The organism is Winogradskyella sp., from assembly GCF_013213835.1.
GTDB lineage: Bacteria > Bacteroidota > Bacteroidia > Flavobacteriales > Flavobacteriaceae > Winogradskyella.
Map to the genome: position 1 here is coordinate 173015 of NZ_JABSSU010000006.1, position 57671 is coordinate 230685.

Sequence of the window (57671 nt, forward strand, 5' to 3'; positions counted from 1 at the left end):
ATTTTATCCTTATCCCATTCAAAAACATAAGTATGAAAGGTGTTAGAAGCATCTTTAATTTTTTGACCACCAACATTTTTTACAATGTCACCATGGCTAGAACCGTTATGTAAGGCACTTGAAACATAATCTTGATTGTCTCCCCAATGTTCAAGAATATCTATTTCACCACACATTGGCCAATTGGTGGTGCCAAAACCTTGATTCTCCCAATACGCACCGTCTTCTTTAATGTTTTTATTGAGCATCCAAATGGCTGGCCATGTACCAACTCCAAAAGGTAATTTAGCACGAATTTCAACACGGCCATAAGTAAATGCAAACTTAGAATTAAGCCTTGCAGAGGTATAGTCTTTTTGCCAACCTTGGTCTTCGAACACTTCTTTTTTGGCTACAATATGTAACTTGCCATTGTCTAAATAACTATTTTCAATTCTATTGGTATAGTGTTGAATAATTCCGCCCCACCATTCACCGTGTTTTGGTATTTGTGTTTGGTGAAACCATTTGGTTGTATCTATGATACCTTTACCATTAAACTCGTCAGACCATACCAAAGTGTTAAACTTTGGTCCTTCATCTACGGTCATTTCTTTTACTGATTGAGTGTTTTTCTCTTTTAGACGTGAGGCACAGTTTAGACAAGTGCTAAGTAGTATTGTGAATAGAAGGTATGTTGAAGTTTTGTAATGCACTTTAAAAAACAAATTTGTTATAACTAAAAGATTATGAATTCTTAATTAAATCTCAGTTGTTTAAAGTTAAACTAATTTCGGCTTAAGTCAAGATAAATTATGATTTCAAAAGAACAGCAAACTAAATAGGTAGTTGCCAATTCAATATTAACTTCAAGGTGTTTGTCTGTACCTTATTAAATGCTGTAATTTGAGAGATATTGGCTAGTCCGAATTCATTTCTTAATTCAAGGCTGAAGTGATTCTTGTCATTGACTGAGAATTGATATGATAGCCCAAAGAGCATTCCGAAGTCATCATTACCAATTATATTTTCTGCAGGTTGGGTTGTAAATTCATCTCCAACCTCGTTGATTGGTGATTCACTTTCTATAATCTTAGCTTCATTTTCAACATTTAAAGTATGGTTATAATAACCGCCAAAATTTAATCCTATGTTTTTAGATTTCCCGATATGATATCTTAAATATACAGGAACATTGATATAACTGAATTTAATTTTATCTTCTACAGTAAAACTTCCAAAACCACCATTAGATGTAGATGATACCGTAAATTCCCAAACTGTGGATTTGTTGTCAAAATTGATACCTGAAAGCAATGATAGGTTGCTGTCAATATTATATTCAAATGTAAACCCCAATGAATAATTAAGCCTGCCATTATATTGCTCAAAGATATCATTTTGGTTCAATTCAAAAAGGTTTGCACCAAGATTGATACCGAACTTGTATGTTCTTTGGTCACTGTCTTGAGAAGATACATTGATTGAGAATACTAATAGAATTGATAGTAGTGTAAGTTTGAGTGATTTGTTTTTCATTAGTTAATGACGCTTACGTTCTTTTTCTAGATGATCTAAATACAATATGCCATCAAGGTGATCAATTTCATGCTGAAAAATAACGGCTGTAAAGCCAGATACTTCTTCTTCTATACGCTTTTTATTGAATTGATCATAGGCGATCTTAATGGTTTCTGCTCTAGTGTAAGTCGTATCTCTTCTTTTAGGAATAGACAAGCAACCTTCTAAGCAAGGTTGTTTTTTACTTGAGTATTCTATAATTTCAGGGTTGAGATACACTTCAAATGGGGCATCTTCTTTGTCAAATCGCTGAACCCATATAATTCTTTTTAATATGCCCACTTGTGGTGCAGCAATGCCAACACCAAGAGACATACTGTCTCTTACGGTAATGTATAATCTATCAATAAATGTATTGAGCGTTTCATCATTAGGGTCAACCTTTACCTTAGCACTTTTTGTTCGCAGTAAAATAGAATCTGAAGGATTGGTAATTTTATAAACTCTCATTGGGCTTGTACGGTCGCCCATTTCTATTAGAGACTTCTGTTGTTTTGTAAACCTATATGTACTCTGACAACTCACTACAAATATGACGAGTAGGAGCAAATAACAAATACGCTTCAAATTTTTGGACATGTTTACACTAAATTGGACGGTTGTATTTTACCGTTGGTTATGGTATTAAAGATAGTGTTTTTAGCTTAGCTGCTAGGCAAAGCGATATTAGAGATAGGTAATTCCTTATCAATGGACGTTATCTAAAACTAAGATTCGTTTTTTCGTTCTTTTGTAGTAACTACAATTCCAAATATAAGTTCAATAACTCCACCAATAATTCCACCAAAATGGAATGGTTGGTTAGATATTAAACAAAGCACTCCTGAAACTATTAAAAGCAGTCCTAAAACCCAATAAAGCTTTATGCCGTAAATAGATTGAAACACCAAATATCTTACACCAATTATCATAAGCATTACAGGATAAAACCAAAGTTGTTGTGTTTGGAAAACCGCATAGGCTATAAAAAGTCCGATAAATAATATTGCGGTACTTTCTAAGGCCAACTTTGCAAGAGGATTATTGTCTTTATGTTTACCGCTTCTTTTTAAAAGCTTTGCAGATAAGATACCTAAAGGATAAATAAGCATGCCACCAATAAAGAATATTAAAATACTTGTTTGCTTGGTTAAATACATTCCGGATAATCCTGAGATTAACCAGATAAGACCCGAAGCGAATATGCCAGTGCCACCACCTAAATAGGCAACACGCATGTCTTTTTGAAATTCTTTAAAGGTCATAAGCACTGATTTTAAATACGATTTTTTATAATATCCTTCAGGTCTAAAGATATTATAAAAACGCTAGTTATTCTCTAATTGTAAAGCCAACTGGTGCTTTAAGTTTAGTAGAGTCGTACATGTTAATGTAAATTGAAACAGTATCTTTTGAGTTTTCCCAAGTTACACGATAGTTATCTAACATAACACTACCAAAACCAAAGGGATCATTATCACTTTTTACAGCACAACAACTGCCAGCTCTGTAATATGAAATCTTTTCTCCATTTGGCCCGGCTAAAGCATTGAGATATCGTCTTTCATTCAATGGACCTTCAGAGTCTTTAGCGCCACCAACTTCAACCGGATTCTTTGGCGATAAACCATAGGTTTTATCTGTTGAGATTTCGGTGATTAAAAAGGTATATTGGTTTCGCAGAATCTGTGTTACATTTTTAGAAGTTCCAGTTTTTGAAGCTTGTTTTGTAGAACCACAGGCAAATAGAAAGGTTGTTAAAACAAGCAGTAAAAGTTGCTTTTTCATGAATTGATTTAAAATTATTGATGTTTGATTTAGTGGTTGTTAACTTTTATAGTTAAATATTGTTGTTTTAGGTTATTTTGATTTATAATTAGAGAATGATGCATATTGTCTACTTCAAAGGCTCACTTTATTCATGCTGAAGTTTCTCTCTTCCTTTAAAAACATTACTTATTTCAAAGTAATATACTTTTTCTTCTTCGTTTTCATTTTTAACGACCATTTTGTCGCAGAGACCTCCATTGTAATCAATACTTTGTTCACTAAGATCTACACCAATCATATCTAAGATAAAATACTCTTCAGAAACTTGAATTACAGACCAAGCCGTTTCACAGGATTTTCCATCTCCACTATTTATAATAGACATTAATAGTCCAAATTGGATTGTTTTATATTTTTTAGCGTTTACAGTATCTCCTAAAACTTCATAGGTTTGTCTTAATATTTTATGAGCAATCATGCTTGTGTAATCAATAGTCAGCATTTTTTTTGTTGTCATAACAATGCTGTCATATTTCAATTCAGACATGAGGCGATACATGTCTTTTTTTAAGCTTCTAAATTCTGAACTTTTTTTAGCTGCTACTTTAAATTGTTCACTTTCTAGAAAACTTTCTCTAAAAGTCTTATAGTCAATATCAGTATCACCATCTTCAAGCTTTTGAATTGTTTTACTGTAGTCATCGTCAAATTCGGGTATTTTTATTTCAGTCTCCGTTTGTGCAAATGCAATGCTGAAATTGAATATTATTAGTAGAATATAACACTGTTTATTCATATTTTGAGATTTTTATGGTTTAATTGTATGGTTTAGTAATTTACGTTTACTCGACAGGTCTTGTTCCAAAGGTCTCTAAATCAAATTAAAAAAAATTTCTCACAATAATTATTATAAGGATAATTAGTTATAAACAAATAGGCATTGCGTATATCTGACTTACTAACTTATTCTTTTTTAGATATACACAATGCCTATAAAATGGTTGGTTAATCTACACCAACCGTGCTATTAATACAATGGCATCAACCTGTACTTTTTAAACCACCAGATAAGGCATTTACCAATAACAATAATTGTAATAGGTATTTGGCCTTAAGTTCGGCATCAGCTTCATCTAAATCGCGCCATTTAATCAAGTACTCTAATTGTATTTTATGTAAGATTTTTAAGGCGTCGTTACGTAGTTTTATATTTTCTAGTTTAGAGACACGTCTTGTATGTACTGAGCCTTCTGTAATGGTTTCAATCTTATCTAAGCCGGTTTGGTAATCGTTAAGAATTAAATTCATAAGTTCTGCACGTGTTTTAGTATCATCTAACTGTGCTGCAAAGGCATTCATTACGTCAGTATCAGAGTTTAAAAGATTGGTTTCTATCTGTATTAAACTGTACTTCATAAACGCCCAATCGTTATATAAACTGGTCAGCTTTTTAAAATCTTCTGGGTATTGCTTTTCAAACTCACCTAAAGCAGTACCAATTCCAAACCAACCACTAATGTTAAAGCGCGACTGGCTCCAGCTAAATACCCAAGGAATAGATCTAAGATCATCAATGCTACGTTGCCCTGTACGACGTGCTGGTCGAGACCCAATTTTACTTTGTTCTAAAACATCTATTGGTGTGGCTTTAGAGTAGAAGTTGATAAACTTGGGATGATCTAATAACTTTCTGTATGTGCCTCTAGCCAAGTCTACCAAACGATCCATCATTTCGTATAAAGCTTCGTTTTTGGTATCTGGTAATGACTTTAAGGTTTGTCTTGCTGTGCCGGCTACAAACATTTCGAGATTGTAAGTGGCTGTTAATCGGTTAGCAAACTGGTTAGCAATAGTTTCACCTTGTACTGTCATTTTAATATGACCACTCATAGAGCCTGGTGGCATACTGTCTAAGAAACGGTGAATTTTTCCACCACCACGACTAATGGTACCACCACGACCATGGAAGAAATATAGTTTTACACCAAGTGCATCACCAACTTTGGTGAGGTTTTCTTCGGCTTTATAGATATTCCAACGACTCGTTAAAATACCACCATCTTTATTACTATCGCTGTAACCCAACATGACTTCTTGTGAAAAGTTTGGATTAGTTTCGCGTTGTTTTTTTAACATCGGATGGTTTAAGAAATCGGTAAGAATTTCTGGACCTGCTATAAGATCGTCAATAGTTTCTAATAATGGTACTACTGGTAAGTTAGTGTCTTGTAACCCAACTTCTCTTAAGAACAGATAGACAACTAATAAATCACTAAGGCTACGCGTCATACTTACAATAATAGAACCAATACCATCGGTACCATATTTAGTGACATAGTTTTTAACTTCACGCATGTAACCAAGTACGTTATCGGCTTCTGGGCCACAAGATATACCAGTTACCAAAAATGGACGTTTGCTTTGTAATTCTGCATTAATAAAAGCCAAACGTTTGTCTTCATCCCAGCTCGCATAGTCAAAATCTTCATAACCAGAAGCAGTTAAAATTTGGCTAATGGCTTTTTCATGGTATGCACTATTATTCCTAATGTCTAGCTTTGCTAAATGAAATCCAAAACACTGCACCAAACGTTCTATCGGGAATAACCATTGCTTAGCTAAGCGTGTGGCATCCATATCTATTAAAATGGTACGCAGTTGCTTAAGTTCTTGCAGTAAGTCATCTGCAGAATTAAAGCGTCCTGCTTTGTTATCGTCTTTAATGGTATATTTTAAACGTAATAACAACAGATTCACATACTGACGTAGCGGTTCTGATGGGTTACGATTAATGGCTTTTTGTCCATCTTTACCATACAATTCTGCTTGTGCTTCTATATGGTCTAAAACCTTTTGCGGCACTGCATTTTGGTAAATTGAAAAACTCAGTTTAGATGCTAAGTTTATCATTTGCTCTTGTATCATTTTTAATGCCGATTGGCGATGATATTGTAGGGTAGAGGCAGTGAATTCTGGTTTTACAAACGGGTGACCATCGCGGTCTCCACCAACCCAGCTTCCGAATTGAATCATCGGAAATTGTTCTGGCCATTCTAATAATTCTGGTGTGTAGCCTTGGTCTTTCCATGCATTAATTATTCTCTGATCTGATAATTGTACAGCTTCTGGGAAGACATTTACAAAGTAATGCATCAGGTTGTTGCGTTCGTCTTCAAGGCGTGGTTTTTGTAAATAGATTTCACCTGTTCTCCACCAACGTTCCATTAAACTGATGATTTCTTCTTTAAGTTCTTGCTGCTCAGACGTTGACCAGTTTGGGTTTTCTTTTTTCACCATTAATAAATACAATTCACGGTGAATGTCTAAAACCGTTAAACGTTTCGCTTCTGTTGGGTGCGCAGTAAGTACAGGTACCACTTTAACGTCACGTAGTTTTTTAGCAATCTCTTTTTCGTCTATGCCATCGGCTTTCCATTGGTGTAAAGTTTCTCCCCAAGAACCACGAGTAGATTCTAAACCAAATTGAGTTTCGGTTTTTCTACGGTATTGGGTAGCTGAAAGTTCTTCGGCAATGTTTAACAACTCAAAACACATGCCTATGGCTTGCGTGAGGTTTTCGTTTGTGAATGCGGTTTTGTCTGAAGTGGTACCGTTTTCAAATGGTAAAGCACCAGCAATATCGCCTTTATCTATAGAAACGAGCATTTCCTTAAACAAGGAAACCAAATAATGAAATTCGGTTTGAATTTTCTCGAGTCCTTCGTTTTGAATGATTTCTTTTGACATATTCTTATCTTAATTGATGGATTCTTTTTTAGTTTGCTCTAAAGCATTTCAATATTATGTTGCGTTTTATTGGTTCAAAGTTCTCGTTTAAAAGTTGTCATTTTTATGACTATTGTCATAATTCTCTGAGACGGCATTTACGAAAACGTTGTAAACTGAAAATTTTAACTTTTTATCACATTTTTTCTTTTGAATACTTTACTGTGACCTCTTTTTTTTGAATAAAACTAGGAACCAAACTTCAGTATTTCTACAAATTAGATATTACGATATCTTTAAATTTTTGAATAGGTCTTTACTACTGATGCCTGTAATATTTTCAAGAGGTTTGAAAAGCTCAAGAAGTTGAGGCGTACACTACTTACCACTCATCGAACAATAATGGTGTTTCATCGATACCAAAAATGGATTAAGCGAAATTAATCTATACTCATTCCGGTAATTTGTTTTTTTGTAGGAATACCGCGTAAGTAGATAACCTCAAATCTAGCTACATGAAAACAAATGTTTTTAAGGTATTAAGCTTCACAGTCTTTACTTTTCTTTCAGCAGTGTCTTGTGAAATGCCAGAAGACACAACCAGTGATGTTGACACAAACATTCCCCAAAAATTTACTGATATAGAAGCCAACAGTGATTTTAATTGGTCCACTGCCAAGAATTATACCATTCATATTGCTGGTGTGCCATTAGGCTCAGGTGAGAAAAGGCAATTTTTAGTTAAAACAGAAGATGATAAGGTCATTCGAAAAATGAATGTAGCAATATCTGAAGACTTTTCTATTAATATCCGTGTTCAGTCCAAAATAGAAACATTGATTTTATCTTGGGCAAATTTTGAAAAAGAGATCACTCTTGGAGCTAACAATACCATTAATTTCACCTTTCTTGAATTGGGCAATTTATAATACACTTAATTTAATTCATATATCTACAGATGAAAAAAATAATACTTTCACTCTCAATTTGCGTCTTATTTTCCTCAAGTCTTTTTCCTCAAGTAGTTAATGATTTTGAGGGTGGTGATGAGGATTCCTACACATCTGATTGTTGGGAGTTTAACGGTGTCTTTTTTGATGATAGTAATAGCATTGGAACTTATGCAATGTCAACTGGGCCATTAACTGATGATGCTGGTGTGTACAGTATTATAACACCATGGGTAGATATTCCAACTAATGGTGTAGTATCCTTTAAAACAGGTTTAATAAATAGCAACTTCGGAAGCGACGAAAACAACGCTAAAGAACTATCTGTATTTCTTTTAAGTGAAGATAGCTTTACTCCACTTTTATTAGATGAAAAATATACAACATCCGAGTTACAAGATAAGTCTATTCAGATTCCTACAACAGGATTACATCGTTTACAGTTTGTTTGGTATGGTAAGGGTAGCAGTAATAGAGCAGTTTTAGATGACCTTTCTATTAGTGGAGAATTATCTTCAGATCCATGTGAGGAAGATATCACCGATTCAGACGGTGATACGGTTCCGGACGATGAAGATGATTATCCGGATGATCCTAACAAGGCATATGATAATTTTTATCCTGGTGAAAACAGTTTCAATACACTAGCATATGAAGATTTATGGCCGTCTCAAGGTGATTATGATTTTAACGATTTGGTTGTAGATTATCGTTTTAATGAAATTACCAATGCCAATAATGCTGTGGTCGAAATAGTTGCGGTATTTTACGTAAGAGCCGTTGGAGGTTCTTTTGATAATGGCTTTGCCATTCAATTTGATGATTTATTGCCATCAGATATTGCATTTGTAAATGGACAAGCAATTACAGGTAATCTCTATAATATCGACGCCAATGGTACAGAAGCAAATCAGACTAAAGCTGTAATACCCGTTTTTGATAGTGCTGAGAATGTCATCAATAGAGTAGGTGGTTCTATGTATAATACCATACCAACTAATGGTACTGGAATTTCAGATACCATAACAATGGTCATAGGATTAAGCTCGCCAAAAGCATTTGTAGGATACGCGCCATATAATCCATTTTTAATTAAGAATCAACAACGCAATATCGAAGTACATTTAGCGGATAAGGTGCCAACGGATTTAATAGATGTAGAATTATTAGGAACAAATAACGATGATTCAAATCCTGGATTAGGAAAGTATTATAAAAATGTAAACAATCTACCATGGGCTTTAGATGTAGCGTCGACTTTTGAATATCCAATAGAGAATGCCGATATCATAGATGCTTATTTAAATTTTGAATTATGGGCGCAATCTAATGGTACAAACTTTACAGATTGGTATACAAACACCACATCCGAATACCGAAATAGTGCTCTAATTTTTCAATAAAGTTATCGAATCACAAGTGCTTTGAAGAATTCTTTTTTATATTATAGTTTTAATTTCATTCAGAATACATTCTTGGTATATTCCATTGGTCTTTATAACCAAATTTCCATTCTAGTGTAGATAATTCTTCATCGGTAGAAAGGCATTTTTGTAATTCTGATAAGATGTGTTCTTTATTCATATTTTGACCAATAAAAACAATTTCATTTTTACGATCTCCAAAAGTCTTATCCCAATTTTCTTCAATAATATCCTGATTTTCAAAATATGATGGATATTGAATACGTTTTTTAATAGGAATGCTGCTCCACCAGACACCAGCGCTATGAGCTTTTAGAGATCCACCAGCTTGTCCCCATATGAGTGCTTGCTCTGATCTTGAAGCTAACCAAAATAAACCCTTGCTTCTTATAATGGTTTCAGGGAAATCATGTACAAAGTAATAGAAACGTATAGGGTCAAACGGTCTACGAGATTTAAAAACAAATGATGAAATACCATATTCTTCAGTTTCTGGTGTGTGCTCATCCTTTTGAAGTTCTTCAATCCAACCCGCATTTTGTTCTGCTTCGTCATAATTGAATAAACCTGTATTTAGTATGTGTTTAGGAGACACTTTACTGTATGATGATTCTATAATTTGTGCTGTTGCGTTCATAGTTTTTATCGCACCCTTTAGCTTTTTTAGATGTTCTGGTGATACCAAATCAGTTTTGTTTAAAACAATAACATTGGCAAATTCAACCTGATCGGCTAACAAATCTGCAATAGTTCTAAAATCTTCATCCATATCGGTGAGATTTCTATCCATTAACTTTTCTGGACTTCCAAAATCATTAAAGAAATTGAAGGCATCTACCACAGTGACCATAGTGTCTATGTAGCTAAATCGTGACAAATCAATACCATTAGCTTCATCTACAAAAGTAAAAGTTTGTGCTACAGGCACAGGTTCACTAATACCAGTACTTTCAATAAGTAAATAGTCAAAACGATTTTCTTTAGCCAAGCGTTCTACTTCAACCATTAAGTCTTCTCGCAACGTACAACAAATACAACCATTGCTCATTTCTACCAACTTTTCTTCAGTTCTAGAAAGAGTGTTTTCGTTTTTGACCAGCTCTGCATCTACATTAACTTCGCTCATGTCATTTACAATAACGGCAACTTTTAAGCCTTCTTTATTATGAAGTATGTGATTAAGTAATGTAGTTTTACCAGCTCCAAGAAATCCGCTTAAAACTGTAACTGGTAGTTTTTTTTCTTCAATCATATTTTTTTCTTCAATAAATTAGTTCGTCTTACGAATGGTGTTATTCGGTAAGAACATCAATTCTTAATAGTAATCTACATATACCTTTCTTTTTAATTTCAGGGCTTTTATGTATAATAGGTTTAGTGTTATTGGGATATTTCGACCCCTTTAGAATGATTACAGATCCAGGCTGTGCTTCGCGAATATTAGTGTTGTCAATAACAATTTGATCATTACTTCCCTTAGAATTAAGTGCAATCCTATCAACATTATCATTCGGAAGCCACAGCGTACCTGGACCATTATATGTACATAGCAATCTCAAATAATTGTTATCAGCATGAAACCGTGTACACATATTATGATTTACTGATGTTAATAACAACCGAAAGTTGTCCTCGTAAGTGATTTCTCGAAATAAATGTAGGAGTTCAATGACATCTTCTTTGAAATCTACGTAATCTTCAAACTTTTTTCTGAATGTTTCTTCAATAGTAATAAAATCACCTGAGATTTCAATACTAGAAAATTGATGCTCTAGTGTTTTAATTTCTTTGTCATACAACGATGAAATATCTCTCTTGTAAACTGCAATGTTTGTTTTAGGGCTATGAATTTGAAAGAGTTGACTAGGATGTTCACCGATGATCCAACTTTGTTCTTTAGGGCTTTCAATCATTTCTTAAGTTTTCTTATTGTAATGATCTCCTAAAGGTAACAAAATTTTATTAATGCAACATAGTTGCGATTAAGTGAATATAGAATCTTATCAAGAATTTATTTTTTATAATTCTCTTAATATTTTTTTGGTTTTAAATTGGCTATATTTAAAAGCTGTCGAACTTATTTCGCGAGTAAATACCTTATAATCAAAAGGTTGTTACTTGTAAATGCAACAGCACCGACTAATAAAACTAAAAAACATATTAAACCAACCATCAATTTTCACTCATGAAACACTTTTCATTAGTTGTTCTGGGTCTATTACTCAGTTTCAATATAGTAACCCATGCCCAAAAAAAATCAAAGAAACAAAAAGACGAAAAAACATCATTAGAAACCGTTAATGTATCAGGTTTAAAATGGAGAAATGTAGGTCCGGCATTAACCTCAGGAAGAATTTCTGATTTTGAATTCAATCCAAACAATCCTTTCGAATATTACGTAGCCACATCTTCTGGTGGCGTTTGGAAAACTGTAAATTCTGGTGTGACTTATGAGCCAATTTTCGATAGCCAAGGCTCGTATTCCATTGGCTGTGTCACTATGGATCCAAACAATTCAAATGTGATTTGGGTCGGTACAGGTGAAAATAACAACCAACGTTCGGTAGCTTACGGAGACGGTTTGTACAAATCTTTAGATGGTGGCAAATCTTGGGAACATGTAGGATTGAAGAATTCTGAACACATCGGTAAAATTATTGTGCATCCAGAGAATTCAGATGTTGTGTATGTCGCTGCTATTGGACCATTATGGAGTAAAGGTGGCGATAGAGGTTTGTATAAAACCGAAGATGGCGGTAAAACATGGAATTCAATCATTGAGGTCGACGAACATACTGGTGTTAATGATGTTGTAATGGATCCTAGAAATCCTGATGTGCTTTATGCATCTACCTTTCAAAGACGTCGCCATGTGTACACCTATGTTGGTGGTGGACCAGGTTCTGCCATGCACAAAAGTGTTGATGGAGGAAAAACATGGATAAGAATCAATAAAGGCTTACCATCTGAAGAATTGGGTAGAATTGGTTTAGCTATTTCTCCTGCAAATCCTGAAATTATTTATGCCATAGTGGAAGCGGCAAATGGTAAAAGTGGCTTTTTTGCGTCTACGAATAGAGGAGCCAGCTGGGAAAAACGTAGTGGCCATGTCACAAGTGGAAATTATTACCAAGAAATTATTGCAGATCCTGTAGACGAGCACACTGTATACTCTATGGGTACATGGATGTCAGTAACGCACGATGGCGGAAGAAATTTTAAGAAAGTTGGAGAAGATACTAAGCATGTAGATAATCATTGTATGTGGATTAATCCTCATAACAACAACCATTGGGTTGTAGGTTGTGATGGTGGAATTTATGAAACTTATGATGCTGCTAAAACATGGGACTTCAAAAAGAATTTACCAGTAACACAGTTTTATAAAGTAGCTGTTGATAATGATTATCCGTTCTATAATATTTATGGTGGTACACAAGACAACTTTAGTTTAGGTGGACCATCACGTGTATTAACCAATCATGGTATTCGTAATTCAGAATGGTTTATTACAAATGGTGGAGATGGTTTTGAATCTCAAATAGATCCTTACAATCCAAATATCGTTTATGCACAATCTCAGTATGGTGGATTGGTACGTTTCGATAAGAAAAGTGGTGAATCTGTTGGTATTAAGCCAGTAGCAAGAAAAGGTGAAAATGCCTATCGTTTTAATTGGGATGCACCATTGGTTGTAAGCAGACATGTAGCGGGACGTTTATACTTTTCAGCTGAAAAAGTATTTCGATCAGATGATTATGGGAACAGTTGGGAAGTTATTAGCGAAGATTTGTCGCAGCAAATAGACAGAAATACACTGAAAGTATATGATCGTGTTGTTAGTATTGATGCAGTAATGAAAAATGGCTCAACGTCTTTATATGGAAGTATTGTTGCCTTTTCAGAATCCCCAATCAATAAAAACCTATTAGCTGCTGGTACGGATGATGGATTACTTCATGTATCTGAAAATGGTGGCGAGACTTGGAGAAAAATTTCCAGTATTGATGGTGTACCAAATCAATCGTATGTCAATAGTGTATTCTTATCCAAGCATGATGAGAATGTAATGTATGTAGCTTATAATCATCACAAATATGGTGATTTTAAACCGTATATCTTTAAATCTTCAGATAAAGGCATTAGCTGGACATCTATCGCGTCTAACTTACCAGAACGCGGATCTGTTTATGCTATAGAAGAAGATCATGTAGATGCTGATCTTATTTTTGTAGGTACTGAATTTGGTGTGTTCTTTTCACCAAATAAAGGGGATAACTGGAAACAACTTAAAATCGGTTTGCCAACAATTGCAGTTAGAGATATTGCCATTCAAGAGCGCGAGAATGACCTAGTCTTAGGAACTTTTGGTCGTGGATTTTATGTGATGGATGATTATTCTGTATTGCGCCAAGTAGAAAATGAAGCGCCTAAAGAAGAAGCTAAAATCTTCCCAGTTCGCACTGCATTGATGTGGGAGCAGAGTAGTCCATTAGGTTTACCTGGGAAATCCTTCCAAGGTGATAACTTCTACACTGCAGAGAATCTTGGTCCTGAAGCTGTTATAACTTACTATTATGACAAAGAATTCAAGTCGTTAAAAGACCAAAGACAAAAGGATGATAAGGCGTTAATAAAGGATAAAAAAGATGCACCATATCCAAGTTATGATGATTTGAAAGCAGAAGCTGAAGAATCTAAAGATGAGCTGGTGTTTACCATAAAAGATGCTTCAGGTAAAGTGGTGAAAAAGGAATTTAAGGCAGCTAAAAAAGGTGTGCAACGTTTCCATTGGAATTTAAGATATACAACCCAAAATCCTATCAATTTTAATAAGCCATCATTTTATAATCCATTTGGTGGTGTTGATGAAGGGACTTTAGTAAATCCAGGAACTTATACGGTTGAAATGGGATTACTAAAAAATGGTAATGTTACGGTATTGACATCACCTGTATCATTTCAAGTCAAAGCACTGAATAATACAGAAATGCCAGCTGAAAACCGAGCAGAAAAAGTAGAATTCCAGAAAGCAGTAGCTAAACTACAAGCAGATTTAGGAATCGCACAGCGCTTAATGTCAGAATCTCGAAACAAGTTAAAGTACATGAAGGCAGCTATTAAGCGTGCAGAACAACCTTTGGGTAACCTTTCAGCAACAGTAATGGCGATTGAAAAAGAATTAGATCAGGTTCAGTTAGCGATGTATGGTGATCCTATCAAGCGTCGTCTAGATATAGATCAACCGCCATCACCTTCAAGTCGTTTAGGATCTATCGGTTGGCAACAGAAATACTCTACAGCTTCACCTACACAAACACATCGAGATAGCTACACTATTGCTAAAGATGAGATTTTAGTGATTAAGTCAACTTTAGAGCGTGTGTTCAATGAAGATATTAAGGCTTTAGAGAAGCAACTGATTAACGCAGGTGCGCCTTATACACCAGGACGAGGTTATGAAAATAATGATTAATTCAATTCTAGATATGAGAATACTAACAGTTTTATGTTTATTAGTAATGACTTCAAGTTTTGCACAAAAGAAAATTTTGCAAAACGAAGATAAAGGCAAATGGAATCGCATCAGAAATGTGAATATTTCTAATTCTGGCGATCACGTGCTTTACAGTTTGGAAAAGGGGGAAAAAGATCAAACCATTCAGCTTTTAGAAATTGATGGAGATAATATTATGTCCTACCAACGTAGTAAAGGTGGTCAGTTTTCATATGATTCTAAATATGCAATTTTTAGAGTAAACGCTTGGAAAGACAGTATTCGAGAAATGAAACGTCGAAAAGTCAAAAAGAAAAATCTTCCAAAAGATACTTTAATGATTTATGATATCAGCTCTAAGGCATTGCAAAAGATTCCTAATGTCAAATCCTTTCGTCTACCAGAAAAATGGTCAGGTATTGTAGCTTATACTTTAGAGGCAGCAAAACCAAAGAAAAAAGATACCGCTAAGGCGAAAGATGCTGATACATTAAAAACAAAAAAGAAAACCAAGCTTAAGAAAGTTTCTAAGGACAATGGTTTCCATGTGGTTATACGCGACTTAAAAAGTGGAGTTGAAGATACGTTGAAGTATGTGCATAAATACAGTTTAGCTGAAGAAGGTCGTCATCTTGTGTATGCATCCTCAGGCGTTGTAGATAGTCTTGGTGGCGGAGTATATCATTATGATGTTGATAAGAAAGAAAAGACCTTATTACTATCTAGTCATCATAAGACGAAGTATCCACAGTTAGGAATCTCTGAATCTGGAAAACGGGTTGGCTTTGTGGTTGATGCAGATTCAACAAAAAGTCTTATTAAAAAACCACTATTGTATGCTTGGAATCTTGGTGATTCTAATGGTAAGGTTATAGTAGCTTCTGAAAATAATGGCACTGATTTATTAGTGTCGGCGGATGAAAGATTACGTTTTTCTAAAAATGAAAAGCGTCTGTTTTTTGGATTAAGAACAACGCCTATTGTTCAAGATACAACGTTACTAGACGAAGAAATTGTAAATGTTGAGGTATGGACTTATGATGAACCACGTTTATATACAGTTCAAGAGTTAGATGTTAAAAACGATAAAAAGAAAGCTTATTTGTCATTATATGATTTTGATAAGAATAAAATGGTGCAAGTCGCAACTACAGATTACGATTTTGTTAGATATGGCGATGAAGGTAATAGCGATTATGCGGTTATTGGAAATGGCACACCATATCAATTACAAAGCCAATGGACTGCACAATTACCTAGAGATTTACAACGTGTAGATTTAAACACAGGTGAACGAACAGAAATTGCAAATAAGGTTTATGGTGGTTCTTCAATAAGTCCAAAAGGAAAATATTTATACGGATACAGTCGCAAAGACAGTACGTGGTTTACTTATAATCTAAAAACCTTGAAGTATCAGGCACTTACAAAAGGCAGACAATTTTATAATGAGTTACATGATTATCCTGATGATCCTTATAGCTATGGGACAGCAGGATGGACAGAAAACGACGAGAAATTCCTGATTTATGATCGTTTTGATATTTGGGCTTTTAATCCTGAAACTGGTACATCAGAAAATCTCACAAATGGAAGAGCATCTAAATTACGCTATCGTTATTTGAGGTTAGATAATGAAGAACGTTCTATTTCAATGTCTAAGGATTGGATACTTAGTACATTTAATGAAGATAATATGTATGGTGGTGCAGCAAGCTTTAATCCAAAAAGACAAGCTATTAAACAGTTAATTGAAGGTCCTTATGTATATGAAAGACCATGGTTTGCGCAACAAGACAAAAAGGGACGACTATTATTTACGAGACAATCATTTACCGAATTTCCAAACTTGTGGTCAACGAATCTATCTTTTAAATCACCAAAACAAATTACTGATGCTAATCCGCAACAAGAAGACTTTAATTGGGGAACAGCAGAACTCGTAGAGTGGACGTCTTTAGATGGGAAACCGTTAAGAGGAATGCTTATTAAACCAGAAAATTTTGATCCAAATAAGAAGTACCCTATGATTGTGAACTTCTATGAAAAAAGTTCAAATGGATTATATCGTCATCGTCCACCATCATACGGTCGCAGTACTATAAATTACCCATTTTATGCAAGTCGCGGTTACCTCATTTTTAATCCAGATGTGCATTACAGAGATGGTTATCCTGGTGAAAGTGCTTTTAATTGTGTAATTCCAGGTGTAACAATGCTCATAGAGAAAGGATTTGTAGATAAAGATAATATTGGTGTGCAGGGTCACAGTTGGGGAGGTTATCAAATTGCCTATTTGGTGACCAAGACAGATATCTTTAAAGCAGCAGAATCTGGTGCTCCTGTTCCTAATATGATCAGTGCTTATGGTGGTATTCGTTGGTGGACAGGCTTAAGTCGACAATTTCAATATGAACATACGCAGAGTAGAATTGGAGGTACACCTTGGGAATATCCACAACGTTATGTTGAAAATTCACCAATTTTTAATATCGACAAGATTAATACGCCATTATTGATTATGCATAATGATGCAGATGGACATGTACCATGGTACCAAGGCATAGAGTTCTTTGTGAGTTTAAGACGTTTAGGAAAACCGTCATGGTTTTTAAATTACAACGATGAGCCACACTGGCCATTGAAATGGCAAAACAGAATAGATTTTAATATCAGAATGACACAATTCTTTGATTATTATCTAAAAGGTGCTCCTAAACCTGTATGGATGCAGCGTGGAGTTCCTGCCGTTGAGAAAGGAATCAATCAAGGTTATGAATATTTAGATAGTGATCAAGACTAATTATTACAAAAAAAGAAAAGCAATGAAAATTTCAAAAAGTAAACTTACCGAAAACCTTCTGTTAGTAGTAGGTTTGGTATTATGCCTTGGTTTAAATGCACAAGACCGCATTACAGGTGAGTCTTTTGCTACAAGATCTGAGGTATTAGGACAAAATGGTATGGTAGCAACAAGTCATCCTATTGCTACTCAAATAGGGTTAGATGTTCTTAAAAATGGTGGAAATGCAATAGATGCAGCAATCGCAGCCAATGCGGCCTTAGGTTTAATGGAGCCGACAGGATGCGGAATTGGAGGTGATTTATTCGCCATTGTTTGGGATGCGAAATCACAACAACTATATGGTTTAAATGCAAGTGGTAGATCACCGCAAGATTTAACTTTAGACTATTTTGAAGAACAAGGTATGGACAAAATTCCTTCATTGGGGCCATTGCCTGTAAGTGTACCTGGCGCAGTTGATGGTTGGTTTGAGCTGCATAAAAAGTTTGGCACTAAGCCAATGACAGAAATTTTAGCACCTGCAATTGATTATGCTGAAAAAGGATTTCCATTAACTGAATTGATTGCATGGTATATGCAACGCAGTGTACCTTACTATCAGTCTCAAGGCTTTCCAAATATAGAGGATACTTATATTACTCAAAATGGTGGAAAATTGCCTAATGAAGGTGAGATTTATAAAAACCCATATTTAGCAGAGACCTATAAAAAGATTGCAAATGGTGGAAGAGATGCTTTTTATAAAGGAGAAATCGCTGAGGTTATAGCCAAATTTATAAAAGAACAAGGTGGTTTTTTATCAACTAAAGATTTGGCAGCACATCGTTCAGAATGGGTAGAACCAGTTTCCATTAATTATCGTGGTTATGATGTATGGGAATTGCCACCAAACGGGCAAGGTATAGCTGCACTACAAATGCTTCAAATATTAAAAGGTTATGACTTTTCAAACATTGAATTTGGCAGTGCTGAACATCTGCATTTATTTACAGAGGCTAAAAAATTAGCTTTCGAAGATAGAGCTAAGTATTATGCTGATATGGACTTTTTTGATGTGCCTTTAGAAGAGTTGCTATCAGATGCATATGCTGAGAAAAGACGTGCGCAAATTGGTGAACGTGCAGGTCGTTATAACGCAGGTGAAATTTCAGCTGGTGAGACTATATATATGACTGCAGCAGATAAAGATGGTAATATGATTTCATTAATACAAAGTAACTATCGTGGTATGGGGTCAGGTATGGCACCACCTAAATTAGGTTTTATGCTTCAAGATCGTGGTGAATTATTCAGCCTTAAAAAAGAACAAGCAAATACTTATGAACCAGGAAAACGACCTTTTCATACAATTATTCCAGCATTTATTACCAAAGATGGCAAACCATTTGTGAGCTTTGGTGTTATGGGTGGAGATTTTCAACCGATGGGACATACACAAATTGTGATGAATCTTGTAGATTTTAATATGAACCTTCAGGAAGCTGGTGATGCACCTAGATGGGATCATACTGGTGGAGCAACACCTATGGGAAGAACAACGACCAATACGGGTACCATTCGCACCGAATCAGGAATCTCATATGAAACTATAAGAGGCTTATTAGATAGAGGTCACCGAATAGGAACTGTAAGAGGTGTTTATGGTGGTTATCAGGCTATTTTGTGGGATGATGAAAATAAAGTCTATCATGGAGCTTCAGAAAGTCGTAAAGATGGTCAAGCTGCCGGATATTAAAAAACAAAATAACTAACCTAAAATAAAATAAGCAGATGAAAAATCCTTTTAAACCAGTATTGTTATTGGTCTTTATGGTATTAATAAGTTTACCGATAAGTGCCCAGGTGGTAGATCAGAAAACCTTTAGTGGTCTTAAATTTAGAAATATTGGTCCAGCTTTCACTTCTGGAAGAATTGCTGACATTGCCTTGCATCCAGATAATGAAAATGTGTGGTACATTGCTGTTGGCTCTGGTGGTGTATGGAAAACAACCAATTCAGGGACAACTTGGAAACCAATCTTTGATGGTCAAACTTCATATTCTATTGGTGCTATAACGATAGACCCAAATAATCCTCATACCATTTGGGTTGGTACTGGTGAAAATGTAGGTGGAAGACATGTTGGCTTTGGTGATGGTGTTTATGTGAGTTATGATGATGGTAGTTCTTGGAAGAACATGGGGCTTAAAGCCTCTGAGCATATTTCAAAAATTGTAGTGCATCCTGAAAATTCTGATATCATATGGGTGGTTTCTCAAGGGCCATTATGGACATCTGGTGGTGAAAGAGGTGTTTATAAGTCTATTGATGGCGGTACTACTTGGGAAAGAACATTAGGCGATGATGGATGGATAGGTGCTACAGATTTAGTTATTGATCCTAGAAATCCGGATATACTTTATGCAGCAACATGGCAAAGACACAGAACTGTTGCAGGTTATTTAGGTGGTGGGCCAGGTTCTGGTATTCATAAAAGTACCGATGGTGGAAATACATGGCAGAAGTTAACTAGTGGAATTCCAAGTTCCAATCTAGGAAAAATTGGTTTAGCCATTTCACCGTTTAATCCTGATGTTATTTATGCGGCTATTGAATTAGATCGTAGAAAAGGTGGCTTATTTATGTCATCCAATAGAGGTGCGTCTTGGACCAAGCAATCCAATGCAGTTTCTGGTGGAACAGGGCCACATTATTACCAAGAATTATATGCATCACCACATCATGAAGGAAAATTATTCCTAATGAATAATTATGTACAGGTTTCTGATGATCATGGTAGGACGTTTTATACCATGAATGAAAGAAATAAACATGTAGATAGTCATGCGATGGCATTTAAGGCTTCAGATCCAAATTATGTCTTATTTGGAACCGATGGTGGACTATATGAAAGTTTTGATCTAACTAAAAGTTGGAAATACATTAGAAACCTTCCAATTACACAGTATTTTAAATTAGCTGTTGATGATTCAGAACCATTCTATAAAATTTATGGCGGAACACAAGATAATGGTTCTCATGGTGGACCTTCGCAGTCTATGTATTCTGATGGTATTACCAATTCAGACTGGTGGTAAACACTCGGTGCCGATGGTCACCAATCTGCTATAGAACCTGGAAATCCTAGTATTACATACGGTGAATTTCAACAAGGCGCACTTTGGAGAATTGATCAAACCACTAAGGAAACAGTATTTATTCAACCTCAGGCCCGAGAAGGTGATCCTTTTGAGCGCTTTAATTGGGATGCACCAATTTTAGTGAGTCCTCATAATCCAAAGCGCTTATATTTTGCTTCACAACGTGTATGGAGATCAGATAATAGAGGAGATGACTGGACTCCAATTTCTGAGGACTTGACATTAAACCAAGAGCGTATGACTATTCCGTATTATGGAAAGCAGCAAAGTTGGGATAATGCTTGGGACGTTTATGCAATGTCTAACTACAATACAATTACGTCTTTAGCGGAATCACCAATACAAGAAGGTTTAATTTATGCTGGTACAGATGATGGTATCATTCAGGTCACCGAAGATGGAGGTGCTACTTGGAATAAATTTAATTTAAGCTCAGTAAAAGGCCTAGATCATGTCCCTTTTGTGAATGACGTTAGAGCAGATCTTTTTGATGCCAATATTGTGTACGCAGCGGTAGACAATCATAAGTATGGTGACTACAGACCTTATGTTTTAAAGAGTACAGATAAAGGCAAAAGTTGGACAATTATTAATGGAGACTTACCAGAACGATTATTGATTTGGCGTTTGGTACAAGATCATGTCGATAAAAATCTCATGTTTGCAGCAACAGAGTTTGGTATCTATTTTACGTATAATGCTGGTGAGAATTGGGTAAAATTGACAGGTGGAGTGCCAACAATATCATTCAGAGATTTAACGATACAACGCAGAGAAAATGATTTGGTAGCCGCATCATTTGGAAGAGGTTTCTTTATACTTGATGATATTACACCATTGCGAAATTTTGATGCATCAATGCTTTCAAAACCGGCAACTTTATTTCCAACAAAGGATGCCTATTGGTATAGACAAGCTAGTAGAGTAGGAAGCCAAGGTGATGCCGAATATAAAGCACCTAACGTACCTTTTGGGGCCAGGTTTACTTACTATATGTCCGAGAGTGTGAAATCACTAAAAGCAGAACGACAAGAACGTGAAAAAACAAATACAGATTTTCCAGGTTGGGAAGCATTAGAACAAGAGACAAATCAAGAAAGCCCTAAGATTTTAATTGTTATTAAAGATGTTCAAGGTAAAATTGTGAATACCATTAAAGGTTCTAATAAAAAAGGATTTAATCGTGCGAATTGGAGACTAAATTATCCAAATACAAATGGTGAACCTTTAGATGAAGGTGGTGATGGTATAGGTACAGGTTATATTATGGCTACACCAGGAACTTATACGGCAACACTAGTAAAGCGTGTTGATGGTGAGACCACTGTTTTAGAAGGTCCACAACAATTTAATGTGGTGCCAATGTATGATGGTGCTCTACCTAGAAAGTCTTTTGATGATATGAACCAGTTTAGGGAAGAAGTTTCAGAATTTCAACAAGATTATACTGCTACAAGTTTGATGTTAGACAAGCAAATGGATAAAATATTTGCAATGAGACGTGCAGCTAACAAAACAACGAGTTCAAATGATGCCATTTTAACCGATATTAATACTGCAAGGCTACAATTGTTAGCTATTGAAAAGGCGTTGAGAGGAAATCCTGTAAAAGATGAGGTTGGTGAAAAATCTAATCCGACGGCAAGTGATGGTAGAGGTCTATCATGGCGAGCATTTGGTAATACATATGGTCCAACTGGTACACATAAGGCCTTATTACAGCGTGTAAAGAACCAGTTAAAGACTGTTAAAGCAGAGCTAAGAGTTATGACAGATAGCACGCTTCCTGCAATTGAAAGTCAACTTAAAGCTGCAGGTGCGCCTTGGGTAGAAGGTCAAGGGTTAATAGATAATTAATAAAATTTATCGAAGCAACATATATTAAAAAGTGACTACCATGAGGAAGTCACTTTTTTTTCTGATAGCTAATATTAGTATCTTTAGTAAAACTTAATGACCACTAGTTATGAAAAAAATCTTTATACGTGTTTTAACGCTATTGTGCATAATCACAGTATCTTGTAAGGAGAATACCAAAGAAACAGAAAAGCCTCAAGAAGAAGTTCAACCACTAGAGATAAAAGTGAAAGGCGAAGAGGTTATCTATGCAACTGACTCAACAAGTTTAAAAGGCTATATCGCATACGATGAAAATAGTACGCTAAAAAAACCAGCAATACTTATTGTACATGAATGGTGGGGACATAATAATTATGTAAGAGAGCGTGCAGATATGTTGGCTAATTTAGGTTATACAGCTATGGCTGTGGATATGTATGGTGACGGTAAATTGGCGAATCATCCGTCTGATGCTGGTAAATTTGCGAGAAGCGTTTTTGCCAACTTACCAGAAGCTAAAGCAAGATTTAATGCCGCTAAAACGTTGTTAATCAATCACGAATCTGTGGATGCTAATAAAATAGCCGCCATAGGCTATTGTTTTGGCGGTAGTGTTGTTCTCACAATGGCAAATAGTGGTGAAGATTTAGATGCGGTAGCAGCATTTCACAGTGGTATAACTTTACCAGTAATGCCTAATGACCAATTAAAAGCACGCGTATTGGTATGTAATGGCGCTGATGATGGCTTTATTAGTCCTGAATCTATAACGGCATATACAAAAGCAATGGATTCTATTGGTGCCAAATATGAGTACATCTCCTATCCTGGGGCAAAACATGGCTTTACCTCAAAGGAAGCGGATGAAAATGGGAAGAAATTTAATTTACCATTGGCTTACAATGCAGAAGCTGATGGTAAGTCATGGCAAGCATTACAAGACATGCTAAAGGAAGTGTTTCAATAGAGATTGCATAGGCTAATATAAGCCACGATAGATAATTTATAATTAATTCTAAAAAGAAATAGACAATCCTTTGAGATACATGATTTTTAAATAATTCATCTAAAATGAAAGTATTATCCTTATCCGTAAAGGTAAAATGGACGCAGTAACAAGCTTATAACATCTGTTACAATAGTAAGATTCTTTATGTTTAACTATTATTGCATATATATTAAACACCTGAAAACCAATGATTTTAGAGCGCGTTTATGTTGTTTAAGTACCCAAATTTTCGTATCTTAAATGTTTTAAATCATTGGTGTTACTTTTCGGTAACACTTGTGGGGTATTTTGACTAAGATGAGCGATATATCTTACCTTGTTAAATCTGCTAATATTCTTTTAATATCTGATGGTAGAGCAGATTCTCTTGACTATTCTGAACTTCTAATTAAAGAAAGATTCAAAGTAACAAGTGCGTTTGACAGCAACATTGTATTAAATGAACTACATAACAAAAAGGTTGATTTACTTCTTATTGATTGCGATGATTCAATAAAAACACAGGTTAAGCTTTTGAAACGTATTCGTTCTCATAATGAGTATCGAGATATTCCGATCATTATTATTTGTGAGTCTATTGAAGATCAAATGCTAAAGGGTGTTTTTAATTTAGGTAGTCATATTGACTATATCATAAAACCTGTTGTAAATGAAGAATTACTTTTTAGAATAAATACACAAATCGAGGGATATCGTAGCCAAGTTGCTGTGCAAGTGCAAAAGGAGCAAGTAGAACGGCTTTTAGAAAAAGCTGTACTTAACCTAAGGCGAAGCGAGGCTTATAGTGATAGTTTACTAAAATTTAGAATGGTACTTGAAGAGATGCCTGTTCTGGTTGACGCTTTAGATGAAAAAGGACGTATCGTTTTTTGGAATCAGGCGTGTGTTTCTGTGACTGGTTATAGTCAACAAGAAATGATTAATAATCCAAATTCATTTGAAATTCTATATCCAGATGAAGCTTATCGTAATGACTTATTTAAAACCTTTGAGAAGAATCCAAATTTAAGAGAATACGAGCTGGTACTTACAACAAAGAAAGGTAAAGAAAGAATAATTTCTTGGACAAATATTTCAAGCTTTGCGCCAATTCCTGGTTGGTCTACATGGGCAGTAGGTATTGATGTGACAGAACGTAGAAAAGCTGAGGCCATTTTGTTCGAATCTAAAAAAGCTTTAGAATTATCTAATAAAAAAATCGAACGCGCTTATGAAGATGTAGAAAAGCATAAGGATTTATTGCAAAAAAGATTTGATAAAAAGACGGTAGAGCTTCAAAAGAGTCAAGTAATTATAGACACTTCTACAGAGACAATAATTAATACGGATTTAGAAGGGAAGATTATTTATTGGAATAGTGCAGCTCAAAATCTCTATGGTTATACTTCAAAAGAAGCCATAGGGAAGCATGTAAGTATGCTCTACAAAGAACAAGACTTGCCAAAATTAGAGTCTATGATATCTAATCTGATGGCAGGAGAAGACATACGTAATGTAGAATTAACTTGCCTAGATAAAAATAAAGATGAAAAAACCATCCTAATGTCGTTAACATCCATTAAAGACGGTAAAGGTGAAGTTTCAGAATTAGTTGGATTTTCAAAGGATATAAGTAAAAGAAAAAAAATACAGAACGACCTTAATAGATTGAATCTATTATTTGAAGATACTAGTCAAACTGCAAAAGTTGGGGGTTGGGAAATAGACTTAGAAAATGATAATATAACCTTAACACAGCAAACCTATGATATTTACGAGTTACCATATGGTCAATTGCCGAGTATAGAAGAAGGTATCTCTTATTATCATCCCGATCATCGTCAAAAAGTTAGTGATGCCGTTAATAATGCAATAGCACATAACATACCTTATGATTTAGAGGTAAAACTGATCACTGCTAAGAACAATGAAATATGGGTACATACTAAAGGAAACCCAATAGTTAAAGATGGAAAAGTTGTACGATTATATGGTTCTATTCAAGATATCACAGAAAACAAAAACATTCAATTAGAGCTAAAAAAATCTCAAGAAATAGCGAGTTTAGGTAGTTGGTATTTAGATTATAAAACAGGGAACATCACATGGTCAGAAGAACTGTATAAGATGTATGGCTTTGATCCTGATAAACCTATTCCGCCATTAGAGGAACATGCGAAATTTTTAGAATCTGAAAGTTGGAAATTACTAAACTCATGCATAGATAAAACTGCAAAAACTGGTGAACCGTATTCCATCGAATTAAAAACGATAAAAAATAAAGGTAGTTGGCAATGGATGTATGCTCAAGGGGAAGCTATTTTAAATGGCAATGACGATATTGTTGGTTTAAGAGGTATTGCTCAAGATATTACCAATCAAAAACTAACTGAGTTGGCATTACGACAAAGTGAAAAGCGTTTTACAAATATGGCTTCAAATCTTGTTGGTGCAATATTTCAGTATGTGTTGCACTCTGATGGTACCGATGCTGTAATGTACATGAGTCCGAGTTGTTATGATTTATGGGAGGTTGATGCTGAGACTGTCGTTAAAGACGCGAAGATTTTATGGGATATGGTGCACCCAGATGATCTCAAACCTATGTATGAATCTGTTTTGAAATCTGCTAGGAATTTAGATCCTTGGGATTTTCAATGGCGAATAACAACACCTTCAGGTAAACAAAAATGGTTAGAAGCGGCTGGGCGTCCAGAGAAAATGGAAAACGGTGATACAATGTGGGATAGCCTTATTTTAGATGTTACCAGACGTAAAGTAGCAGAAACTGATCTTAAAATTGAAAAAGAAAAAGTAGAGCGCAGTGAAAAAATGCTAAAAGAAGCACTAGAGCAGGTTACTGAACTTAAAAATAAATATCAAAAAGAAAATATTTATTTAAAAGAGGAGATTGATCTCGCTTATAATTATCAAGACCTTATTTATGTAAGTAATGAGATTTCTGACGTTTTAAATCAGGTTGATATGGTAGCAGGTACAAATGCTACAGTATTACTACATGGTGAGACAGGCACAGGTAAGGAGATTATTGCAAGAGCTATTCATAGTAATAGTTTAAAAAGTAAAAACCCACTAATTAAGGTGAATTGTGCTGCAATTCCACAAGAATTGATTGAAAGTGAGTTGTTTGGTCATAAAAAAGGCTCTTTTACTGGTGCGATTAATAATAGAATAGGGAAGTTTGAGTTGGCTAATGGCGGTACAATATTTTTAGATGAAATAGGTGAGTTGCCAATAGAGATGCAACCCAAGTTGTTGAGAGTATTACAAGAAGGTGAGATTGAACCTGTAGGAGGTTCTCAGACAGTAAAGGTAGATGTGCGTGTTATAGCAGCTACAAACAGAAACTTACTTGATGAAATTGAGAAAGGTAACTTTAGAGAAGATTTATTTTTTAGATTAAATGTATTCCCAATTAATATTCCACCATTAAGAGAACGTCAAAATGATATTCCTGTGCTTATTAATCATTTTGTCTCAAAATTTTCTAGTAAGTATAGGAAAGAAATAAAGCATATCCTTAAGGAGGATCTTGAGTCAATGATAAATTACGATTGGCCCGGAAACGTCAGAGAGTTAGAGAATTTAATTGAAAGGTCAATTATCGTTTCTAAAGGGGACAATATATCATTTAATTTGGGGACAAATCCACCAAATGGGTTTCAAAGACGAGAATTAAAATCTATCGGAAGAACATTAGATGATGTGCAGCGCGAACATATTTTTAGAACTTTAAAAAGTGCTAATTGGAAGATTACTGGTACTGATGGTGCTGCAAAAATTTTAGATCTAAAACCAAGCACGCTTCGTGATCGAATGAAAAAGCTAAATATAAGTAAACCAAACTAACGGAATACCGTCATTTAGGTTTATTGCTTTCCAAAAGGTAACGGTATACCGTTAGTTAATTTCACTAAGTCTTAAACATAGGTATTTTTTAAAACACTGACAAACAGTGTTTTAAATTCGTATTGATGACATTTTTTTAATTTTGGCACACCATTGGCTATATAATTAACGTTTAAAACTTTTAAATTATATAGGTATGGAAGCAATAACAGAAATATGGCAATCTAATCAACAAGATCAAGTTGTAGCAGCATTAAATACCTGCGCGATGGTTTCTATAACCGATACAGCAGGTAACATCATCTTTGTAAATGATAAATTTTGTGAGATCTCTGGTTATGAAGAAGAAGAATTGATTGGCAAGAACCACAGAATGTTTAAATCAGGGTTGCATCCAGATAGTATTTACGAAAATCTATGGAAAACCATAAGCTCTGGTAAAGTATGGACAGGAGAAATTTGTAATAAAACAAAAAGTGGTGGTCTTGTTTGGTTTACAGCTACTATTGTTCCTTTTAAAGATGAGTTTGGTATAATAGAAAAATATGTTGCAATTAGAAGTAATATATCAGAACTAAAAGCAAAAGAAGAGGAGTTAGAATATTCAAAATTAAGCTTTAAGCAGCTTTTTAATTTAGCCCCAGACGCCTATCTCGTTTGTAATAACGAAGGACTTATTCTAAACTGTAACCAAGCAACTGAAGAACTTACTGGTTATTCACAAAAGGAATTGTTGTTCAAAAATATTTTTGATATAAATCTTATCACTAAAAGAAGTAAGGTTTTATTTAAAAAGTCACTCGAAAGTTCATCGGCTGGTCAAGATAAAACTGAACTACAGATTGTTTCTAAATCCGGGAAGAAGGTAACACTAGAAGTGGCCTCTCATAAAATAGACCTTAATAATAGAAAGGTTGTTTTAAGTATTGGTAGAGATATTACGCAACGTAATAAAATATTGCAAGAATTAAATGTAAAAACACTTGATTTAGAGGTGTTTATATATAGAGCGAGTCATGAAATGAAAGCGCCGTTTACTACAATTGAAGGATTGCTTAATTTATTGAAAGAAGAAAAGAGTAGTGTTGGTACTGATGCAATAATTAAGATGATGGAATTCACATTGAAGAATGGTAAGTCAATGTTAGATAATCTAAATTCAGTTAGAACAATCCTTAAAGGAGATTTAGAAAGAGAAGTTGTAGACTTAAAAAACTTGGTAACACAAATCATTTATGATCTCAGCTATATGGATAATTATGAAGAAGTAAATTTTGAAGTGGATATTCCAACAAATTTTAAACTGTTTGGCAATTCATTTCTGTTAAAATCAGTATTTCTAAATCTTATTCAGAATTCAATAAAATATAACATACCTAAAACTGATGGTAAAAGTCCAAACGTAAAAATCACAGCATTTAAAGTTGGTAATACGGCTGTAGCTCATGTCATAGATAATGGATTGGGTATAAAACCAGATGAACAAGATAAAGTATTTGATCTTTATTATAGAAGTAATTACCGTAAGGAAGGATGCGGACTAGGGTTATATATAACTAAAAATGCTGTTGAAAGATTAGGTGGTCAAATAGATTTAACCTCTTTTCAGAATCAGTTCACAAAATTTGAAATAAAGATTCCATTAGTATCACAATCATGAAAACTAATATCGTAACATATCTCGTTGATGATAGTCGAATAGATCTTTTTATTAACCAAAAAGTGCTTTCAAATTATAGCAAAGATCTCAAGACTAAAGCATTTCAATCACCAGTTGATGCTCTTGAATATTTTAGGTCTAACCTTGACCAAATTAATAATAGGAGTCAAGATTATAAACAAATAATATTGATAGACGTAAATATGCCAGTCATTAAAGGTTTTGAGTTTTTAAATGCTCTTATTCATTTGGATAATTTTAAAGAAAACGTATTCAATATTTATTTTTTATCATCTTCGATTAATAGTGAAGATATTAATAAAGCAATGAGTATGAATAACTGTAATGGCTATTTAAATAAACCTTTAACAAAAGATTTATTTAAGGAGATATTAAGTCGTAATGAAACACCACATCAATGCAAAGCATAGAAATTAATAAAAGTGTTAAGCCTCTCAATTACCATGATTTGATTTTATATTTAATTTAATGATGTGTGATAATTAAGAACTAAAATATGTCACGATATTAGTTTTCTTGATTTAGGTTAACTTAAGGAAACTTATAGTTATTTAAATTTACATTGTCTAGAAAATACTTCTTATAAGCGGTATAAAAATTAGTATGGGATTATTAGACAATTTTAAAAGAGCATATTTGGGATATGCTCTTTTTTTATTTTTAAATTTCATCAATAAAATATGTGAAATTGACATAGGTCAATTTTTTAATGAATAATGTTAAATATCTTTACATTGTCTATAAAATACTTTTTAAGCGGTATAAAAATTAGTATGGGATTATTAGACAAATTAAAAAAGAGCATATTAGGGATATGCTCTTTTTCTTTTTAAAATAGGCTGTTTTCGTTTTCCTGTATAGCGATATTTGTTTTTCTAGCCAAATACTGAAGAAACTTATTAGTTTTAAAATTTAGATGTTTAATTAAACACTTTATCAAAAAGCTTAAACTATAAATTGTCTTCTAGATCGTAAATTACTTGTAAAATGTATTCCTTCATTAGTTGTGAGAGGTAGAAAGTTGATTTATCTTAAACTTTATTCAGAAAATACCTGAATTTTATTTTTTATTGATATATGTTAAGATTTTCTTGGATAAAGAAATATATCTTTAGAGTGTCTATAAAATACTTTTATAAGCGGTATAAAAATAGTATGGGATTATTAGACAATTTATAAAAGAGCATATTTGGGATATGCTCTTTTTTTATTTTTCATTTTGACCTGTAAATTTTAATTGTAAAGTGAAGCGCACAAATGATATAAGATGAGTCCTGACACCTAAAGCTTAGGCGAAAAAGTTTTTTAACCTAATTAGCACCAATAAAAAAAACCAGCAGAAACTGCTGGTTTATAATATAAACAAGACTTTTTTGATTAAGAATTTAACATCACTGGCATAACTAACATTGTGATTTCTTCACCTTCATCTAATCCATCTATTGGTGTTAAAATACCAGCTCTATTAGGTAAACTCATTTCTAACTGCACATCATCAGAACCTAAATTGTTAATCATTTCAGTTAAGAAACGTGAGTTAAAACCAATTTGCATATCATCACCTTGGTAATCACAAGTAAGCCTTTCTTCGGCCTTGTTACTGTAATCAATATCTTCTGCAGAAATATTTAATTCCGCGCCAGCAATTTTTAAACGAATTTGGTGTGTAGTTTTATTAGAGAAAATACTAACACGACGCACAGAATTTAAAAACTGAGTTCTAGCAATTATTAATTTGTTAGGATTCTCTTTAGGTATTACAGCTTCATAGTTAGGATACTTTCCATCTATTAAACGACAAATCAATACCGAATTATCAAATGTGAATTTGGCGTTAGATTCGTTGTATTCGATCACAACATTATCTTCATTACCAGCTAAAATTCCTTTTAATAGATTTAGTGGTTTTTTTGGCATAATGAATTCTGCAGTTTCACTTGCAGAAACATCGCTTCTAGAATACTTTACAAGTTTGTGAGCATCTGTAGCTACAAAGGTTAAGTTATCTTGTGAAAACTGAAAAAATACACCACTCATTACTGGTCTTAAGTCATCATTACCAGCAGCAAAAATGGTCTTGCTAATAGCTGACGCTAGTATATCGCCAGAAACTGTTGTTGAACTTGCGTTTTCAACTGCTACTGCATTCGGGAATTCAGCGCCATCCGCATATGCAAGCGCATATTTTCCATGATTTGAGCTAATCTCAACTGTGTTATTTTCTTCAACAACAAAAGTTAATGGTTGTTCAGGAAATGTTTTTAATGTATCTAACAACAGACGTGCAGGCAATGCAACACTGCCTTCAGAGTCACTTTCTACATCTATAATTGATGACATAGTAGTTTCTAAATCACTTGCAGAAACCGTTAATTTAGATTGACTAAGTTCGAATAAAAAATTATCTAAAATTGGAAGTGTGTTGCTATTATTAATTACTCCGCCTAAGACTTGTAATTGCTTTAACAAATATGTACTTGAAACAATAAATTTCATGCGATATGTGTGTATATATTAAATTGGATATTAGTCTTACAAATATATCCTAATAGAAGGGTTTTCTAAAACAAACTTATTAACAAAACCTATGCGTATTTTTTCTTTCTAACATAGTTAAAACCTAAACCGAAAATTCCTAATAAAGCTAGTGGTAGTGCAATATTTATTAATTGCCATTGTAATTTATTCTCTGTGATTTTATCAGAATCTAAGTAAGCGATATTTATTTCTTTACTTCTAATGTTTATAAGTCCTGTATCGTCCAATAAATAATTTACAGTATTCATAAGAAATTCTTTGTTTCCAAAGGATTTTCCTGTGACTTGGTCAAATCCAAGTTCTTGAGGTCTATTCTTTATGACTTTGTTCTTAATAACATCACCATCAGATACAACAACCATTTTAGTTGGTTTACTTTTTGACTTATATGCTTTAAGTTTAAAAGGTAATACTGCCTTGTCATAAACAGAGGTAAATTCACCTTCTAATAGTACCGCTAAATTTTGCGGACCAGCATTAAATGTATCTTCATCTAGTGGTTTGGTGACATCTGCCAGTGATATCATTGTGCCGCTTCCTGATAATTTAGATTTGGGTGAACTTTGTAACAGAACCGTCTTTTTAACACTATTTTTAAGTGTATCCATCGGACTTGCAAAATCAAACTTCACAAGGTTAAGATTCTTAGTTATAGAATGTTCTGGATTTGAAGCAGCCAATGGGGAATACTGCCATTGTACAGGTTGTAGTGGTGCAGGATTTCCTTCACCAATAGAGAGCATAATAGGCGCAGAATACATATCCTTCACCAAAGTATGATTTACTCTTACACCATATTTGAAAAAGAAATTGGTTAGATTTAAATCTCTAGCTATTGGAACCGCTGAACCAGAATTATTATACAAGCTATCTTTATCCATAATTACAGATTCAGTCAACCATAGACTTTTTCCACCATTCATGGTATATTGGTCTAAGACCAATTTTTCTTCTTCAGTAAATACTTCGGTAGGTTTAGCCGAAATGATTAAATCAAACTGTTTGATTTGATCTAAGGCTTTTTTTGGTGTAGTAGCAACACTGTCTAATGTAAAGAATCCAATATTGTAGTATGACTGTAAAGTCTTTAAAAAGTCATTAAGATACTTAGTCTTAATTCTGCCTTTGTCGTCCAAATCATCTAATTGGCCATTTCCTTTTAATATTGCTATTTTCTTAGATTTTTCTTTAATAAGCTTGCTAAAACCATCAGCAAATCCATATTCTAAGCCTTGCACTGAATTATTAATTTGTTCTGGTAAGCCTTCAGTAATACTTCGTTTTAATAACGGGATTTTTACTGTATTTCCTTTGTAACTCGCAAAACACCATGGAAAAATAATTTCTTGGGTTACTTTACCTGTTGTACTGTTGGTGTTTATAAAAGGTGTAAGTCCAGATCGTGTGAGTTCTTGTATATTTCGTTCTCTAGTAGCTTCATCTTCAATTGGGTTGATGTAATTGACTTTAATGTTATTGGTATAAATGGAGAACTCTTCTAAAATTTGTCTAGTTTCATTACGAAGTAATCTAAACTCCGAAGGAAAATCACCTTCAAGAAACATATCTATAATTAACGGTGCATCAATATCTTCAATTAACGATTTTGAGGCTTCAGATAATGTATAACGCTTATCTTCTGTGAGGTCAAATCTGCTATATGCTTTACTAGAAATGAAGTTAACCGCAATTAACCCAATTAAAACGATTAGTGTATGTATTAAAGACTTATTGCTCTTCATTCTTCTTTTCAAAAGTTATGTCTTGTTGAAATTTTTTAAAGCTAAAAACTTGTTTATTTACAAATGTGATTTCAACACATTCTACTTTGTCATTAAAAGCACCAGGTTCAATGCCTAAACCGTAATTCCATTTATCATCGTTATGCGCTTTTTTAGCATCATCCCAAGTTAGCCACTCGGCAGTTCCTAAATATTTTGAAACCTCCTCTTTAGTCATACCTTTTAAGGTGTCCGATGCTATGGTGTTATCGATCATCTCATACCTTAGTGCTGGTTTTTCTATCCAAGCTTCACTATCAAAACGCTTTTGATGATGATAATTGCTAATAATGTTTATAAAGGGATAAAATAAATGAAAGTAGGCGAGTGGTGTTAACACCAAACTTATGAGTCCTGTCAACCACTTGCGCTTATCTACTGTATTCAAAAATAAAAACAGTAGAACAAACACTATCAACATTCCAATGACTAAAAAAGGTGTAATTATCATTTCTTTTGAATTCTAAGTTTTGTAAAAATTAAAAATGCAACAGATATGCTTATAAAGTAGATTAAATCTCTAGTATCAATAATACCTTTACTCATGCTATTGTAATGCGCGGACATACCCAAATTTTCCATATAAATAAGGTCTCCAAAGACACTGTAGTTTGAAAGACCTTCGAATCCAAAATACATAAAGAAACATATAAAGACAGCTATAATAAAAGTGACGATTTGATTATCTGAAAGTGTAGATGAAAAAACACCGATGGCCGTGTATGCCGAAGCTAAAAATAGAAGACCAAAATAAGATCCTATTGTACTACCAAGATCTAAATTATTTTCTGTACTTCCTAATTGTGAAATGGCATAGGTATAGAGCAATGTAGGCATAAGTGCTAATAAAATCAAGACAAAAGCCCCTAAATACTTACCCAAGACAATTTGAAAATAAGATAGTGGTTTTGTAATTAAAAGTTCTAATGTACCTTGTTTTTTTTCATCACTAAAACTTCTCATTGTAACTGCTGGAACAAGAAAAATTAGAATCCAAGGTGCTAACAAAAAGAATGAAGATAAACTTGCTGTACCATTTTCAAAGATGTTGAACTGACCTTTAAAAACCCACAAGAATAGCCCATTGAGTAACAAAAATACCCCAATAACCAAGTACCCAATTGGTGAGGCGAAAAAGGTGTTTATTTCTTTTTTTAGTATTGCGAACATTTATATTCAGTATTCAGTTTCGATTTTTTAGTATGCATTATTTTTTATGACTTCCAACTTCCAACTTCCAACTTCCAACTTCTAGCTTCTTGCTTCAGTCTTTAACGATAACAATTATAAATGCACTTATCACTTATTACTCAAGCGAAGCAATCTTTTCAACACTCCAAGCTTCTGGTTTATCATTAAACAATGGTTTGGTCTTAGCCCAAACACTTTTAAATAAGTCTGAATGCCTATAATCATTTAGATGATCTTCAGAATCCCAATAACTATACGTGAAAAATATACTTGTATTGTTCTTGTCTCTGTATAATTCTAAAAAATTACAACCATCAAAGGCTCTTATTTTTGTTTTATTGGCTTCAAAATTAGTTAAGAATTCTTCAATCTTCGATGGTTGAAAACTCATTTTTACAATTCTTACTAACATATTAGGTGTATTAAAATTGAAATTTACTTTGGTATCGACTATTTCAGAATTTTGCCATATCTTATTCATACCTTAGACCTTGTTCTCTTATAACTGCGGCCGTTGGTAATGGCTGAAACTTCACGGTCACAGTATCCATGGTTTTTAACCCCATTAAAGTTGAAGCACTACCAACTGTGCGAGAATTACTTTTATACACCGCAATTTCTAAATACCCAGCAGAATTAAACACAACCATCCCTTTGCCTTCATCATTACGTTTTGACTCTTCAACTTCAAAGTTTACAATATCACTGTATCTGTTATAGATTTTCTTGAACTTATGATTACGTGCTGAAATTTCAAATTTTCGAGTTTTCTGAATGTCCTCAAAAAATTTCTTTTTTATGTTGGTTACAACATTGCCATAATTGTCAATGTAAATCACACTGCCGATGATTTGATTTTTTTCATCGTTTACAAATGGAATTAAATTACGTATCGGTTTAATAGTGTTAATAACTTTTCCGATGATCTCAAGAGTGCCACCTCTAGCAACATGACAAGCTACTTTTACGAAGACATCAAGAACGGGAAAATTCGTTTCTATCTTATCATGAATATTAATCTCAACTATTTTTTCTGGAGCAATTTCTGTACAGATCATACTCATAATGCCATTATTAGCACATATAAAGTAATGGTCATCTAGTTTTATGGCAATGTGTTTATTTTCAGGGTTTAACTCAGAATCAATTCCTATAATATGAATGGTTCCTTTTGGGAAACTGCTGTAGGCATTCAAAATAATATATGCTGCTTCAGAAATATTAAAAGGCGATACCGAATGGGAAATATCAACAATTCTAGTATCAGAGAGTTCACTGTAAATTGCGCCTTTTACTGCGCCAGCAAAGTGATCTTTCTCTCCAAAATCTGTCGTTAAAGTAATGATAGCCATGCTTTAATTGTTGATATTTTTTTGAAAATTGTCATAACAAAATCGCTAGATTTGTATGTGTGACAGTGTTACACAAAACTAAGAAAAGAAAACAGATTAACTCACTAAATTTAGTAGCTTTTGAATGAACTAATTCTAGAACTCGAAGAAATATCTCCAAAAGAGTTTTTTGGCGCACAAAATGCCAATATAGAACTTCTTAAAAAATATTTTCCTAAACTTAAAATTGTAGCCAGAGGCAACAAAATAAAAGCCTATGGCGATGAAGATTTACTTGAAGAATTTGATACACGCATGATGATGTTGATGGGTCATTTTGGAAAGTATAATAAGCTTGATGAAAATGTCATAGAGCGTGTTTTAACGAGTAATAGTAGTGCAGATTATTCAACTTCTGCTAGTAGTGGTGAGGTAATTGTACATGGTGTTGGCGGTAAGATTATTAAAGCGCAAACCGTTAATCAACGTAAGCTTGTTGAGAGTATTCGTAAGAACGATATGGTATTTGCTATTGGACCAGCTGGAACTGGTAAAACATATACAGGCGTAGCACTTGCTGTAGAAGCTTTAAAGAAGAAAGAAGTAAAGCGCATCATCTTAACAAGACCAGCAGTAGAAGCTGGTGAAAATTTAGGGTTTTTACCTGGTGATTTAAAGGAAAAGCTAGACCCTTACATGCAACCATTATATGATGCGTTGCGAGATATGATTCCTCATGAAAAATTAGATAATTATATAGAAAAAGGTGTGATTCAAATTGCGCCATTGGCATTTATGAGAGGTCGTACATTAGATAACGCTTTTGTAATCTTAGATGAAGGTCAGAATACTACGCATAACCAAATGAAAATGTTTTTGACGCGTATGGGCAAGAATGCTAAGTTTTTACTAACAGGTGATCCTGGTCAGGTAGATTTACCACGACGTACTATTTCTGGTTTAAAAGAAGCTTTACTAGTTCTAAAAAATGTTGAAGGTATAGGAATGGTTTATCTAGATGATAAAGATGTAATAAGACATAAACTTGTTAAGAAGGTTATTGCAGCCTATAAGAGTATAGAAAATAGAGATTAGTTAGTATTCGTGCTATGCAGTATCCAGTAAGACAAACAAACTTTTTAACCATAAACGAATAAACCATTAATGAGCAACACAATAATAGATACCAATTTTAGCTTTCCAAATCAGAAAAATTTATACAAAGGAAAGGTTAGAGAAGTATACAATATCAATGATAACCTATTGATTATGGTAGCTACTGATAGACTAAGCGCATTTGATGTGGTGATGCCAAAAGGTATTCCTTACAAAGGACAAATACTAAATCAGATTGCGACTAAAATGATGAAAGCTACTGAAGATTTGGTGCCTAATTGGTTGGTTTCAACGCCAGATCCAAATGTTGCTATTGGTCACCTTTGTGAGCCATTTAAGGTTGAAATGGTAATTAGAGGTTATATGTCTGGCCATGCAGCCAGAGAATATAAAGCTGGTAAGCGTTTGTTATGTGGTGTACCAATGCCAGATGGAATGAAGGAAAATGATAAATTCCCAGAGCCAATAATTACTCCAGCAACAAAAGCGGAGCAAGGAGATCATGATGAAGACATTTCAAGAGAAGATATTCTTAAGCGAGGTATTGTTTCTGAAGAAGATTATGTAATTCTTGAAGATTATACTAGAAAATTGTTTCAGCGTGGTACAGAAATCGCTGCAAAACAAGGACTTATTTTAGTGGATACAAAATATGAATTTGGTAAAACCAAAGACGGAAAGATTGTTTTAATTGACGAGATTCATACACCAGATTCTTCTCGCTACTTTTATGCCGACGGTTATAACGAACGACAAGAAAAAGAAGAACCCCAAAAACAATTATCTAAAGAATTTGTGAGACAATGGTTAATTTCTAATGGTTTCCAAGGATTAGAAGGACAATCAGTTCCTTTTATGAGCGATGAATATATCGAAACCGTAAGCGAACGCTATATAGAATTATACGAAAACATTACGGGCGAAACTTTTGAAAAAGCTGATGTTTCTAATATTCAAAGCAGGATAGAGGCTAATGTTTTAGAATATCTAGAGAACTAATAAATTATTCAAATTAACTTATCATTTCTTGAACAGCTCTTTTGGCTGAACGTGCTGCTGCATGAACGCTTCCCCAGTCATTTCCTGTAGTGTAAGCATCACCAGCAAAATATACCTTGTTATTAACTGATTGTCCTAATCTATAAACTCGGTTAAAGCTTTCATAATCGTATACGTAAGCACCATCTGCATATGGTTCTGCATTCCAGTTTTGAAAGGTGTGTTGTATATAGCTAGAACTTGCAATATTACTATTAAACACTGCATTAAGCTCGTTGAGCATAAAATCTATTCTTTCACTATCTGAATTAAGATTAATGTAGGTTTCTGCTTCAGTTCCAACCGAGAATAAACCTAATACATTCTGAATAGAATTTTGTCCGTAAGAAGCATCGTAATATAGTTTTTGCCCAGCAGTTTCAGGTGTTGTAGTGTATGATATAAACGTTGGGTAAAACTTATTGCTAAATTCTATAAAAGCTTTAAATCCACTCCATACTGTAGCATCATTTATGGCATTTTGCTTGTTGTTAGGTAACTGAGGATTGAAGTTAACAGATCCATTTTGTAAAATTTTTAAAGGAATGGTTACAATTAACTTTTCAGCGTTGTATTCTTGACCGTCTGTATCCGTAACCACTACTGCATCGCTAGAATAATCAATATTAGTAATTGGGCTATTGTAAATAATTTTAGACGCAACACTAGGAAGTACATAGGTTTCAAAAAATGAAAGCCATGTAGAGTTAGCAAATTTTCGATCTATTACTAAACCAATTTCAGATAAAGTTATTTGTTCACCATCTTCTGCATCTATGCCAAAATCTAAACTGGAATTATAACCAACAGTTGTAATATCTATATTAGTAGAGTTATCATTTATAATTTCGGAAAAAATAGAAGGATTTACATGCAACCATTCTGCACCTAATGGTATGGGAAAGTCAACAAAAGATGTATTATGTTTCATTCTGCCACCATAAGTTGAAGTAGCTTCTAAGATTTTAAAATCAATGCCTTGTTGCGCAAGTAAATGGCCTGCAGCCATACCTGCTGCACCAGCACCAATGATTATTACAGATTCCGGCGGATTGTTATTAGAACTAATATTAGAACTACTACAAGAAGATAACACAGATTGAAGAGGTAATGAAATACCTAATAGACCACACATTTTTAGGAATTCATTTCTTTTCATGGTATAAATTTAGTGGTTACTCTCCAGCTTCCTTTTCTTGAACAACAAGCTTATCCTTCTTAAATATAGGGATTAAATAAGATAAATTAAAACCAAAGCCTGTTCCAAATCGTCCACTGTCATAAGTTCTGTTGAATCCTGGTATATAGAGGTTTTCGAAGCCTTCCGGTGAAGTTTCCGAAAGTAAGAATTTAATTTGACCATTAATTCCTGCATAAAAGTTATTAAATATCTCTGCTTTTAAACCAATAATAATTTCTGTCCAAATCGCCGTTAATCCATCAAATTCAGCACCTTCTTCAACGGTATATTGTTGATTCCAATATTGATTGTTCACGTTGTAAATGTTATAACTGTTTAATGTTTGAGTAAATGTGCTCGCTCCACCTCTAAAACCTACATAGATCATGTTTTCCATGTCTAACCAGTTCTTGTAAAAGTTAAGGTCAATTCCACCTTTAAAATAGCTTCCTTTCGTGGTATTACTTAAAACTTCGTTGTTAATAGTGTGTTCTTCATTACCAATTTCACCAGCTAGATAGATTTTTTTGGTAAGGCGATAATCACCCATAATTTCAAAACCGGTATAATCTTCTTCGAAAAAAGTTCTTGCAATTTTACTAGCATCAATACCTAATCGTAAACCATACTTTTGCTTGTAGACTAAAGTATCTTTTACGGTCTTCTTTTTCTCTTGTTGTGCTTGCAATGAAAAAGAACAAAACAGCAGCAATAAAAGTGCAAATCGTTTAGTGAAATATGCGAACATGTACTGTATTTTCATTATTAACAGTTGTTTGAACAACTTCTATATTATTAATCCAAAAGGATGCGTCGTCTCCTTCTTCCACATTAACGTCCAAATTGTTAAAGATGCTTTTATAACCACATGCTCGAGACACATATTGAAATTCTGAAGTATATGATAATTCAATGATATCTGTATTTGAATCATCCGTGTCATCATCATTTAGACGTAGGTTAGTATCCTTTTCTAAAACAAAACGCGAAGTAGTAATCACACCTTCATCTCCGATAATTAAGGGTAATTCTATATTATCTCTATTGATATTGAAAAGTACAGTTAAATCTGATTGTAGTATACCATTGTCAGCAATTGATGTTGGTTCATCTATTGGATCACCATTTTCATCACTTAGCAATCCTTCGCCATAAACTGTTAATCTCGGTACACTTTTAAGTTCATCAGGCTCAGAAGCATCATAAAACTCTACAATAACTCTAGGTGTGGTTGCGGTGCCTTCAGCGCAGATATCGTCACGTTCACAGCCATTAAAAGATAAGGCTCCAAGAAGGCAAAGTGCTATAATGAAGAAATAGTGTTTCTTTTTAAAATTCATGTAATTGTTGACGCGTTTAGTTGTTTATTTGATAATTTCTTAACGCATTTAGCATATTAGTTATTTTCTTAATTCTTTTCAAATAAAACTACAGTTTCTATATGTGATGTATGAGGAAATTGGTCTACTAAACTCATCTTTTTTATTTGATAGTTAGCCTTCAACAATTGCTCTGTATCTCTGGCTTGAGTCGCCGGGTTACAAGATACATAAACCAAACGTTCTGCATTAAGGTTTATTATTTTTTTAAGCGTTTTTGGCGCTATGCCAGCTCTTGCAGGATCGAGGATAATGGTCCTTATTTTATTTTTGTACTGTGGATGTTCTGTTAAGAATTTACCCACATCAGCAGCATAAAACTCAAGACCTTCTATATTATTTCGTTTGGCATTTTCTTTGGCATCTTCGATAGCGGAAGCCACAATATCTACACCAACAATTTTGGTATTACTTGCTCTTGAAGCTAATATTTGCCCTATTGTTCCTGTACCGCAAAATAAATCTAAAACCACAGAATTATCTACAGCTTCTTTATTTTCGAGAGCATAATCAATAACTTTAGAGTATAACTTTTCTGCCGATTTTGGATTGGTTTGAAAAAAGCTTTTCATGCTTATTTCAAAATTTAATCCAAGTAGTTCTTCAACAATTTTATCTTCACCATAAATCAGTGTGATACTTCCTGTAGTGGCTATTGTTCTATCACCAATTTCATCATTTATGGTATGCAAAAAGCCTGCAACACGAGTTCCGAATAATTCAACTAAATAGTCTGCAAATGCGTTTAGGTTAAACTGAGATAAGTCATGTGAAGTTGTGACAAGATTGAATAATAATTTATTGGTTTTGTATGACTTTCTTATAACTAAATATCTATAAAAGCCTTCCTTTTTTGGCGCATGCCAAGGTTCTAAACCTGTCTGCTCACAATAGTGTCTAATAATTTTTAGATGATTCTCAACTTCAGCATCAAATAAACCAGAGTCTTTCTCTAGATTGTCACCACACCACCATAGTCCACGACGTTTAAATCCTAGAGTAAATTCGTCAACGTCTGTTTTATTTGTTCTGTCGTAACCAATGGCAGAAAAGCCATATTCCATTTTATTACGATAATGAAATGTGTTTGGTGAAGTTATAAATTCATCAAATTTATCTTCAATATTCTCAACTTTACCTATACGTTTAAAAAGCTCTAATGTACTTGTCTGCTTGTATGCGTGTTGCTTTTCAATCGGTAAATTAATATAGGGAGCACCAGGAATATCTTGGTAAGGCATATCTATTTCATCATCAGATCGTTTAAGCACGTCTAATAATTTACCTTCAGCATATTTTTTGCTAGATTTTTTTATTTGCGTTTTTACAGTTTGCCCCGGAATTGTATTGGGAACAAACACTACAAATTCTCCGTGTTCATTTCTTATACGACCAATGCCTTTACCACCAAATGCGTAATCTTCAATTAGAATCTCAATGATTTCTCCACGTTTTACAAACTGATTTCGTTCTCTTCTTGGCATTTTTAAATGTAATTGACGGCAAAAATATGGTATTTAAGCGTTAGCCCATTCATAATCTCTTTAATATTTATTATTTTGCAGACCACTAGGGATGATTTCTCTCCCACGCTGCTTTTTCGAGTGTCGCTGTTGGTGGTTCTAACCAAGACGCACAAATCTTCTCGAAGGAATAAAGGTAGAGCAGGAACTCGCTAAGCGAGATTAGGTAAATACCATGTTTTGCTTAGTTTTTGTTTAATTTTTAATTTTTTTGAAATGGCAGTTTTAGACCACATTTCGTCGCAGGAAGCGATGGCATTGGAGAACAAGTATGGTGCTCAGAATTATCATCCATTACCAGTTGTATTAAGCAAAGGTGAAGGTGTTTATGTTTGGGACGTAGAAGGTAAAAAATACTACGATTTTTTATCTGCTTATTCTTCTTTAAATCAAGGGCATTGTCACCCAAAGATTGTGAATGCAATGATGCAACAAGCAGAACGCTTAACTTTAACTTCTCGTGCATTTTATAATGACATGCTTGGTAGATATGAAAAATATGCAACTGAGTATTTTAAATTTGATAAAATGCTTCCAATGAATTCTGGTGCGGAAGCAGTAGAAACAGCATTAAAACTATGTCGTAAATGGGCATATGAAGTTAAAGGGATTGATTTAAATAAAGCAGAGATTATTGTATGTGAGAACAACTTTCATGGCAGAACAACAACAATCATTTCGTTTTCTAATGACCCAATTGCCCGTAAAAACTTTGGACCATATACAGATGGTTTTATAAAAGTTGAATATGATAATCTTGCAGCATTAGAGGAAGTTTTAAGCACAAATCCTAATATAGCAGGTTTCTTAGTAGAGCCAATACAAGGTGAAGCTGGTGTTTATGTGCCAAGCGAAGATTATTTAGTAAAAGCAAAAGCACTTTGCGAAAAATACAATGTATTATTTATTGCAGATGAAGTTCAAACAGGTATTGCAAGAACAGGAAGACTTCTAGCTACTTGTGGTAACTGTACATGTGAAAATAAAGATTGTTCGGACACTCCAGATGTTAAACCAGATATTTTGGTTTTAGGTAAGGCCTTAAGTGGTGGCTTATATCCAGTATCTGCAGTAATGTCGAGTAACGAAATTATGAATGTGATACAACCAGGAAACCATGGAAGTACATTTGGTGGAAATCCGATTGCAGCAGCGGTTGCAATTGCAGCGTTAGAGGTTGTTAAAGAAGAAAAATTAGCTGAGAACGCTTATCAATTAGGTGAGTTGTTCAGAGCTGAAATAAATAAATATATAGAAACAAGCTCTATTGTTACTAAGGTAAGAGGTAAAGGCTTGTTAAATGCGATTGTTATTAATGACCATGAAGATAGTGATACAGCTTGGAATATATGTTTAAAACTACGAGATAACGGTTTATTAGCTAAGCCTACTCATGGCAACATGATTAGATTTGCTCCACCATTAGTTATGACTGAAGAGCAATTATTAGAATGTGTTTCTATAATTACGAATACGCTGAAAGAATTTGAAGATTAGAATATAGAAACCACTTATAAAAAAAGCGTCTAATTCATATAATTAGACGCTTTTTAAATTAAAATTATTGATTTTGCATTTGTTCCATCATTTCGGTTACTTGTTCCATATAAGCATCCCATCCACCAATAGACCAAATATTATAAGCAGTCCATATGAATGTCAATACACCTAAAGCGATACCAATTAAAGCTAAAGTTTTTGCAGTTTTAACTTGGCTATAGTTAGTATATAATTCTGGTTGTTCTAAATATGTTTTTTCATCTTTTTTCGCCAAGAAAAAACCTATACCCGAAAGTAATATTCCACCAAGTCCAGCACTAAAACAACAACAAATAAAGGAAATGCTTGAAAGTACTATTGATGTGGTTGCGTTAGGTAATTTTTGTTGTTCCATAATTTTATTTGAGATAAAGTTTAATTAAATAATTGCCTACAATAACAATTACGTTGAGTATAGCCAATATACTAATAATTTTAGTGTCGTTATTAAATTTTCTAAATCTACTTATAGTAATGAAACTAAATAGAGTTATTAAAGTATATATGCCAGGGTACATATAAAACGCTTCTACAAACTCACCTCTTAGAATCAAAGCAACAGATCTTTGCAATCCACAGCCCATACATTCCATACCTAGGTACTTTTTACTGAGACAAGGCAACATATAATCTTCTAATTTTGTCATAAAATAAAACATAGTGCTAATTTACATAAATACACATACAAAACGGAATACCTTTTCAAATAACTCGATCTATATCTTATTTTTGTAATGCTTAATTTTATAGATATGAATATTTCTAGACTAATTAATTACGTGTGTATTATTATTGGTGGTGTAATTGCTATATATGCTCAGGCAGAAGAACAACAAGACACTTTTTTATTGGTAGGTGGTATTGTAATATTAATGTTTGGTATTTATAGAACATCACGAAATATTCCTAGTAAGTATGAAAAGCAAGAAGAAGATTCTTTTGTAAAGTCAGAACCAATTGATGAAGATGAAACGAGGTGATATTGTTGAAGCTTTGGATGATGATATTTCTGGAGAAATCATCAAAATCTCAGGATCCACTATAATAATTGAAGATTCGGACGGTTTTGAATATCAGTTTCAGTCTAAAGAATTAGTTTTAAAACAATCTAAATCTCAAATAGATAGAGCTCTATACGATTCTGATATAGAATCGATAAAGAGAGAAAAAGAAACTAAAAAGCGAAAGCAAACTCAAAAAGTAACACCTAAAGAACGTCATGCACCTAAGTTTGAAGTAGATTTACATATTCATCATCTTACAGATTCTACAAAAGGTATGACTAATTTTGACATGCTCAACCTTCAACTTGATACTGCTCGAGGACAACTAGAATTTGCTATTAGAAAGCGTATACCAAAAATGGTGTTTATACATGGAGTAGGAGAAGGAGTTTTGCGTCAAGAACTAGAAACCTTGTTAAGTAGATATAACAACGTTAAGTTTTATGATGCGGATTATAAAACCTATGGATTAGGCGCTACTGAAGTGAGAATATTTCAGAATATAGCACCTTAATCTTCCTCTACTTCTTGAGTAAATGTAATTTCATAAGTCAATGTACCTAAATCAACTTCTGTTGCTGAAAGTATTTCTAAGTTTATATTTCTTACTATAATTCTTGCATTAACCGTACGTTTATATTCATTGTTAGCAGTTAATCCGGGCGAGGCATAAAAGGTGTCTTCTAAAACATTTCTAAAGTGAGGAACAAGGTCACCATCTGCATTTGTATTACGATCATTTAAAGGGTTTTTATCACCGTCTTCATCTTCTTCAATGGTATCAATACCATCGCCATCGTCGTCTTCATCTAAATAATCAGGAATTCCATCACTATCGGTATCTAATGGGTTTGTGGTTGGATCATCGTCACCATCAAGATCAGTATTATCAATTTCTTCTGAGGTTTTTACATTGTCATTATCATCATCTTCATCCAAATAGTCAGGAAATTCATCGCCATCTGAATTTAATGCATTAGGGTAGTTACCGTCCTCATCTGGTTCGCCACGACCTTCTAAATCTGAAGGAATGCCATCACCATCATCATCTTCAATAGTAACAGTGATTTCCACATCACCAGAGTCAGCCTCATAGTCTTCAACAATATTTAAATCAGCAGGTGGAATGACTTCACATAACTCACCAGTTCCTAGTGCTCGATTATATGTTCTGTAAATGAACCGTATTTGATTACCATTAATAGTTAACTCAGTTGGGGTATCTGTTGGCGTTGGTATTGTAAAAGGAAATTCGTCATCTGCATTTCTAGTAATAATAAGAGATAAAGACTCGTTAGGATCTTGTCTGGTATCATAAATAAGAAACGAATTAATATTATTGTCGCAATATTCAAGATTTTGATCAAAGTCCAAGTCAACAGTTAGTATATCACCATCATTACAAGTGAATAGTGTAAAAAGTAAACAACTTAAGATGAAACGACGTATCATAGATTCAATTTTCAACAAAAATAATCGATTTATAAAATTAGAACGTTCCAAGTCCTAAATAATTTTATTTACAATATTTTTGCATTATGAAAGCTATTTATTTAGATAACGCTGCAACGACTGCACTAAGACCAGAAGTCATAAATAGAATGACCGAAGTATTAAAAGAAAACTACGGAAATGCTTCGTCTACTCATGCCATTGGCCGTTCGTCTAAAGCACTATTAGAACAATGTCGTAAAAATATAGCAGCTTATTTTAATGTTTCTGCTGCAGAAATTGTCTTTACTTCAGGTGGAACAGAAGCAGATAATTTTGCCCTAAGAAGTGCAGTTAGAGATTTAGGCGTTACAACTATAATTACTTCAAAAATTGAACATCATGCCGTATTGCACACTGCAGAACAATTACAGAAGGAATATGGTATTAAACTTTTATTTGTTGATTTAGATGAAATGGGCTTTGTAGATTACAACCATTTAGAATCATTATTGGAAGAAAACGATCATTGTTTGGTGAGTTTAATGCACATTAATAATGAGATAGGAAATATTCTCAATATTGAAAAAGTTGCTCATCTTTGTAAATTGAATAGTGCACTGTTCCATACAGACACTGTACAATCCGTTGGACATTATAGGTTGGACCTCAGTGAAATTCCTATTCACTTTTTAGCGGCGAGCGCTCATAAATTTCATGGCCCAAAAGGTGTTGGATTTTGTTTTGTAAGAAAAGAAACAGGACTAAAACCTTTAATTTTTGGTGGTGAACAAGAAAGAGGTTACAGAGCAGGGACCGAATCGATTCATAATATTGTTGCAATGGATGAGGCTTTGCGTATAGCTTACGAAAATATTGACACCGAAAAGTCATATGTTGCTGAACTAAAGCAATATTTCATAGAAACCGTTAAAAAAATGATTCCAGTTGCTAGGTTTAATGGTGGCTGTGCGGTACTTTCTCATAGTACCTATACCTTAGTTAATGTTTGTTTACCTGTAAAAAAAGAAAATGCAGCAATGCTGCAGTTTCAATTAGATTTAAAAGGTATAGCATGTTCTAAAGGTAGTGCTTGTCAAAGTGGTAGTAATCAACAATCACATGTGCTCTCTGCTATTTTAGATGAAAATTGTTTGAGTTTACCTTCAGTACGTTTCTCATTTAGTATTTATAATACCAAAGAAGATATAGATTACGTTGTTAAAGTATTATCAGATTTGTGTTAATTTTTTACGAGTATTTTCTGAGACGTAATACCTTTATTAGATACTACATTTACAACATAAGCTCCATCACTTAATTGATTGGTTGATAACTTATAACGGTCAAGAATTGTATCATAATTTGACTTTATAATACTTTTACCTGCAATGTCAAAAACTTCAATAGTTTTTACATCTAAATTATTTCTGTTGATTACGGCTAATTGTTGTAAATCATTGTTTTGATTGATAATCAACGATTCAGCTAATGTTTCATCGATTCCTAATGATTCACCAGCTACAAATACAATTTCGAATCTATCAGTATAACTGCCAGGTGCAACATTGATTTCATAATCTTGTGTTCTCAAATTAGCATATGTATTATTATCTGTATCATGAATGTAAATGCCTTGATCAGAATCAAAGTTTTGGATATCAAAAATTCTAAATCTAATCGGTTGTTGTGCTTCAATATCCAAAGTCATCGGGATTACTAAAGCTTGGTCAAAAGGAAATGCCTGCCCAACATAGTCTTTATTATTATAGGTAAAATAGCCGTCAGAATTAAACTCAGTTCCTTTAAAGAGCTCAAGCCCTCTGTCATGCCCAAATGTTGCAGAGTCATGAAAATTTAAAACGACCTGTCTTGTATATTGATTGGTATTAACAGTGAAGTCAATGTTTATTCTAAAACGCTTATAATCATCAGGAACAATAGATAATCCATTTTGTTGGTATTGTATACTATTTTCAGCGATATCTGTTGTATTTTCTGAAGTGATGTCAGAGTCTGGTCTAATCTCAAATTCGTCGTTGTCTCTAAAGAAATAACTAGTTCCTCCTTCTTTTACATAAGCTCTAAATGCATTTTTCATACTTACAGTTCCCGAAGTACCAGTGATACCTTCTACCATAAAACCTTGCCCAATAGGAATATATCTTTGGGCAACTTTACTACCATTTTGTGGTATTGGTAGAGGAAAGGAATTGTCTAGCTCATCATAAGTTTGGAATACTGCGGGTGTAAATGTTTCAGTATCTCCTGCAGCATTGATAGTATAACTTGCGTAGCCACCAATATAACTTTGTAAAACATGCGATTGTACTGAGCCATCCTGCTCCCAATAATATATTGTATCTTCTATTGCAGCAACATTATCTGTATCATGAATAAAAGCAGCTGCATCAATTGCACTCGGATAAGGATTTCCTACTAGAGTCCACTGGTCCGCAGCAACAGTATTAGTTATAGTACCGTTATTAGGTTTTCCTCTAAAATCGTAAGCTGTAGATCCTGTGAGTCCAGTACCTGTGCCTTTCATTGTAAATCCTAAGCCAGCTGAAAGATCACTAGTTTCATCTAAAGCAGTCCAATTACTGTAGCTTGTTGCGATAGTATATGAGTATAACCATCTATTTGCTATAACTAAAGGACTTGCAGTACCTTCATCTGCTGTCGTAAATAAGGCATTATTACTGTCAATGAGATTACCTGTACCAAGTAAAGGGTCATCAAGTTGATTATCAAACCTTAATACATTGTTAGAATTGTTATCCGTTAGTGTTCCGCCAACAGGTGAGCACCAATAGTTGTATGCCCATTGATTGGCTGTTCCTTCTTGGTAAACACTTAACTCCCCAAGACCAGAATTTCCAGTAACACCAGAACCTTGTATGAGTTGAGATTCGTTTCTTAAATAAAGTTTGGCTGTTGATTCTTCGAGGTTAACATCATTTTCAACAAATAGAACTTGGTCGTTAACAAAGACATAAGAATTATTTCTGATACTTAATTGTGCCCAACTTAGTGATGACAACAAGAGGAATATAAGAGGGAATTTTCGGATCATATCAAGTTATTATTACTCAATAACGTTCAATGTAAGTAAATTAAATTGAATAACAAAAGTAGCTAGTGTTTGACGAATATTTTTATCCGTTTAACTATAGAAAGAACTTTCAAAGTAAAAATAAGAGCTGAAAATAGTGTTAAACTTTCAATCTACTATTCTATAATTTAGCAGATAACCTAACATTGAATACTCTTGGTGTTAAAAAGTTAGGTATTGCAAATTGACGTTTATTGTAGACATCTCTAACCCATGTGTTAGTTATTGAATTTTGGTTATTGAACATGTTGTAGATTTCAAACCCAATAGAGAATTCTCTAAATAGCTTTTTCCAATTTGCCTTATAAGTTTTAGAAGGATTAACAAGTTCCAAAGAAATACCCAAATCTGCACGTCTATAATCTCTTAACCGTATTTGAAAATCATAAGGATCTGCATAACTTGGTGAGCCACCAGGTACGCCAGTATTGTAGACCAAATTTAAATACATTTTTAAATCTGGCATATTTGGTACATAATCTTGAAACAGTGCACCAAACTTAAGCCGTTGGTCTGTTGGTCTGGCTATATAACCTCTATTATTTATATTTTCTTCGGTCTTAAGATATCCGAAACTGAACCATGATTCTGTACCGGGTACAAATTCGCCATTAAGGCGCATGTCTAATCCATATGCATAGGCTTTGGCACTATTATCCGCACGATATCTTATTCTAACATTTTCTAAGGTATATGGATTGACATCGCTTAAACCTTTATAATAAGCCTCCGTAACAAGTTTAAATGGTCTATCCCACATTTTGAAACTATATTCGTTACCCACAACAACATGAAATGATTTTTGTGCTTTAACGTTTGGTCTCACTATACCAGATGAATCTCTCAACTCTCTGTAAAATGGTGGTTGATAATATAAACCTCCAGAAACTCTAAATAACATATCCTTTTCCCAATCTGGTTTAATTGCAAATTGAGCTCTTGGACTAAAAACAGTTTGTGTAGAAGAGGTGACACCTTCTTCATTTAATACATCTGCTTCGGCTACATTTACGGTCCAGTTATGTATTCTTACACCAGCATTATAAAATACCTCATTATTTCCCCATTCTGTGCGTTTACTATATTGGGCAAAGGCTTGAAGTCTATCAATCTTTACATTATTTGTATTTCTAATATTTTCAAAAGCAGTTAAAGGACCTTCAAATGCATTATAAGGTTGGTCATTTGGAAGGCTTAAGTTTGGCGGTCTTATTGAAAACCCTGCTGAATCAATAATTTCATATTCAACCAAGCGGTCTCTTATATCTTCATGTGTATATTTTACAGACCATTCTAGCGTACTTTCATCATCGATTTTATAATCACCTCTGTGCTCAGCATTCACTATTAATGCGTCCAAATTATTACGTGCATGGATAAGTTGAGAACCTATACCTTCGCTAAATTCTACTTCACCTAAATCGTCGTCTCCAATATTAGTGTTTACTTCACCAAGTCTGTATTGCGCTAGGATATCAAAATACTCTTGTTCAGTAGTGTGATATGCTGAACCAATAAGTTTTAAGGTTAAGTCTTCATTTACAAAGTAATTGGCCTTAAATGCACCAAAATAAGTTTGGTATTCATCCTCTTCATTACCTTCATAAAACACTAATAAAGCCACAGGATCTTGCAGCGTTCCAAAGTTAGTCTGTCGGTTTTGAGGTTGAAACTTGTATCTGTTCAATGAGATGTTTCCAAGAAAGTTTAAATGAAATTTGTCAGAAAATCTGTAGGTTAAATACGTTTGAGCATCAGCAAAAACTGGTTCAACATTTCCTTCGGTTTCGAGATTATTTAATACTAAACTATTATCTCTATATCGCACACCAGCTATTCCAGAGAACTTTCCATCTTTAGAAACGGTTTCTGCAGCTAAACTTCCGCCTAAAAGGCTCATGTCGGTTCTTACACCGAAGTCTACAGGATTTCTATAAGTGATATCTAATACAGAAGATAACTTATCTCCATATTTTGCTTGAAAACCACCTGACGAAAAATCTACATTTTGTACTAAATCTGTATTAACAAAGCTCAGTCCTTCTTGATTACCAGATCGTATTAAAAATGGTCGATAGACTTCTATTTCATTTACGTAGACTAAATTTTCATCAAAGTTTCCACCTCTTACAGAATATTGAGTACTTAATTCATTAGAAATATTGACACCTGGTAAGGTTTTTAAAATATTTTCAACCCCAGGTTGAGCACCTTTAATGGTTCTCAAGGTTTTTGGCGCCACTGAAATTACACCATCAACTTTTTGACGCGTATTATTGGTAATAACGACTTCAGCGATTTGCTCTACTTCAATCTTCATTACCGGATTGAATTCTAGCTCTTGCCCATTTTTTAGTTTAAACTTTTGTACAATACGGCTATGACCTACATGCGTATACTCAATTGTTATCTCAATATCTGCCGGTATTTTGAGTTCATAAAACCCATTTTTATTGGTAATTGTACCATCACCATTAGACGCTTTTATATTAACGTCTTCTATTGGGTTGTTCAGCTCATCTAAAATGACACCTCTTATTGTTGCGGTCTGAGAATAGGTGAGTGTACAAAAGAATAATCCGAATAGGAATAAAAGAAATAAGCGTTTCAAAGAGTAATATTTTATTTTCTAAAAAATGTTGCTTCAAATGTAGAACTATTTCCAACATTATCAGTAACTATTATTTTTAATTCATTCTTAGTGTCTTTAACGATATTATCATTAAAATCGTGTACAAGCAGTTTTGTTTTATAATCATACTCCATTAAGATCCACTTGCCATTAACTGTGGCCCTATATTTACTAATACCAGAAATGTCATCGTCTATTCTAACTGATAGGTAACGGTATTTGCTTAACCACTTTTTATCTTTAAAATTAACTGGTGTAATTGTTGGTGTAACAGTGTCCATTGCCAAAGTATAAGTGCCAAATACTTTAGTTTTTGCGGTTAGAGTATTACCTTTTCGTTTTGTGCTTACGTATAACGGATTTTTGTAAAACCTATATACTCTCCCAATAAAAAGCTTATCTAAATGTTCTGACTTGTAATTACTTAAATCATAATTAATGTAAAAATTTTTTTGAAGAGGTATGTTGTCCTTATGAAGAAATAAAGTGTCTGAGTTGACTTTAAAATCTATGTATTCGTCGTCATAAACAGTATTTTCATAAAAGTTAACCTTAATATGACCTTCTTCAAGAGTTGTAGATTGATTATTGTAAACTAATGTTTTATCAGAAAGATCAATGTACTCTTTTTCTTTTGGGTTAGAGTATTTACCTTCAATAGGTACATTTACCCAAGTTTCATTACCATTATAATCTCTAACGCGAATTCTATAGACTGAAGAAGTGCTATCTTCAACCCTAACATAGCCATTGTCAAAAGCATCTTTGTACAGACTTAATGGATTGTTAGGCTCTATAAATAACTTTTGAATTCTAGACTTTTTAGACTTAAAATATTCATAATCAATCAGGCGCTTTATATGTTTTGTTTCGTCAAAACTGAAACGTTTAAAGTCTATTTCTAAACTCTTGTTGCCGTTAAAAAAAGATTGAATATTACTAACACCATTTTTATTTGCTGCTAAATCTTGTCGGTCGTAGGTGGTAACACCAAAACCTATATTACCAAATGCACTTAATTTTTCAACATCATAATCACCATCTTTTTTAGGGATTAACCGAAGTTTTACACGACTGTTATTGCCGTTTATAGTTGATTTATCGTCTTTTGGATAGGCATAAACACCTAAAACAAAAGGTCGTTTAGTGTCTTTAACACCAATACCAAAAAGCATAGGGTTTAATGGTCTTTCTTGATTGTCTCTTATTTCGAAATGTAAATGAGGTCCACCAGAACCACCAGTATTACCAGAATAAGCAATAATTTCATCAGTCTCAATTGGCAATTCATTAGAGTTAGGGAAAACCTCTACCTCATAACTTTCCTTATCATATTGGCACTCTTTTATATATGCTTCTAAACGTTTAGAGAATTTTTGGAGATGGCCATAAACTGTCGTGTAGCCATTAGGATGCGTAATGTAAAGTGCTTTTCCATATCCATAGTGTGAAATTTTTATGCGACTCACATAACCTTTAGCTGAGGCATAAACTTTAAGTCCTTCACGTTGTTGTGTTTTTATGTCTAAACCACCATGAAAATGCGAAGATCTTAACTCACCAAAAGTTCCTGAAAGTACAGGAGTAATATCTAATGGATTTCTAAAATAATCTTGAGGGTATTCGGATTGCGCATAAGTAGTTAATGAAATTAAAAATAGAAGGAGCGTTTTTTTCATATGTTATTCTGTTGAAGCTAAAATATTAATTTGCTATAGATAAACAAACGCAAATCGTGCAATAATTCTTATAAATACTTCATCTTAATTGCATTACAAAACTTAAAAATAATTGTAAAAGAATTGTGTTTTTTCAAATGGTATGTTAACTTTGTTTCATTAGTATTGAATTACTTTAATGAGTAAAATAGAACAAATTGTTGATGCTCTTGAGAATAAAATCAGTAAGATTTTGCACAAGCAAGAGGTTTTAAAACAAACAAATCAAAGGCTGTCAGAACAGTTAGAGCAACAACAACAAAAACTTTTGGAGCAGCAAGAAGAAATTGCTTCATGGGTAGAAAAGTATGATACACTCAAAATTGCGAATTCAATGCTAGGTAGTGACGAAAATAAACGAGAAACAAAGCTCAAAATAAATACACTTATTCGAGAAATTGACCATTGCATTGCTCAACTTTCAGAATAAAGTTGTAAATTTAGACTAGATGTCAGATCATTTAAAGATTAAACTTTCAATTGCAAATAGGGTATATCCTTTGACGATAAACCCACACCAAGAAGAAGGTCTGAGAAAGGCGGCGAAGAAAATAGAAGCAATGATCGGTCAATTTGAGCAAAATTACTCTGTAAGAGATAAACAAGATGTTTTAGCCATGTGTGCTTTGCAGTTTGCAACTCAAGTAGAGCAAAAAAATATAGATAAAGATTATGTAAATGAGGAAGTTCAACAAAAGTTAGAAGCTTTAAATGAACTTTTAAATGAGCATATATAAGCTCGTACGTTCTTTAAAAAATACTAAAGGTTACTGCCTACATTAGTTACATTTTTTGATAAACTCAACGTTAATTCTTTAAAAAGGGTGAGTTTGAATTGTAAAAGCATGCTGCTAATACGAAAGTATTTGGGCAGATCCTTGATCAGTTTGTTAGCCCTAAACTTGTTTTTAAGGAGTTTATACAAAATCCAGAACTGATGTAGGCTTTTTTATATACTAAACTAAATAACAATCATGGATACCAACACAATACTATACATAGTAGGCGCAGTTGTTTTAGGCCTTGTTATTGGTTTTGTAATTGCTAAATCCTTAGAAAAAGGTAAAGCTTCAAAACTAATTTCAGATGCAGAAAACGAGTCTAAATCGATATTAAAACAAGCTAAAAAAGATGCTGAGGCATTAAAGAAGGATAAAATACTTCAAGCTAAAGAAAAATTTATAGAGTTAAAGGCTGAGCACGAAAAAGTAATTCTGTCTCGTGACAAAAAAATGGCAGAAGTTGAGAAGCGCATTAGAGATAAAGAATCTCAAGTGTCTAACGAGTTATCTAAAGCCAAAAAATCAAATCAATCTCTAGAAGATAAAAAGAAGGATTACGATTTCAGATTAGAGTTTTTAGACAAGAAACAAGATGAAATAGAAAAGGCTCACAAAAATCAAATAAAGCAATTAGAGGTGATTTCTCAATTGTCAGCTGAAGAAGCAAAGGAACAGTTAGTGGAGTCTTTAAAAGAGGAAGCTAAGACTGATGCTATGGCTTTTATTCAAGATAGAGTAGAAGAAGCGAAACTTACAGCTCAACAAGAAGCTAAAAAAATAATTATTAACACCATTCAACGTATAGGTACAGAAGAAGCGATAGACAATTGTGTATCAGTATTTAATATAGAATCTGATGATGTTAAGGGTAGAATTATTGGTAGAGAGGGAAGAAATATTAGAGCTATTGAAGCAGCAACTGGAGTTGAAATTATTGTTGATGATACACCAGAAGCTATAATTTTATCTTGTTTTGATTCTGTAAGACGTGAAATTGCAAGGTTATCATTACATAAATTGGTTACTGATGGCAGAATTCACCCTGCAAGAATTGAAGAAGTTGTAAGAAAGACTAAAAAGCAAATTGAACAAGAAATAATAGAAGTTGGTAAACGCACTGTTATAGATCTTGGCATTCATGGATTGCATCCAGAATTAATAAAGATGGTTGGTCGTATGAAGTACCGTTCTTCTTATGGGCAAAACTTATTACAACACTCTAGGGAAGTTGCTAAGCTTTGTGGTGTAATGGCTGCAGAATTAGGACTCAATCCGAAATTAGCAAAACGTGCAGGTTTACTTCATGATATTGGTAAAGTGCCTTCTTCAGAAACAGATATAGAAACACCACATGCTATCTTAGGTATGCAATGGACTGAAAAATATGGTGAGAAAAAAGATGTTTGTAATGCCATTGGTGCTCACCATGATGAAATTGAAATGACAACACTATTGTCTCCAATTATTCAGGTATGTGATGCCATTTCTGGTGCGAGACCAGGCGCAAGACGTCAGGTCTTAGATTCTTACATACAAAGATTAAAAGATCTAGAAGATGTAGCATTTGGTTTTAATGGTGTAAAGAAAGCTTACGCTATTCAAGCAGGTAGAGAATTACGTGTTATTGTAGAAAGTGAAAAAGTATCTGATGATAAGGCGGCGAGTTTATCATTTGAAATCTCTCAGAAAATACAGACTGATATGACGTATCCTGGACAAGTAAAGGTGACGGTAATTAGAGAAACAAGAGCAGTAAATATTGCCAAATAAACAATAAAAATAATCTTTTTAAAGAGGTAAAGATTTAACTAACTCGAATATGTAGAAAAGAGTGTTCAATGATATATTGGGCGCTCTTTTCATTTTCTGGGATGGTATTTATTAAGCACATCACTAAGATGAGATCTGTCAACATGCATATAGATTTCTGTTGTTGTTATACTTTCATGACCTAACATCATTTGAATAGCACGTAAGTCAGCACCATTTTCTAATAAATGTGTGGCAAATGAATGTCTAAAGGTATGAGGTGAAACCGTTTTGTTAATACCTGATTTTTCTACTAACTTTTTAATGATAGTAAAAATCATAGCGCGTGTTAACTTATTGCCTTTGTAGTTTAAGAATAAAATATCTTTAGAATTAGTATGTACTTCTATATGTGCTCTTATGGAGCACCAAATGTTTATATACTTCTGAGTTGTTTCTCCAATTGGCACAAAACGTTCTTTATTACCTTTGCCGGTAACTTTAATAAAACCTTCATCAAAAAATAGATCAGATATTTTTAGTTCTATTAATTCAGAAACACGCAAACCACAACTGTACAGCGTTTCAATAATTGCTCTATTGCGTTCTCCTAGATTTGTACCATTGTACTGATAACTTAGATCTATATGACTAATTAATGTATCTATGTCTTCAACAGATAGTGTGTCGGGTAGTTTCCTGCCAATTTTTGGGGATTCAATGAGATCCATAGGATTAGACTCTCTATAATTTTCGAAGACCAAATAGTCAAAGAAATTACGAAGTCCAGAAATAATTCTTGCTTGCGACCTAGGATTTACTGATTTAGAAATGTTATAGACAAACTGCTTTACTGTGTCATTTGAAATAGAAAGCGGAGTTGTTTTCTCATCACTCTTATCTAAATATTTAATTAGTTTTTTAATATCATAAGCATAATTTTCAATGGAATTGTCAGACAATCCTCTTTCAATCTTTAAATAGTGCTGATAATCTTTAAGTGCAGTTTGCCATTTCATACCTAAAAATAGTAAAATGGTGCTTTTTAGAAATCATTTGAGTTCTTAAATCTTAATTTTCTCTTAAAAAATGTGAATAAACTAAATTTTAAAAACTTGTTTTACAAATACTTAGTGTTTTTTGTTTATGGAATTGTTAATAACTATACCCAAATATTTCTTTTTCTGCGAAATAAGGTGTTAATTTGCTATGATCAATTTTAAAACTTAAAAATTATGAAAAAATTATTTTTTGCTGCGTTAGCAGTTTTTACTTTTGCTAACATTAATGCTCAGGATGAAGGTGGTAGTGCTACTTCTGAGGGTACTTTGTTAATTGAAGCTAATACAGGTAACGCTATGTTGGGTACAACAGGTGTTTATTTTACTTCTTC

47 protein-coding genes and 1 other RNA gene (2 of these 48 running past the window's edge) are annotated in these 57671 nt (G+C 33.7%); 22 read left to right on the forward strand and 26 right to left on the reverse strand.

The features are described 5' to 3' along the window. The 7 genes from HRU50_RS11035 to HRU50_RS11065 all read right to left on the reverse strand — a co-directional run. Positions 1-590, reverse strand: the 5' portion of a protein-coding gene (locus HRU50_RS11035) for a glycoside hydrolase family 16 protein (protein WP_296351144.1). 178 nt of this gene lie to the left of the window's left edge; the window shows 590 of its 768 coding nt (coding positions 1-590); its start codon is at positions 588-590; its stop codon lies beyond the left edge, outside the window. Positions 591-816: 226 nt separating this feature from the next. Continuing rightward, the gene (locus HRU50_RS11040; RefSeq protein WP_296351145.1) at positions 817-1518 is read right to left on the reverse strand and encodes a porin family protein; all 702 of its coding nucleotides are present in this window, start codon (positions 1516-1518) and stop codon (positions 817-819) included. Between the two features lie 3 nt (positions 1519-1521). Next, positions 1522-2031 (reverse strand): peptide deformylase, encoded by a 510-nt coding sequence (def, locus tag HRU50_RS11045; RefSeq protein ID WP_296351146.1) that lies wholly within the window; start codon positions 2029-2031, stop codon positions 1522-1524. A gap of 236 nt (positions 2032-2267) precedes the next feature. After that, positions 2268-2804 (reverse strand): DUF6609 family protein, encoded by a 537-nt coding sequence (locus HRU50_RS11050; RefSeq protein WP_296351147.1) that lies wholly within the window; start codon positions 2802-2804, stop codon positions 2268-2270. Positions 2805-2871: 67 nt separating this feature from the next. Beyond that, the gene (locus tag HRU50_RS11055) at positions 2872-3327 is read right to left on the reverse strand and encodes a 2-dehydro-3-deoxyphosphooctonate aldolase (protein WP_296351148.1); all 456 of its coding nucleotides are present in this window, start codon (positions 3325-3327) and stop codon (positions 2872-2874) included. Between the two features lie 127 nt (positions 3328-3454). Continuing rightward, the gene (locus HRU50_RS11060; protein WP_296351149.1) at positions 3455-4105 is read right to left on the reverse strand and encodes a DUF4919 domain-containing protein; all 651 of its coding nucleotides are present in this window, start codon (positions 4103-4105) and stop codon (positions 3455-3457) included. A gap of 245 nt (positions 4106-4350) precedes the next feature. Next, a complete protein-coding gene (locus HRU50_RS11065) occupies positions 4351-7056 on the reverse strand; it encodes a phosphoenolpyruvate carboxylase (RefSeq protein WP_296351150.1) in 2706 nt (901 codons plus the stop codon). Between the two features lie 494 nt (positions 7057-7550). On the opposite strand from HRU50_RS11065, the gene HRU50_RS11070 reads away from it, so the two are divergent. Then, entirely contained in the window at positions 7551-7964 is a 414-nt protein-coding gene (locus HRU50_RS11070; RefSeq protein ID WP_296351151.1) for a hypothetical protein, read from the forward strand. Between the two features lie 29 nt (positions 7965-7993). Next, positions 7994-9388, forward strand: coding sequence for an LruC domain-containing protein (locus HRU50_RS11075; protein WP_296351152.1), 1395 nt, complete (start codon positions 7994-7996; stop codon positions 9386-9388). A 55-nt stretch (positions 9389-9443) separates the two neighbouring features. Here HRU50_RS11075 and HRU50_RS11080 read toward each other — a convergent pair whose 3' ends face one another. Both HRU50_RS11080 and HRU50_RS11085 read right to left on the reverse strand, forming a co-directional pair. Next, positions 9444-10661: a GTP-binding protein gene (locus HRU50_RS11080; protein ID WP_296351153.1), complete on the reverse strand. Its 1218-nt coding sequence runs from the start codon at positions 10659-10661 to the stop codon at positions 9444-9446. A 40-nt stretch (positions 10662-10701) separates the two neighbouring features. Next, positions 10702-11322, reverse strand: coding sequence for a DUF1826 domain-containing protein (locus HRU50_RS11085; RefSeq protein ID WP_296351154.1), 621 nt, complete (start codon positions 11320-11322; stop codon positions 10702-10704). A gap of 272 nt (positions 11323-11594) precedes the next feature. Between HRU50_RS11085 and HRU50_RS11090 the strand changes: the two genes are divergently transcribed. From HRU50_RS11090 to HRU50_RS11125, 9 genes are all read left to right on the forward strand, one after another. Beyond that, entirely contained in the window at positions 11595-14885 is a 3291-nt protein-coding gene (locus tag HRU50_RS11090; protein WP_296351155.1) for a glycosyl hydrolase, read from the forward strand. Between the two features lie 13 nt (positions 14886-14898). Further along, a complete protein-coding gene (locus HRU50_RS11095; protein WP_296351156.1) occupies positions 14899-17709 on the forward strand; it encodes a prolyl oligopeptidase family serine peptidase in 2811 nt (936 codons plus the stop codon). A 22-nt stretch (positions 17710-17731) separates the two neighbouring features. Further along, a complete protein-coding gene (ggt, locus tag HRU50_RS11100; RefSeq protein ID WP_296351157.1) occupies positions 17732-19447 on the forward strand; it encodes a gamma-glutamyltransferase in 1716 nt (571 codons plus the stop codon). Between the two features lie 35 nt (positions 19448-19482). Then, a complete protein-coding gene (locus HRU50_RS16050; protein WP_366927376.1) occupies positions 19483-20790 on the forward strand; it encodes a hypothetical protein in 1308 nt (435 codons plus the stop codon). Between the two features lie 183 nt (positions 20791-20973). After that, on the forward strand, positions 20974-22710 hold the full coding sequence (locus HRU50_RS16055; protein WP_366927377.1) for a hypothetical protein: 1737 nt from the start codon (positions 20974-20976) through the stop codon (positions 22708-22710). A 109-nt stretch (positions 22711-22819) separates the two neighbouring features. Continuing rightward, a complete protein-coding gene (locus HRU50_RS11110) occupies positions 22820-23659 on the forward strand; it encodes a dienelactone hydrolase family protein (protein ID WP_296351158.1) in 840 nt (279 codons plus the stop codon). Positions 23660-23998: 339 nt separating this feature from the next. Continuing rightward, positions 23999-27550 (forward strand): sigma 54-interacting transcriptional regulator, encoded by a 3552-nt coding sequence (locus HRU50_RS11115; RefSeq protein WP_296351159.1) that lies wholly within the window; start codon positions 23999-24001, stop codon positions 27548-27550. Between the two features lie 196 nt (positions 27551-27746). Continuing rightward, positions 27747-29210, forward strand: a complete 1464-nt coding sequence (locus HRU50_RS11120) for a PAS domain-containing sensor histidine kinase (protein WP_296351160.1) — start codon at positions 27747-27749, stop codon at positions 29208-29210. Further along, positions 29207-29641 carry a response regulator gene (locus HRU50_RS11125; RefSeq protein ID WP_296351161.1) on the forward strand — a complete coding sequence of 145 codons (435 nt, stop codon included), beginning with the start codon at positions 29207-29209 and terminating at the stop codon, positions 29639-29641. The genes HRU50_RS11120 and HRU50_RS11125 overlap by 4 nt, the downstream gene beginning before the upstream one ends. Before the next feature lie 967 nt (positions 29642-30608). Here the strand turns inward: HRU50_RS11125 and dnaN are convergent. The 6 genes from dnaN to HRU50_RS11155 all read right to left on the reverse strand — a co-directional run bounded on the left by dnaN (position 30609) and on the right by HRU50_RS11155 (position 36093). After that, positions 30609-31727, reverse strand: a complete 1119-nt coding sequence (gene dnaN, locus HRU50_RS11130) for a DNA polymerase III subunit beta (protein ID WP_296351162.1) — start codon at positions 31725-31727, stop codon at positions 30609-30611. An 89-nt stretch (positions 31728-31816) separates the two neighbouring features. Continuing rightward, positions 31817-33523: a gliding motility-associated ABC transporter substrate-binding protein GldG gene (gldG, locus tag HRU50_RS11135; RefSeq protein ID WP_366927378.1), complete on the reverse strand. Its 1707-nt coding sequence runs from the start codon at positions 33521-33523 to the stop codon at positions 31817-31819. Continuing rightward, positions 33498-34001, reverse strand: coding sequence for a hypothetical protein (locus HRU50_RS11140; RefSeq protein ID WP_296351163.1), 504 nt, complete (start codon positions 33999-34001; stop codon positions 33498-33500). Before HRU50_RS11140 ends, gldG begins: the two co-directional genes overlap by 26 nt. Continuing rightward, the gene (gene gldF / locus HRU50_RS11145) at positions 33998-34720 is read right to left on the reverse strand and encodes a gliding motility-associated ABC transporter permease subunit GldF (RefSeq protein WP_296351164.1); all 723 of its coding nucleotides are present in this window, start codon (positions 34718-34720) and stop codon (positions 33998-34000) included. The genes HRU50_RS11140 and gldF overlap by 4 nt, the downstream gene beginning before the upstream one ends. 136 nt (positions 34721-34856) lie before the next feature. After that, positions 34857-35153 carry an antibiotic biosynthesis monooxygenase family protein gene (locus HRU50_RS11150; protein ID WP_296351233.1) on the reverse strand — a complete coding sequence of 99 codons (297 nt, stop codon included), beginning with the start codon at positions 35151-35153 and terminating at the stop codon, positions 34857-34859. Positions 35154-35214: 61 nt separating this feature from the next. Continuing rightward, positions 35215-36093 (reverse strand): SAM-dependent chlorinase/fluorinase, encoded by an 879-nt coding sequence (locus HRU50_RS11155; RefSeq protein WP_296351165.1) that lies wholly within the window; start codon positions 36091-36093, stop codon positions 35215-35217. 120 nt (positions 36094-36213) lie between these two features. Between HRU50_RS11155 and HRU50_RS11160 the strand changes: the two genes are divergently transcribed. After that, positions 36214-37167: a PhoH family protein gene (locus tag HRU50_RS11160; protein ID WP_296351166.1), complete on the forward strand. Its 954-nt coding sequence runs from the start codon at positions 36214-36216 to the stop codon at positions 37165-37167. A gap of 69 nt (positions 37168-37236) precedes the next feature. Beyond that, positions 37237-38187: a phosphoribosylaminoimidazolesuccinocarboxamide synthase gene (locus tag HRU50_RS11165; protein WP_296351167.1), complete on the forward strand. Its 951-nt coding sequence runs from the start codon at positions 37237-37239 to the stop codon at positions 38185-38187. Between the two features lie 13 nt (positions 38188-38200). Here HRU50_RS11165 and HRU50_RS11170 read toward each other — a convergent pair whose 3' ends face one another. The 4 genes from HRU50_RS11170 to rlmD all read right to left on the reverse strand — a co-directional run bounded on the left by HRU50_RS11170 (position 38201) and on the right by rlmD (position 42269). Next, a complete protein-coding gene (locus HRU50_RS11170) occupies positions 38201-39385 on the reverse strand; it encodes an FAD-dependent oxidoreductase (protein ID WP_296351168.1) in 1185 nt (394 codons plus the stop codon). 16 nt (positions 39386-39401) lie between these two features. Continuing rightward, positions 39402-40169, reverse strand: a complete 768-nt coding sequence (locus HRU50_RS11175; RefSeq protein ID WP_296351169.1) for a DUF6048 family protein — start codon at positions 40167-40169, stop codon at positions 39402-39404. Next, on the reverse strand, positions 40135-40746 hold the full coding sequence (locus tag HRU50_RS11180) for a DUF6452 family protein (RefSeq protein WP_296351170.1): 612 nt from the start codon (positions 40744-40746) through the stop codon (positions 40135-40137). The genes HRU50_RS11175 and HRU50_RS11180 overlap by 35 nt, the downstream gene beginning before the upstream one ends. A 68-nt stretch (positions 40747-40814) precedes the next feature. Next, the gene (gene rlmD, locus HRU50_RS11185) at positions 40815-42269 is read right to left on the reverse strand and encodes a 23S rRNA (uracil(1939)-C(5))-methyltransferase RlmD (RefSeq protein WP_296351171.1); all 1455 of its coding nucleotides are present in this window, start codon (positions 42267-42269) and stop codon (positions 40815-40817) included. Positions 42270-42524: 255 nt separating this feature from the next. Between rlmD and rocD the strand changes: the two genes are divergently transcribed. After that, positions 42525-43805 carry an ornithine--oxo-acid transaminase gene (rocD, locus tag HRU50_RS11190; protein WP_296351172.1) on the forward strand — a complete coding sequence of 427 codons (1281 nt, stop codon included), beginning with the start codon at positions 42525-42527 and terminating at the stop codon, positions 43803-43805. A 64-nt stretch (positions 43806-43869) separates the two neighbouring features. On the opposite strand, the gene HRU50_RS11195 is transcribed toward rocD, so the two are convergent. Then, positions 43870-44202, reverse strand: a complete 333-nt coding sequence (locus HRU50_RS11195; protein WP_296351173.1) for a CCC motif membrane protein — start codon at positions 44200-44202, stop codon at positions 43870-43872. A 4-nt stretch (positions 44203-44206) separates the two neighbouring features. Further along, positions 44207-44494 carry a DUF2752 domain-containing protein gene (locus HRU50_RS11200; RefSeq protein WP_296351174.1) on the reverse strand — a complete coding sequence of 96 codons (288 nt, stop codon included), beginning with the start codon at positions 44492-44494 and terminating at the stop codon, positions 44207-44209. 105 nt (positions 44495-44599) lie between these two features. Here HRU50_RS11200 and HRU50_RS11205 point away from each other — a divergent pair, with 105 nt between their 5' ends. After that, the gene (locus HRU50_RS11205; protein ID WP_296351175.1) at positions 44600-44827 is read left to right on the forward strand and encodes a hypothetical protein; all 228 of its coding nucleotides are present in this window, start codon (positions 44600-44602) and stop codon (positions 44825-44827) included. Beyond that, a complete protein-coding gene (locus tag HRU50_RS11210) occupies positions 44808-45365 on the forward strand; it encodes a Smr/MutS family protein (protein ID WP_296351176.1) in 558 nt (185 codons plus the stop codon). Before HRU50_RS11205 ends, HRU50_RS11210 begins: the two co-directional genes overlap by 20 nt. Here the strand turns inward: HRU50_RS11210 and HRU50_RS11215 are convergent. Then, the gene (locus tag HRU50_RS11215; RefSeq protein ID WP_296351177.1) at positions 45362-46303 is read right to left on the reverse strand and encodes a hypothetical protein; all 942 of its coding nucleotides are present in this window, start codon (positions 46301-46303) and stop codon (positions 45362-45364) included. The two genes, HRU50_RS11210 and HRU50_RS11215, sit on opposite strands and share 4 nt — an antisense overlap. Before the next feature lie 86 nt (positions 46304-46389). Here HRU50_RS11215 and HRU50_RS11220 point away from each other — a divergent pair, with 86 nt between their 5' ends. Continuing rightward, positions 46390-47529 (forward strand): cysteine desulfurase family protein, encoded by a 1140-nt coding sequence (locus tag HRU50_RS11220; RefSeq protein ID WP_296351178.1) that lies wholly within the window; start codon positions 46390-46392, stop codon positions 47527-47529. Here the strand turns inward: HRU50_RS11220 and HRU50_RS11225 are convergent. From HRU50_RS11225 to HRU50_RS11235, 3 genes are all read right to left on the reverse strand, one after another. After that, a complete protein-coding gene (locus HRU50_RS11225) occupies positions 47526-49325 on the reverse strand; it encodes a T9SS type A sorting domain-containing protein (protein ID WP_296351179.1) in 1800 nt (599 codons plus the stop codon). The two genes, HRU50_RS11220 and HRU50_RS11225, sit on opposite strands and share 4 nt — an antisense overlap. A gap of 193 nt (positions 49326-49518) precedes the next feature. Then, on the reverse strand, positions 49519-52008 hold the full coding sequence (locus HRU50_RS11230; protein ID WP_296351180.1) for a carboxypeptidase-like regulatory domain-containing protein: 2490 nt from the start codon (positions 52006-52008) through the stop codon (positions 49519-49521). Positions 52009-52019: 11 nt separating this feature from the next. Then, the gene (locus HRU50_RS11235) at positions 52020-53708 is read right to left on the reverse strand and encodes a M23 family metallopeptidase (RefSeq protein WP_296351181.1); all 1689 of its coding nucleotides are present in this window, start codon (positions 53706-53708) and stop codon (positions 52020-52022) included. Between the two features lie 178 nt (positions 53709-53886). On the opposite strand from HRU50_RS11235, the gene HRU50_RS11240 reads away from it, so the two are divergent. The 4 genes from HRU50_RS11240 (at position 53887) to rny (ending at position 56299) form a co-directional block, all read left to right on the forward strand. Further along, positions 53887-54177, forward strand: coding sequence for a hypothetical protein (locus HRU50_RS11240; protein ID WP_296351182.1), 291 nt, complete (start codon positions 53887-53889; stop codon positions 54175-54177). Between the two features lie 19 nt (positions 54178-54196). Continuing rightward, positions 54197-54484, forward strand: coding sequence for a cell division protein ZapA (locus HRU50_RS11245; RefSeq protein WP_296351183.1), 288 nt, complete (start codon positions 54197-54199; stop codon positions 54482-54484). A 62-nt stretch (positions 54485-54546) separates the two neighbouring features. Next, a non-coding RNA gene (gene ssrS, locus HRU50_RS11250) (6S RNA) lies at positions 54547-54666 on the forward strand. 55 nt (positions 54667-54721) lie between these two features. Beyond that, positions 54722-56299, forward strand: a complete 1578-nt coding sequence (gene rny / locus HRU50_RS11255) for a ribonuclease Y (RefSeq protein WP_296351184.1) — start codon at positions 54722-54724, stop codon at positions 56297-56299. Positions 56300-56388: 89 nt separating this feature from the next. Here rny and xerD read toward each other — a convergent pair whose 3' ends face one another. Then, positions 56389-57297 carry a site-specific tyrosine recombinase XerD gene (gene xerD / locus HRU50_RS11260; protein ID WP_296351185.1) on the reverse strand — a complete coding sequence of 303 codons (909 nt, stop codon included), beginning with the start codon at positions 57295-57297 and terminating at the stop codon, positions 56389-56391. 216 nt (positions 57298-57513) lie between these two features. On the opposite strand from xerD, the gene HRU50_RS11265 reads away from it, so the two are divergent. Then, positions 57514-57671 carry the beginning of a hypothetical protein gene (locus HRU50_RS11265; RefSeq protein WP_296351186.1) on the forward strand. It continues 367 nt past the right edge of the window, so the window shows 158 of its 525 coding nt (coding positions 1-158); it begins with the start codon at positions 57514-57516; the stop codon falls past the right edge of the window.

Bases quoted from the DNA above. Each gene is read 5' to 3' on its own strand.
- HRU50_RS11040 (WP_296351145.1), bottom strand. From the start codon at position 1,518: ATGAAAAACAAATCACTCAAACTTACACTACTATCAATTCTATTAGTA.
- def (WP_296351146.1), bottom strand. From the start codon at position 2,031: ATGGGCGACCGTACAAGCCCAATGAGAGTTTATAAAATTACCAATCCT.
- HRU50_RS11050 (WP_296351147.1), bottom strand. From the start codon at position 2,804: ATGACCTTTAAAGAATTTCAAAAAGACATGCGTGTTGCCTATTTAGGT.
- HRU50_RS11055 (WP_296351148.1), bottom strand. From the start codon at position 3,327: ATGAAAAAGCAACTTTTACTGCTTGTTTTAACAACCTTTCTATTTGCC.
- HRU50_RS11060 (WP_296351149.1), bottom strand. From the start codon at position 4,105: ATGAATAAACAGTGTTATATTCTACTAATAATATTCAATTTCAGCATT.
- HRU50_RS11065 (WP_296351150.1), bottom strand. From the start codon at position 7,056: ATGTCAAAAGAAATCATTCAAAACGAAGGACTCGAGAAAATTCAAACC.
- HRU50_RS11070 (WP_296351151.1), top strand. From the start codon at position 7,551: ATGAAAACAAATGTTTTTAAGGTATTAAGCTTCACAGTCTTTACTTTT.
- HRU50_RS11075 (WP_296351152.1), top strand. From the start codon at position 7,994: ATGAAAAAAATAATACTTTCACTCTCAATTTGCGTCTTATTTTCCTCA.
- HRU50_RS11080 (WP_296351153.1), bottom strand. From the start codon at position 10,661: ATGATTGAAGAAAAAAAACTACCAGTTACAGTTTTAAGCGGATTTCTT.
- HRU50_RS11085 (WP_296351154.1), bottom strand. From the start codon at position 11,322: ATGATTGAAAGCCCTAAAGAACAAAGTTGGATCATCGGTGAACATCCT.
- HRU50_RS11090 (WP_296351155.1), top strand. From the start codon at position 11,595: ATGAAACACTTTTCATTAGTTGTTCTGGGTCTATTACTCAGTTTCAAT.
- HRU50_RS11095 (WP_296351156.1), top strand. From the start codon at position 14,899: ATGAGAATACTAACAGTTTTATGTTTATTAGTAATGACTTCAAGTTTT.
- ggt (WP_296351157.1), top strand. From the start codon at position 17,732: ATGAAAATTTCAAAAAGTAAACTTACCGAAAACCTTCTGTTAGTAGTA.
- HRU50_RS16050 (WP_366927376.1), top strand. From the start codon at position 19,483: ATGAAAAATCCTTTTAAACCAGTATTGTTATTGGTCTTTATGGTATTA.
- HRU50_RS11110 (WP_296351158.1), top strand. From the start codon at position 22,820: ATGAAAAAAATCTTTATACGTGTTTTAACGCTATTGTGCATAATCACA.
- HRU50_RS11115 (WP_296351159.1), top strand. From the start codon at position 23,999: ATGAGCGATATATCTTACCTTGTTAAATCTGCTAATATTCTTTTAATA.
- HRU50_RS11120 (WP_296351160.1), top strand. From the start codon at position 27,747: ATGGAAGCAATAACAGAAATATGGCAATCTAATCAACAAGATCAAGTT.
- HRU50_RS11125 (WP_296351161.1), top strand. From the start codon at position 29,207: ATGAAAACTAATATCGTAACATATCTCGTTGATGATAGTCGAATAGAT.
- dnaN (WP_296351162.1), bottom strand. From the start codon at position 31,727: ATGAAATTTATTGTTTCAAGTACATATTTGTTAAAGCAATTACAAGTC.
- HRU50_RS11140 (WP_296351163.1), bottom strand. From the start codon at position 34,001: ATGATAATTACACCTTTTTTAGTCATTGGAATGTTGATAGTGTTTGTT.
- gldF (WP_296351164.1), bottom strand. From the start codon at position 34,720: ATGTTCGCAATACTAAAAAAAGAAATAAACACCTTTTTCGCCTCACCA.
- HRU50_RS11150 (WP_296351233.1), bottom strand. From the start codon at position 35,153: ATGTTAGTAAGAATTGTAAAAATGAGTTTTCAACCATCGAAGATTGAA.
- HRU50_RS11155 (WP_296351165.1), bottom strand. From the start codon at position 36,093: ATGGCTATCATTACTTTAACGACAGATTTTGGAGAGAAAGATCACTTT.
- HRU50_RS11165 (WP_296351167.1), top strand. From the start codon at position 37,237: ATGAGCAACACAATAATAGATACCAATTTTAGCTTTCCAAATCAGAAA.
- HRU50_RS11170 (WP_296351168.1), bottom strand. From the start codon at position 39,385: ATGAAAAGAAATGAATTCCTAAAAATGTGTGGTCTATTAGGTATTTCA.
- HRU50_RS11175 (WP_296351169.1), bottom strand. From the start codon at position 40,169: ATGAAAATACAGTACATGTTCGCATATTTCACTAAACGATTTGCACTT.
- HRU50_RS11180 (WP_296351170.1), bottom strand. From the start codon at position 40,746: ATGAATTTTAAAAAGAAACACTATTTCTTCATTATAGCACTTTGCCTT.
- rlmD (WP_296351171.1), bottom strand. From the start codon at position 42,269: ATGCCAAGAAGAGAACGAAATCAGTTTGTAAAACGTGGAGAAATCATT.
- rocD (WP_296351172.1), top strand. From the start codon at position 42,525: ATGGCAGTTTTAGACCACATTTCGTCGCAGGAAGCGATGGCATTGGAG.
- HRU50_RS11195 (WP_296351173.1), bottom strand. From the start codon at position 44,202: ATGGAACAACAAAAATTACCTAACGCAACCACATCAATAGTACTTTCA.
- HRU50_RS11200 (WP_296351174.1), bottom strand. From the start codon at position 44,494: ATGACAAAATTAGAAGATTATATGTTGCCTTGTCTCAGTAAAAAGTAC.
- HRU50_RS11205 (WP_296351175.1), top strand. From the start codon at position 44,600: ATGAATATTTCTAGACTAATTAATTACGTGTGTATTATTATTGGTGGT.
- HRU50_RS11210 (WP_296351176.1), top strand. From the start codon at position 44,808: ATGAAGATGAAACGAGGTGATATTGTTGAAGCTTTGGATGATGATATT.
- HRU50_RS11215 (WP_296351177.1), bottom strand. From the start codon at position 46,303: ATGATACGTCGTTTCATCTTAAGTTGTTTACTTTTTACACTATTCACT.
- HRU50_RS11220 (WP_296351178.1), top strand. From the start codon at position 46,390: ATGAAAGCTATTTATTTAGATAACGCTGCAACGACTGCACTAAGACCA.
- HRU50_RS11235 (WP_296351181.1), bottom strand. From the start codon at position 53,708: ATGAAAAAAACGCTCCTTCTATTTTTAATTTCATTAACTACTTATGCG.
- HRU50_RS11240 (WP_296351182.1), top strand. From the start codon at position 53,887: ATGAGTAAAATAGAACAAATTGTTGATGCTCTTGAGAATAAAATCAGT.
- HRU50_RS11245 (WP_296351183.1), top strand. From the start codon at position 54,197: ATGTCAGATCATTTAAAGATTAAACTTTCAATTGCAAATAGGGTATAT.
- rny (WP_296351184.1), top strand. From the start codon at position 54,722: ATGGATACCAACACAATACTATACATAGTAGGCGCAGTTGTTTTAGGC.
- xerD (WP_296351185.1), bottom strand. From the start codon at position 57,297: ATGAAATGGCAAACTGCACTTAAAGATTATCAGCACTATTTAAAGATT.